The sequence below is a fragment of the Halovulum sp. GXIMD14794 genome (assembly GCF_054457455.1).
Map to the genome: position 1 here is coordinate 1 of NZ_JBTLNF010000001.1, position 57671 is coordinate 57671.

Annotated in this window: 46 protein-coding genes and 4 pseudogenes (1 of these 50 running past the window's edge); 28 read left to right on the forward strand and 22 right to left on the reverse strand. The window is 59.4% G+C overall.

The genetic code is table 11. The features are described from left to right. Positions 1 to 283 precede the first annotated feature (283 nt). The 3 genes from ACW9UR_RS00005 to ACW9UR_RS00015 are packed head-to-tail and all read right to left on the reverse strand — an operon-like array spanning position 284 to position 4274. Positions 284 to 1042: a DUF3299 domain-containing protein gene (locus ACW9UR_RS00005; protein ID WP_458914827.1), complete on the reverse strand. Its 759-nt coding sequence runs from the start codon at positions 1040 to 1042 to the stop codon at positions 284 to 286. After that, on the reverse strand, positions 1039 to 2673 hold the full coding sequence (locus ACW9UR_RS00010) for an amidohydrolase family protein (protein ID WP_458914828.1): 1635 nt from the start codon (positions 2671 to 2673) through the stop codon (positions 1039 to 1041). The genes ACW9UR_RS00005 and ACW9UR_RS00010 overlap by 4 nt, the downstream gene beginning before the upstream one ends. Positions 2674 to 2708: 35 nt before the next feature. Then, the gene (locus ACW9UR_RS00015; RefSeq protein WP_458914830.1) at positions 2709 to 4274 is read right to left on the reverse strand and encodes an amidohydrolase family protein; all 1566 of its coding nucleotides are present in this window, start codon (positions 4272 to 4274) and stop codon (positions 2709 to 2711) included. Between the two features lie 196 nt (positions 4275 to 4470). Between ACW9UR_RS00015 and ACW9UR_RS00020 the strand changes: the two genes are divergently transcribed. Further along, a complete protein-coding gene (locus ACW9UR_RS00020) occupies positions 4471 to 5472 on the forward strand; it encodes a helix-turn-helix transcriptional regulator (protein WP_458914831.1) in 1002 nt (333 codons plus the stop codon). Positions 5473 to 5898: 426 nt separating this feature from the next. Here the strand turns inward: ACW9UR_RS00020 and ACW9UR_RS00025 are convergent, their stop codons facing one another. Further along, positions 5899 to 6813: a LysR substrate-binding domain-containing protein gene (locus tag ACW9UR_RS00025; RefSeq protein WP_458914832.1), complete on the reverse strand. Its 915-nt coding sequence runs from the start codon at positions 6811 to 6813 to the stop codon at positions 5899 to 5901. 107 nt (positions 6814 to 6920) lie between these two features. Between ACW9UR_RS00025 and ACW9UR_RS00030 the strand changes: the two genes are divergently transcribed. The 7 genes from ACW9UR_RS00030 to ACW9UR_RS00060 all read left to right on the forward strand — a co-directional run bounded on the left by ACW9UR_RS00030 (position 6921) and on the right by ACW9UR_RS00060 (position 13912). Beyond that, positions 6921 to 7961, forward strand: coding sequence for a YeiH family protein (locus ACW9UR_RS00030; protein ID WP_458914833.1), 1041 nt, complete (start codon positions 6921 to 6923; stop codon positions 7959 to 7961). Positions 7962 to 8427: 466 nt separating this feature from the next. Beyond that, on the forward strand, positions 8428 to 9909 hold the full coding sequence (locus tag ACW9UR_RS00035; RefSeq protein WP_458914834.1) for a sodium:solute symporter family transporter: 1482 nt from the start codon (positions 8428 to 8430) through the stop codon (positions 9907 to 9909). 74 nt (positions 9910 to 9983) lie between these two features. Next, positions 9984 to 10295 (forward strand): hypothetical protein, encoded by a 312-nt coding sequence (locus ACW9UR_RS00040; protein WP_458914835.1) that lies wholly within the window; start codon positions 9984 to 9986, stop codon positions 10293 to 10295. Between the two features lie 20 nt (positions 10296 to 10315). After that, the gene (locus ACW9UR_RS00045; protein WP_458914836.1) at positions 10316 to 11320 is read left to right on the forward strand and encodes an LLM class flavin-dependent oxidoreductase; all 1005 of its coding nucleotides are present in this window, start codon (positions 10316 to 10318) and stop codon (positions 11318 to 11320) included. A gap of 53 nt (positions 11321 to 11373) precedes the next feature. Then, positions 11374 to 12702 carry an LLM class flavin-dependent oxidoreductase gene (locus tag ACW9UR_RS00050; RefSeq protein ID WP_458914837.1) on the forward strand — a complete coding sequence of 443 codons (1329 nt, stop codon included), beginning with the start codon at positions 11374 to 11376 and terminating at the stop codon, positions 12700 to 12702. Between the two features lie 89 nt (positions 12703 to 12791). Then, entirely contained in the window at positions 12792 to 13247 is a 456-nt protein-coding gene (locus ACW9UR_RS00055; RefSeq protein ID WP_458914838.1) for a flavin reductase, read from the forward strand. Next, positions 13244 to 13912: a 3,4-dihydroxy-2-butanone-4-phosphate synthase gene (locus ACW9UR_RS00060; protein ID WP_458914839.1), complete on the forward strand. Its 669-nt coding sequence runs from the start codon at positions 13244 to 13246 to the stop codon at positions 13910 to 13912. The genes ACW9UR_RS00055 and ACW9UR_RS00060 overlap by 4 nt, the downstream gene beginning before the upstream one ends. A gap of 228 nt (positions 13913 to 14140) precedes the next feature. Here ACW9UR_RS00060 and ACW9UR_RS00065 read toward each other — a convergent pair. Then, positions 14141 to 15240, reverse strand: a protein-coding gene (locus tag ACW9UR_RS00065) for an IS3 family transposase (RefSeq protein WP_458914840.1) whose coding sequence is annotated in 2 segments (ribosomal slippage) — positions 14141 to 14988 and positions 14988 to 15240 — 1101 coding nt in all. Because the reading frame shifts where the segments join, the coding sequence is not laid out codon by codon here. A gap of 515 nt (positions 15241 to 15755) precedes the next feature. On the opposite strand from ACW9UR_RS00065, the pseudogene ACW9UR_RS00070 reads away from it, so the two are divergent. Then, positions 15756 to 15893, forward strand: a pseudogene (locus tag ACW9UR_RS00070) (IS3 family transposase); the annotation flags it as partial. A gap of 84 nt (positions 15894 to 15977) precedes the next feature. Here ACW9UR_RS00070 and ACW9UR_RS00075 read toward each other — a convergent pair. The 3 genes from ACW9UR_RS00075 to ACW9UR_RS00085 all read right to left on the reverse strand — a co-directional run bounded on the left by ACW9UR_RS00075 (position 15978) and on the right by ACW9UR_RS00085 (position 20316). Continuing rightward, positions 15978 to 16886, reverse strand: a complete 909-nt coding sequence (locus ACW9UR_RS00075) for a UDP-3-O-acyl-N-acetylglucosamine deacetylase (protein WP_458914841.1) — start codon at positions 16884 to 16886, stop codon at positions 15978 to 15980. Positions 16887 to 17888: 1002 nt separating this feature from the next. Beyond that, on the reverse strand, positions 17889 to 18224 hold the full coding sequence (locus ACW9UR_RS00080; protein WP_458914842.1) for an H-NS histone family protein: 336 nt from the start codon (positions 18222 to 18224) through the stop codon (positions 17889 to 17891). 1297 nt (positions 18225 to 19521) lie between these two features. Further along, positions 19522 to 20316, reverse strand: a complete 795-nt coding sequence (locus tag ACW9UR_RS00085; RefSeq protein WP_458914843.1) for a hypothetical protein — start codon at positions 20314 to 20316, stop codon at positions 19522 to 19524. Positions 20317 to 20642: 326 nt separating this feature from the next. Between ACW9UR_RS00085 and ACW9UR_RS00090 the strand changes: the two genes are divergently transcribed. Further along, complete coding sequence (locus ACW9UR_RS00090; protein WP_458914844.1) at positions 20643 to 21554, forward strand: sulfotransferase; 912 nt, start codon at positions 20643 to 20645, stop codon at positions 21552 to 21554. A gap of 125 nt (positions 21555 to 21679) precedes the next feature. On the opposite strand, the gene ACW9UR_RS00095 is transcribed toward ACW9UR_RS00090, so the two are convergent. From ACW9UR_RS00095 to ACW9UR_RS00110, 4 genes are all read right to left on the reverse strand, one after another. Continuing rightward, positions 21680 to 25240 (reverse strand): G8 domain-containing protein, encoded by a 3561-nt coding sequence (locus tag ACW9UR_RS00095; protein WP_458914845.1) that lies wholly within the window; start codon positions 25238 to 25240, stop codon positions 21680 to 21682. A gap of 665 nt (positions 25241 to 25905) precedes the next feature. After that, positions 25906 to 27042 (reverse strand): AAA family ATPase, encoded by a 1137-nt coding sequence (locus ACW9UR_RS00100; RefSeq protein WP_458914846.1) that lies wholly within the window; start codon positions 27040 to 27042, stop codon positions 25906 to 25908. 198 nt (positions 27043 to 27240) lie between these two features. After that, positions 27241 to 27687 (reverse strand): DUF6634 family protein, encoded by a 447-nt coding sequence (locus tag ACW9UR_RS00105; RefSeq protein WP_458914847.1) that lies wholly within the window; start codon positions 27685 to 27687, stop codon positions 27241 to 27243. Between the two features lie 556 nt (positions 27688 to 28243). Beyond that, on the reverse strand, positions 28244 to 28846 hold the full coding sequence (locus tag ACW9UR_RS00110; protein ID WP_458914848.1) for an exopolysaccharide biosynthesis protein: 603 nt from the start codon (positions 28844 to 28846) through the stop codon (positions 28244 to 28246). A 562-nt stretch (positions 28847 to 29408) separates the two neighbouring features. Between ACW9UR_RS00110 and ACW9UR_RS00115 the strand changes: the two genes are divergently transcribed. The 3 genes from ACW9UR_RS00115 to ACW9UR_RS00125 are packed head-to-tail and all read left to right on the forward strand — an operon-like array spanning position 29409 to position 33252. Further along, a complete protein-coding gene (locus ACW9UR_RS00115; protein WP_458914849.1) occupies positions 29409 to 30131 on the forward strand; it encodes a hypothetical protein in 723 nt (240 codons plus the stop codon). Then, positions 30128 to 32290 (forward strand): hypothetical protein, encoded by a 2163-nt coding sequence (locus ACW9UR_RS00120; RefSeq protein ID WP_458914850.1) that lies wholly within the window; start codon positions 30128 to 30130, stop codon positions 32288 to 32290. The genes ACW9UR_RS00115 and ACW9UR_RS00120 overlap by 4 nt, the downstream gene beginning before the upstream one ends. Beyond that, positions 32287 to 33252 (forward strand): ATP-binding protein, encoded by a 966-nt coding sequence (locus tag ACW9UR_RS00125; protein WP_458914851.1) that lies wholly within the window; start codon positions 32287 to 32289, stop codon positions 33250 to 33252. The genes ACW9UR_RS00120 and ACW9UR_RS00125 overlap by 4 nt, the downstream gene beginning before the upstream one ends. Positions 33253 to 33693: 441 nt before the next feature. Here the strand turns inward: ACW9UR_RS00125 and ACW9UR_RS00130 are convergent, their stop codons facing one another. After that, complete coding sequence (locus ACW9UR_RS00130; protein WP_458914852.1) at positions 33694 to 34092, reverse strand: hypothetical protein; 399 nt, start codon at positions 34090 to 34092, stop codon at positions 33694 to 33696. Positions 34093 to 34398: 306 nt separating this feature from the next. On the opposite strand from ACW9UR_RS00130, the gene ACW9UR_RS00135 reads away from it, so the two are divergent. Continuing rightward, positions 34399 to 35103 carry an IS6 family transposase gene (locus ACW9UR_RS00135; protein WP_458914853.1) on the forward strand — a complete coding sequence of 235 codons (705 nt, stop codon included), beginning with the start codon at positions 34399 to 34401 and terminating at the stop codon, positions 35101 to 35103. Between the two features lie 116 nt (positions 35104 to 35219). Here the strand turns inward: ACW9UR_RS00135 and ACW9UR_RS00140 are convergent, their stop codons facing one another. The 6 genes from ACW9UR_RS00140 to ACW9UR_RS00165 all read right to left on the reverse strand — a co-directional run bounded on the left by ACW9UR_RS00140 (position 35220) and on the right by ACW9UR_RS00165 (position 41559). After that, a complete protein-coding gene (locus tag ACW9UR_RS00140; protein ID WP_458914854.1) occupies positions 35220 to 36131 on the reverse strand; it encodes an N-carbamoyl-D-amino-acid hydrolase in 912 nt (303 codons plus the stop codon). After that, on the reverse strand, positions 36128 to 37360 hold the full coding sequence (locus tag ACW9UR_RS00145; protein WP_458914855.1) for a M20 family metallo-hydrolase: 1233 nt from the start codon (positions 37358 to 37360) through the stop codon (positions 36128 to 36130). The genes ACW9UR_RS00140 and ACW9UR_RS00145 overlap by 4 nt, the downstream gene beginning before the upstream one ends. Next, complete coding sequence (locus ACW9UR_RS00150) at positions 37357 to 38598, reverse strand: diaminopropionate ammonia-lyase (protein ID WP_458914857.1); 1242 nt, start codon at positions 38596 to 38598, stop codon at positions 37357 to 37359. Before ACW9UR_RS00150 ends, ACW9UR_RS00145 begins: the two co-directional genes overlap by 4 nt. A gap of 72 nt (positions 38599 to 38670) precedes the next feature. Continuing rightward, positions 38671 to 39699 carry a TRAP transporter substrate-binding protein gene (locus ACW9UR_RS00155; protein ID WP_458914858.1) on the reverse strand — a complete coding sequence of 343 codons (1029 nt, stop codon included), beginning with the start codon at positions 39697 to 39699 and terminating at the stop codon, positions 38671 to 38673. Positions 39700 to 39733: 34 nt separating this feature from the next. Continuing rightward, on the reverse strand, positions 39734 to 41017 hold the full coding sequence (locus tag ACW9UR_RS00160) for a TRAP transporter large permease (protein WP_458914859.1): 1284 nt from the start codon (positions 41015 to 41017) through the stop codon (positions 39734 to 39736). After that, on the reverse strand, positions 41017 to 41559 hold the full coding sequence (locus ACW9UR_RS00165) for a TRAP transporter small permease (RefSeq protein ID WP_458914860.1): 543 nt from the start codon (positions 41557 to 41559) through the stop codon (positions 41017 to 41019). Before ACW9UR_RS00165 ends, ACW9UR_RS00160 begins: the two co-directional genes overlap by 1 nt. A 106-nt stretch (positions 41560 to 41665) precedes the next feature. Between ACW9UR_RS00165 and ACW9UR_RS00170 the strand changes: the two genes are divergently transcribed. Both ACW9UR_RS00170 and ACW9UR_RS00175 read left to right on the forward strand, forming a co-directional pair. Continuing rightward, positions 41666 to 42526, forward strand: a complete 861-nt coding sequence (locus ACW9UR_RS00170; protein WP_458914862.1) for a MurR/RpiR family transcriptional regulator — start codon at positions 41666 to 41668, stop codon at positions 42524 to 42526. Positions 42527 to 43140: 614 nt separating this feature from the next. Next, positions 43141 to 43620: a CIA30 family protein gene (locus ACW9UR_RS00175; protein WP_458914863.1), complete on the forward strand. Its 480-nt coding sequence runs from the start codon at positions 43141 to 43143 to the stop codon at positions 43618 to 43620. Between the two features lie 56 nt (positions 43621 to 43676). Here the strand turns inward: ACW9UR_RS00175 and ACW9UR_RS00180 are convergent, their stop codons facing one another. Beyond that, positions 43677 to 44120, reverse strand: coding sequence for a histidine phosphatase family protein (locus ACW9UR_RS00180; RefSeq protein ID WP_458914865.1), 444 nt, complete (start codon positions 44118 to 44120; stop codon positions 43677 to 43679). A 262-nt stretch (positions 44121 to 44382) separates the two neighbouring features. Between ACW9UR_RS00180 and ACW9UR_RS00185 the strand changes: the two genes are divergently transcribed. The 9 genes and pseudogenes from ACW9UR_RS00185 to ACW9UR_RS00225 all read left to right on the forward strand — a co-directional run bounded on the left by ACW9UR_RS00185 (position 44383) and on the right by ACW9UR_RS00225 (position 50618). Beyond that, positions 44383 to 45126 (forward strand): DUF1194 domain-containing protein, encoded by a 744-nt coding sequence (locus ACW9UR_RS00185; RefSeq protein ID WP_458914866.1) that lies wholly within the window; start codon positions 44383 to 44385, stop codon positions 45124 to 45126. A gap of 110 nt (positions 45127 to 45236) precedes the next feature. Further along, positions 45237 to 45896: an SDR family oxidoreductase gene (locus ACW9UR_RS00190; RefSeq protein ID WP_458914867.1), complete on the forward strand. Its 660-nt coding sequence runs from the start codon at positions 45237 to 45239 to the stop codon at positions 45894 to 45896. Between the two features lie 107 nt (positions 45897 to 46003). Then, entirely contained in the window at positions 46004 to 46603 is a 600-nt protein-coding gene (locus tag ACW9UR_RS00195; RefSeq protein WP_458914868.1) for an SAM-dependent methyltransferase, read from the forward strand. A gap of 299 nt (positions 46604 to 46902) precedes the next feature. Next, entirely contained in the window at positions 46903 to 47847 is a 945-nt protein-coding gene (locus ACW9UR_RS00200; RefSeq protein ID WP_458914870.1) for a DMT family transporter, read from the forward strand. A 277-nt stretch (positions 47848 to 48124) separates the two neighbouring features. Further along, a pseudogene (locus ACW9UR_RS00205) lies at positions 48125 to 48349 on the forward strand (integrase); the annotation flags it as partial. A gap of 727 nt (positions 48350 to 49076) precedes the next feature. Further along, positions 49077 to 49382 (forward strand): annotated as a pseudogene (locus ACW9UR_RS00210) (cupredoxin domain-containing protein); the annotation flags it as partial. 12 nt (positions 49383 to 49394) lie between these two features. Beyond that, positions 49395 to 49742, forward strand: a pseudogene (locus ACW9UR_RS00215) (DUF411 domain-containing protein); the annotation flags it as partial. A gap of 33 nt (positions 49743 to 49775) precedes the next feature. Beyond that, complete coding sequence (locus tag ACW9UR_RS00220) at positions 49776 to 50015, forward strand: IS3 family transposase (RefSeq protein ID WP_458914934.1); 240 nt, start codon at positions 49776 to 49778, stop codon at positions 50013 to 50015. A 72-nt stretch (positions 50016 to 50087) separates the two neighbouring features. Then, positions 50088 to 50618 (forward strand): transposase, encoded by a 531-nt coding sequence (locus ACW9UR_RS00225; protein ID WP_458914935.1) that lies wholly within the window; start codon positions 50088 to 50090, stop codon positions 50616 to 50618. A gap of 1277 nt (positions 50619 to 51895) precedes the next feature. Here the strand turns inward: ACW9UR_RS00225 and ACW9UR_RS00230 are convergent. After that, on the reverse strand, positions 51896 to 52573 hold the full coding sequence (locus ACW9UR_RS00230; protein ID WP_458914871.1) for a glycosyltransferase: 678 nt from the start codon (positions 52571 to 52573) through the stop codon (positions 51896 to 51898). 903 nt (positions 52574 to 53476) lie between these two features. Then, entirely contained in the window at positions 53477 to 55048 is a 1572-nt protein-coding gene (locus ACW9UR_RS00235; RefSeq protein WP_458914872.1) for a phosphate ABC transporter substrate-binding/OmpA family protein, read from the reverse strand. A 163-nt stretch (positions 55049 to 55211) separates the two neighbouring features. Here ACW9UR_RS00235 and ACW9UR_RS00240 point away from each other — a divergent pair, with 163 nt between their 5' ends. The 3 genes from ACW9UR_RS00240 to ACW9UR_RS00250 all read left to right on the forward strand — a co-directional run. Then, positions 55212 to 56453 (forward strand): MFS transporter, encoded by a 1242-nt coding sequence (locus tag ACW9UR_RS00240; protein WP_458914873.1) that lies wholly within the window; start codon positions 55212 to 55214, stop codon positions 56451 to 56453. Positions 56454 to 56516: 63 nt separating this feature from the next. After that, positions 56517 to 57173 (forward strand): peptide-methionine (S)-S-oxide reductase MsrA, encoded by a 657-nt coding sequence (gene msrA, locus ACW9UR_RS00245; protein ID WP_458914874.1) that lies wholly within the window; start codon positions 56517 to 56519, stop codon positions 57171 to 57173. 3 nt (positions 57174 to 57176) lie between these two features. Beyond that, positions 57177 to 57671: the 5' portion of a cation diffusion facilitator family transporter gene (locus tag ACW9UR_RS00250; RefSeq protein WP_458914876.1), read on the forward strand. The gene runs 426 nt beyond the window's last position; the window shows 495 of its 921 coding nt (coding positions 1–495); it begins with the start codon at positions 57177 to 57179; the stop codon falls past the right edge of the window.

Genomic DNA, 57671 nt, shown 5'->3' on the forward strand with positions numbered 1-57671 from the left:
GATCTTCAAGCTGGTCGTCTGGTAACGACTATCGCTGGCTGGGATGTGACGGCTACGACCTTCGACACCGCCGCCTGGCTAGTCTTTCCTAGTCGAAGTTTTGTGCCGGGCAAGGTCCGAGCGATGATTGACTATCTGAGAGGCGCGGGGAAAGTGGAGATCTAGCGGTCGTTCGATTTACAACGGGCAATCCGGCCCAGAGCCGACTTTCGGTTCGGCTGGTTGCGCAGTCCGCTTCGACCAAACCTTTAGCAAATTGCGTCCTGCCAGCGATTCGATCCGCTCAGTTGCTCTCACGCGCGTATTTCGATCTTAGAGCATCCTGCCAGGCGTTCATCGCAGCTGAACTCGACGGGCCGACCGCGGCGACAGCCTCCGTGGCCTCTAATGTCCACATGCTCACCATCCTGACCTCACCGTCGAGGATGAAGATGGTCTCGTCGCTTGCCCGTGGGTTCAAGCGTCCTGAGACCTTCACCGCCGCATAAGGGGATTTGACCGGTGACGGTGCCGAAAGTTCGACGCGGACGAGTTGGTTTGGCGGCGGGGCCGGCATGTGGCTGCACATGCCGATCTCGGGCACGAGGTATCCAACCGGGCTCCCCGTGTCGTCACTTCCCGCCGGGATCAGGTAGCCCACTAGCGCGACATCGGCTGCTACGAGGTCCGGGTTCGTTGCGATCATTGCCTGCTTCCGTTTTTCGGCGACGACCCAGCGTTCTGCCAGAAGTGCCTCGATGTCATGACCATCGGTCTCAAGCACCGCCCTGGCCTGCGCGAACCGTTCTTCAAGCCGCGCGCGTGTTTCTGCCTCGTCAACATCTCCGGCAAGGCGTTCTTCGAGGCGCACGACCGTTCGCAGTTCCTCCAACATCTCGAAACCCATTTCTTGGAATGGGTCGTCGAAGGCCTGCGCGGTGGGGTCCGGCAGATCGGCAAACCCGATCGGGCGTGGATCTGCGAAGGTTTGGTTCGCGTAGAGAATGGCCGCCGCAAGGCAGAGAACGAAGCGCATGACTTCTTTCATTTTGCGATGCATCATTTACCGCCCTCGGGCGGGATTCCGGGAGCGACGTCCGGCATTCCGGTCGAGAACTCGCGGTTCCATGCTTCTTCGGAAACTGTTTCGAAACGCGGTCGTTCTTCCGGCTCGAAGCGGATCGGCTGGCCCGCGAAGACTTCCAGCAACTCGTCGTCGCGCACTGTCACCTCTCCATGAACGATCACAGCCTTGAAGCCCGTCGAAGGAACTGCGCCCTGATTGTAGGTGGCATTGTCGGTGACCATTTCGGGATCGAAAACGACGATATCGGCGATCATGCCCTCCTGCATCCGGCCCCGCTGCTGCATCGCCTTCAGCCCTGTGCGGCCCAAATGGTATGCTGCGTTGTAGCTGAGGATCGACAAAAGCTGCATCATCGGGATGTCGTTCTCGCGTCCAAAGCGTAGCGTGGCAGCGCGCGCACCGGCGCCGCGCGGATGCATGTTGCCCAGTTCCTCGAACGGGGTGTTCCAAGGCCCCATCAGCGGCTCGGCAAACATCGCGTCGCTGGCCATTGTCGTGCCCCTGAGGGTCAGCCATTTCACGGAGTCTTCCGGCGGCGTCTTGAACAGGAGGATTTCCTTGGTGGGTTCGGCTGCGAGGTCTTCATCGTATTTGGCCTGAGTGTAAAATTCCCCGGTGATAGGGTCCTGCAACGTGTCTTCGTAGCTATGGCCGAGCTTTTCGACCCAGTTGCCAGGTTTCAGGAAGACCGCATTCAGCGTGGTCGAGCCGGCGGAATAGGGGTAGATCTCGCCCCAGATATTGAAACCGTTCTCCTGCAATCTCTGCATGAGTTCGTGCGTCAGGCGCCACCCCGGATTGTTGTAGTGATTGATCGTCGCTGGTGCATCAAGCGCCAGGGCGTTGGCGATGACTTCCTGTGCGCCGATATTCTCGAAGGTCGCACCGTCCGGGGTGAAGCGCGTATGCACCGCCGTGTGACGGCCGTAGCGTGCCCCAACCTTCTGGACCTCGAACATCTCTCGAGACGTGACGCCATTGCGCATGTATCCAAGCGTGGAGCCGATGCCCAATCCCCCAGCCTGCAAGCCTTCGTCGATGATCTGCAGTATCTTGTTGCCGGTGTCGTAGTCAGCGAAGGACTCGCTCCAGCCCGTTCCCTTGCGGGCTTCCAGCGCCGCTACGGGACCACGACCGAGGATTTCAGCGTTGTCGTAACCGTCCAGCACGATGGCACGGGCCAGTTCGTGGCTGGATGCGCAGCCATAATTCGCTTGGGTCGAACCTTCCCGATCGTCATAGAATTGTGCCACGAACGTTCCCGCGCAGCCTTCCTCGATGTCCATGCTGGAGGTCAAACCATCACGCAGACCGATCGAATAGCCCATTGGCTGCTGCCAGTGGAAATGCGTATCGATGAAGCCCGGAGCAACGATATGCCCGGTGGCGTCGATCTCTTCCGTTCCCTTGAGCGGGTCCTTTGAAATCTCGACGATACGGCCGTCGGAAATCCCCACATTGGCGATGGAGTCGTAAAGCGTCTCCGGATCCATTACGCGGCCGTTGGAGATCACGAGGTCATAATCCTGCGCCGCCGCCACGCCAGATAGCGCCAGGCAAGAGACGAGAGCGGTGCTTGTCAAAGTTCCCAAACGCTTCATCAGCAAGTTTGCCTCCTATAGGTTTTCAGTTTGCCGAGGTCTCAGTCGGCCATAACGTCGCGCCGGATCGGCAGGCCGTGGGCTTCGTCCAAAACCATCTCTCCGTCTCGCACGGCGAAGCCGCCGCTCACCAACACCGTCTGCACACCCACCGCCGGCTGGTTCGCATTCTCGTATGTGGCCCTATCAGCGATGGTGTTCGGATCGAACACCACGACATCGGCATCCATGCCAACCTGAAGCCGGCCCTTCTTGCGCATCTGCGGCACGAACTCTTCCAGCGTCTGCGCCGGCATCAGCGACATTTTGCGGACCGCCTCATTCATGGACAGCACGCCGCGCTCGCGCACATGGTCGCGCAGCACTTTGGCGAAGGCGCCGGCAGAGCGTGGATGCGCGAAGACATTCTCGGGCAGCGGCCAATCCTCGCCGGTATAGGTCTGGATACTGTTGTCCTCGCCAAAATACGACCAGAAGGTCGCGTCCGACGCGATCAGGGTGGCCGGATGGGTCACGGACATATCCAGCATCGCCAATTCCTCGGAATTGCTCTCATCGAGAAAATGCCAGGTGATGAACGTACCCGGATTGTTCGCCTGGTAGTCTTCGAGCTGGTCCTCGGTCATGCGGTCCTGACCAAGCTGAAAAGCCTGAGCCGACGTCCTCATCCGTTCCTGCCAGTTTGGACCGGTGAACATGGCGGCACCCACGACGGTGCTTGCCGCGCCATAAGGATAAGCTTCGACGGTGATGTTGATGCCTTGCTCCATAGCCTCTTCGACGAGGGCGAGCGTGGCCACGATGTCGGCCATCGAGGTGCTGTTAATATGGCAGATGTGCATATGTGCGCCGGTGATGGCGGCATTGCCGATCAGTTCCTTGAGCGCTTCGTAGGAGCTTTGCGGCTCTTCGACACTCGCGTAGCGGACATGGGTATAGGTCGCCACCCCGTATTGGTTGGCCAGTTCGGCCAGCGCGAAATACTCTTTCTGGCCATATCCGGGTGCGTAACCCGCGTTGACGCCAATGCCGAGGCCGCCCTCCTTGAGGCCCTGTTCGACCAGCGACAGGATGCGGCTCGACTGATCGGGATTGGCAATCTCCATCTTCCAGTCGTTCTCGATCTGGGCGTCCTGGAAGAACTCGACCGTTGCGAGTGGATCAGTGTTGTCGAAGGTTGCGATGCGGCTGTAGGTCCAGCCCGCTGCCGCGCCGTAATTGATCGGCAGGTTCTTCGCCGCCTGTCCGTCATACCAGTCTCCGATCGGCAGGACGCCGGATTCAAGCTCAAGCGCAGTGGTCACCCCCTGCATCGCATACATCCGGTAGTCGCCGATGCTCTGCCCATGCGCATGCAGGTCGATGAACCCGGGCGCGACCACATGGCCCGACGCGTCGATAACGGTGTCACCCTCCAAGGCAAACTCGCTGATCGCGGAGATGCGGCCATCCTCGATCGCCACATTGCGGATTGCATCCAGCCCGGTTTCCGGATCGATAACCCGCCCATTCTGGATCACGATGTCGTTGGCATATGCGGCCGTGGTAGCAACGGTCGCGAGCGCAAGGACACTCGTTGCTCGGAAGAATATGATTTCGAGAGACATACGAGATCTCCAAGAGAGCGATGGGGACGTGCCCGAGCACCGTCACGGGCAGTTCGGATTATCCGACCCCTTTCTCGTTTTAGCTATTGCCTGGCGCGACAGTGATGTACGAATCTTGGCAAGCAGAGATAATCCGCCAAGTCCGCAAACAGCATCGGAACGGCAAAGCGCCCATCGGAAAGAGAGAAGACTTGCCATGTCATCGGAGGTGATTGGCTTCAATCGCGCGGCACAGCTCAAGCCATTCCTCATGGCCTTCGAGCAGAGCGGGGGAGATATCGACGAACTGCTGAGAGGCAGTGGCCTCAACCAATTCGACCTCTCCGACCCTGCGACACTGATCACGGGAAATGCACTCTATCAGGCCGTGCAGGACATGTCCGACACGCTCGGTGACAGTTTTTTCGGGGCAAGGGTAGCGGCCCAGTTCGTCGAGAGCGGGCCTGTCTTCGTGCGCGAAAGCTATGAGGCATCTCACACCCTCGCGGAGTTCCTGCCCCTGATGATTCTCGAACTCGGCCAGCAAATCAGCAACATTCGCTATTCGTTGAGCGTCAATAACGATGTCACGGTCCTGCGCGGTGAACGAAGCTTTGTCCCGACTGCGCCGATCATACAGGCTGACGCGGCGGCGGTGAGCCTGTGGATCGCGCTGCTTCGGATTACGGTCGGTGAGATCTACGACCCGTCGCGCCTTCTGGTCACCGTTCAGAAACGGGATGGGATCCCGACTGACTCCGTGCCTCAATCCTCCATTCTCATCAGGAAATGGAACGGCATCTCGGTTGGCTTCCCGTCTGCTTGGTTGCGGTGTTCGCTCGATCTCGGCTGGCACTTTCCGCAGGCGCCGCGTGGCGAATTCCGCAATGAAACAGCACAGGAGGCAGTCCTTACATTCGTGGCAAAGGTCTGTGCGGACAGGCTTTCCGACAAGGCTTTTGCAATCGAAGAGTTTGCCAGTCACCTTGGCACCAACTCGCGGAATATCCAGCGCACGCTCGCCCGCTTGGGAACATCTTTCCAAGGCATTCGCGACGATGTGCGCCGACAGAAAGCGCTAATACTAGTGTCCTCGGGCGAGCCGTTGGTGAATGCAGAGATTGCCGAAGCCCTCGGTTTTTCCAGCGCACCAAGCTTTAACCGGGCGTTCAAACGATGGACAGGCGTATCGCCGGCGGAGTTCCGCGCAAACAGATAATCCCGTCAGCGGACCTTGCTCAATGGTACAGCGAATGGCCGCTTCCCGCCCTCCCTGTAGGTCACGCCGGTTCAGGCGGCGGACCCTAGCGGAATGTCCGCTTCCCGGTCTTGGCAAGGATGCGTACGCACGCGCAGCGAATGACGGCTACCCGCCCTCTCCGCCAGGGGGGGGGGGGGGCCGGCACAGCCTTAGTCGGATTGCGCCAGCGCAGGGAAGAACAGTACTAAAGGCGTAGAAGCGTGGCGCGTCGCACTCTTCTCCTTGTCTAGCCCCCTGTGCCCTACTCCAAGCGCGCACAGCCAAGTTCCTGCTGCCACCCCCTGCAATATCCTACCGCCGAGCGGACTATTTGAGTTTGGCCTCATAGAGAAAATCCCCTTGGCTTCAAAAACCCGAATAAGCCGTCCCCAGATCGAGTCGGGTTTAGTCGCGGGGCAAGGTCGACATGGAGGCTGCCGGGTTCTCGTCAAGAAGCTGCAGCAGCGCCTGTATAGCCCGGGTCCGGTGACGCGCGGGATGGATAAGCACCGCGAAAGGACGGTAGGGATACGGAACCGCGATAGCCTTTACCCAGCCCGCGGCTTCCCAAGCTACAACTGCGCGTTCGGACAGGACCGTCACACACGGGCCACCCGCAACAGCAGAAAGTACCGCCTCGTTGGACGGGAACTCGAGCACAACGTTGAGCCCGTCGACATCCAGCCCATGGGCTTCTAGCAGATGCTCGAACTCTGACCGCGTGCCCGATCCCTGCTCACGGATAACCCAGTTCTGCGTCGGATATTCCGACGGCACGACTTCGGCCCTCTGCGCCCAAGGATGATCTGCTGAAACCGCAAGTACAAGGCGATCGCGAGCCACGACTTTCCGCTGGAGCGTTTCCTGCGCCACCTCGCCCTCCACGAAACCGAGATCCGCGCGCCCCTCGAGCACCGCGTTTGCCACCTGCGCAGTGTTGCCGCCCACCAGCTCGATTACGATCTGCGGAAAAATATCATGAAGCGCAGCAAGCCGTCGGGGCAGCCAATAGCTGGCAACCGTCTGGCTGGCGTGAATGCGGAGTCGCCCGCGCGGCGTAGCGGAAAAATCCTCGAGCACCAACGCCGCCGTTTCGGCCTGCGCCAGCACAGCCTCCGCTGCCCGCACGAAATTCTGTCCCGCATCGGTGAGGGCAATTCGTCGGCCGACGCGGTCGAACAGCTGGACCGCATGCCGCGTTTCCAGCGCCGAAATCGCGGCGCTGACCGCCGATTGGGAGATTCCCAGTTGGCTTGCCGCGCGCGTCACATGCTCGAGATTCGCAACGGCTAGGAAGATTCTAAGCTGTTCGAGTGTCATCCGCGGTTCAATCTCAAATGACGATCAATATAACAAGTATTATTTGATATACAAATTGATTGTTGCACCGCAAAATCACTTATCTCCCAATGGGCCGACATCCGAATATGAGCAACTCTGCATCAGATATCGCCACGGAAACCCTTTTTCCCCCGTCTAGTCGTGCCACCGACCATATTGGGCTGCTGCTGGGGCTAGGGCTGGCGTTGGCCGCCGCGTTGGCGGGTATTGCAGTGCAACATGCCACTGGCATCGCGGCGCTCAGCCCGCTGATGTTGGCCATGGTCTTCGGAATCGCCTTTGCAAACACCGTCGGCGTTGGCACGAAACTGAAGCCAGGAGTGAAGTTCGCACTGCGGCGGGTGCTGCGGTTCGCAATCATTCTGCTGGGATTCCAGATGTCGCTCGACCAGTTCGCGCTGATCGGGGTGTCGGGCCTGGCATTGGTCATCGGCCTGCTGATCGCGACTTTCGTGTTCATAAAGGTGCTGGGCCGGGTATTCGGCGTCGGGCGCGAACTGACCGAGTTGATCGCTGCCGGGACCTCGATCTGCGGTGCCTCGGCGGTTGCTGCAGCCAATACTGTTACCCGGGGCAGCGAGGAAGACGTGGCGTATGCGATCGCCTGCGTCACGATATTCGGCTCGCTCTCGATGATACTGCTCCCCGTCATAGGGAGCACGTTGGATCTTGGCGCGCCGCAATACGGCCTGTGGGTTGGCGCGTCCGTGCATGAAGTGGCGCAGGTCACCGGGGCGGCTTTCCAAGCAGGCCCCGAGGCCGGTCAGGTCGGCACCCTGGCCAAGCTGATCCGGGTGCTGCTGCTGGCGCCGGTGATCTTTTCCCTGGGCTATCTCGCCGCGCGCGGCAAACGAGGCGGGGCTGGCGGTGCCTCCGCGCCGATGCCTTGGTTCGTACTCGGGTTTGTTGCAACCGCGGCGAGCGCCGTAATCTGGCCGCTACCCGAGCAGGCAATGGGCGTCACCGCTACGGCAACCACCTTTATGCTGACGGTCGCGCTCGCCGCGATGGGGCTCGACACCGATATCCGCAAATTGTGCAGCAAAGGGGTTCGGCCACTGGCACTTGGCGCCGCAGGTTGGGCCTTCATCTCGGCTGTCGGACTTGTCCTTGTGAAGCTGACATAGGCTGGTCGTCTTTTCTGTCCGCGAAAAGCCGATGGTCAGGAAAGCGAATGTTATCGCGCGGCGCAACTCTCATGCGAGAGACGCGCCGTACTAATGTTTCCGCTCACACTGTATCTCTCAAAACGGGGCAAATAATCACGTTCTCACCGAGCGTTGATTGCTGACTTTGCACCTACGAATCAGCTGCCACTCCAGGTCGGCACGTCTCGAGAGAGTGATCTCGAACATCCCCGATATGACGAAGCTCGACTTATCACCGCTTCAAACTCTTCGATCATGTGTCTAATAATTGAGCGCAAGCATTAATTTTGATCAATAATAGTGCACATCAAATTGTGATGCGCAAAATATCACTAATTCATTTGAAAAATTCCTATTCGAGAAATAAAACTAAGTATCCACAACACGGATACCCCAGTCCGAAAACCCTGATGAGCTTATCAGCGGATAATCTGTAGGAGTTGATATGAACAAGTCAGACCTTGTGCTTTCAAGTGGACTAAGCTCCACTTTGGGTTTTGCGTTGATGATCGGAACCGGTCTGGTTTTCCTGGTCATCGCGTACTTCATAAAACAGAATCTTGTACGGAATACACACGACTACATCGTGTCGAATCGCAAAGTCGGCCTAGGATTTGGCATCGGATCGGTTGTTTCGGTCTGGACTTGGGCCATGGCCGTGATGATGAGCACAGCGATGACCTATCAGTGGGGTCTGTCGGGACTCTTCTGGTTCGTCGTGCCGAACGGGCTCGCCGTCCTTGCGATGGTGCCCTTGGCCAAGATCCTTAAGAAACGCATGCCCGATGGATATACGATCTCAGAGTTCGTATATAAGAGATTTTCTTACTCAAAAGTTGCCGCAGGTGTCGTCACAACTACGATGATATTTGGCATTCTTCTGGAAATACTAATCAACCTAAAGGGGACCTCGGTCGTGATGTCGATCGTTTTCCCGATCGACTGGCGCGTCGCGACTATGCTTACAGTTGTGGTGGTGCTCGCCTATTCTTATTTCGGCGGGCTTTGGACCAGTGTCATGACCGGCACCATCAACACCTGGATGATCACCGTTCCGGCGGCGATCGTGGTCGTTGCGGTGTTCGGAATGATCGAGGGCGGTGCGGGCGCCGTGTACTCGGCCGTCGAGGCCAGCGATGCCACCAACCTGTCTATCTTCGAGGCAGATGCGGCGGCCGGCTTCGGTATCACGCTGGCCTTCGGCCTTCTGGCCGCAACCGTGGCGGACCAGACCTTCTGGCAGAAGGTCTATGCCATCAAGCCGAACCAGGTCGGACGTACCTTCATGTGGTCGGGGCTACTATTCTACCCGATCCCGATCTGCCTTGGCATGCTAGGGCTCGTGGCGCTCGGCTATGGGATCGTGCCAGATGATTTTGGCGGAGATATCATTGCAGTAGGCCCGTACATCGTCAGCCATATCGGCCTGCCGATGGTGTTGATCATCGCCTATGTGCTAGCGATCCTCGCGGCCTGCTACTCAACCGTTGACGGTGCTAGCTCGGCCCTGTCCTCGATCGTGGCTGTCGACCTGGTAAAGCGGTTCTGGCCCGCGACGAGCGAGAGCAAACTCTTCTACATCACCAAGCTCTCGATGCTGCTGGGCGGTGTAGTCGGCGCAATAATAGTGCTTTCAGGAGTTGATTTCACATCGCTGGTGCTGACGACTTACGCACTTAAAACGTCGATACTCCTGCCTCTGATCTTCGCGATTACTTGGAAACAGACTACCTCGCTCGGTTTCGTCGGTGGCGTGGTTCTGGCGATCGCGATAGGTATGCCGCTTCGCTCAATCTATGGCGAGCTTGTGGGGACGCTTTCGATCCTGGCAATCAGCGGCGGCTTTGTGGTGCTGACCGGCGTGGTCAACCGCGGCTCTGTGGAGGAGGCGCTCGAAGCGCCGCAGGCCACTCCGAGCCAAATCTGAACCAGCAACCCGCCCGGCATTTGCCGGGTGGGTCATCCCCCACGGCCTGCGGGCCCCATTGCAAAGGAATCCCCATGTCCCCTCTGTTGATGTTCTTCCTTCTCTGCGGCTTGGTAGCGACGGTGCTCTTCGTTGCCGGATACGCCAAAGGTGTACGCGGTGCCCTGAGCACCCACGCCGATACCGGAATCGAGACCGACACCAGCGGCGATCTTGATGCCAAGTGGTGGATGTTCGGCCTTGCTGTGCTTGCCGCCTCGACGGTGATCTTCCTGGTTGGCGTCCACCCGGTCTTCATCTATCTCGGCCCGCTGCTCGCCATTATCACGGCAGCGGCGAATGGGATCGCGTTCTTCCTCGACAAGCCCGTCGTGGCGGCGGACTGAAGGGGGGCGCGGTGTCGCAGATGCGCTTTGGTATATGGTTGCCCGTTTATGGCGGCTGGCTGCGCAGTCGCGACTCCGCTCCCGGCACCGACATAGACGCTTGCATCCAGACAGCGATCCTCGCCGAGGCGGCGGGATATGATTTCCTCTACGCGTCGGAAAACCTACTCAACCCGATTCATGGGCCTGAGGCTCGGGTGATAGACGCGTGGAGTCTCCTGGCCGCCATCGCACCAATGACCCTGCGGATCGGGCTTTGCGGCGCTGTCAAACCCGGCTTTCGTCCGGTGACGCAGATGGCGCGAATGGTGGACACGGTGGCGCAACTGGCGCGGCGGCCAGTTTCACTGAGCGTCGTGTGCGGCTGGTGGCAAGAAGAATTCGATCGTGCCGGGGTCGAATGGCTCGACCATGCGGGCCGCTACGATCGGGCCGAAGCATTTGCGGATCGGTTGCTGGCCGGCTTCGACGACGCTGAGGGCGGTATCGATCCCGCGCATCGGCCGAAGATCTGGCTGGCGGGCCAATCTGCGCGGGCCACCGCCATGGCGGCACGGATCGGCGACTGCCTGTTCCTCAACGGGATGAGCGACGACGTGTTGGCCGAGCAGATCGGACGCATGCGCGAAGCCGCTGCACGCCAGGGCCGCGAGGTTGAGATCGCGATCAACGCGCATGTCATGGCGGCGCCATCAGTCGCAGCTGCCCAAGCACGGGTCGAGCGGCTGATCGCACGGCGCGACCAAGCCTCGATCGCCTATTTCCGCGAGGTGATGGCGCAGTCCGGTGCGGATAGCTGGAAGGCGCTCGGGGATGCCGAGATGGTCGACAGCAATGCCGGTTTCGCCGCCGGGCTGATCGGCGACCCGCCTGCGCTGAAGACGCGACTGCGCCAACTCGCGGCGCTCGGCGTGACCCGGGTGCTCTGCCAGTTCGATGACCCGGTGGCTGATGCGGCGGCATTCATGACCCAAGTCGTAAAACCTCTGCGCGAAATGCGGGCAGAACTGGAGTCGGGTCCCTGACGGAATCTCCGGGACCCGCAGTCAAACAACGGAAAAAAGAAAGAAAGCAAACCATGTCCAAGAAAAAAGCGCACCTGCTCGGCTTCATCCAACATGGCGTGAACAGTCACGCGACGGGGATGTGGAGAAATCCCACCGACAAGATTGGATACCATTTCTCGCGACCCGATTACTGGCAGCACATGGGGCGCACAATGGAGCGGGGGCTGTTCGACGCGATGTTCATCGCCGACGAGCTGGCACCCTACAACACCTATGAGGGCAGTTCGGACGCGACGATCAAATACGCGGTCCAATGTCCGACGCACGAGCCCTCGACCATCGTGCCGATCGTCGCAGCGGCGACCAAGAACCTCGGGATCGGGGTGACGCTCTCGACCATGTTCGTGCATCCGTATTCGATGTGCAGGCTGCTCTCGAGCCTTGATCATCTGTCGGCGGGTCGGGTCGCGTGGAACATCGTAAGCTCCTACTCGAAAAGCGAATGGGACGCTTACGGACACGAGGACATGACCCCGCGCAACGAGCGCTACGACAAAATGGACGAATACATCCGTCTGTGTTGCGAGTTGTGGGACAGTTGGGAACCGGACGCAATCATCGCCGACAAGGAAAGCGGCATCTACGCCGACCCTTCGAAGGTGCGCGAGATCGACCACGACGGCAAGTACTTCAAATGCAAGGGCCGGCATTTCTGCGCGCCATCTCCGCAGGGGAGGCCGGTGTTCTGGCAGGCCGGATCTTCCCCGCGCGGGCGGGATTTCGCAGCCGAGTTCGCCGAGGCGATCTTCGCCGTGCATCCGGGCGTCGAACGGATGCGCGAATATGCCGACGATCTGAACGCGCGCTGCGCAAAGATGGGCCGGCCCGATGGTAGTGTAAAGCTGATCTACGGCGTGCAGACCGTCGTCGCAGCCACCCGCGAAGAAGCCGAAGCCAAGTATGAGCGCATCAAGGCCTGCATCCCGCTCGAGGGCGCTGTGGCCTGGATGTCGGGGCATTTCGGGCTCGACTTCTCGAAGATGGACCTCGACGAAAACGTCAAGAACCTCGAGGTGCCGGGTATCCAGGGCCTTTTCGAGTCAATCATCTATGCCAAGGACCCCAAGGGCGAGCAACCCGTGACGGTGCGCGAGGCGGCGCTGATCTATGCGCAGGGCATGGGGATGCCGGTTCTCGTCGGGACGGCCGAGGATATTGCCGACAAGCTCGAGGTCTTCATGGACGAAGGGGGAGCGGACGGCTTCATGCTCGCCGCGACCTACACGCCGGGCTGTTTCGAGGAATTCGTCGATCATGTCGTCCCCGAGTTGCAGCGGCGCGGGCGCTACCGGACCGAGTATGCCGGCCCCACGCTACGCGAAAACCTGCTTCAGGACTGACCATGAACGAGGCCAAAATGTCCCAGTTCCAACAACCAGCGGCCGGGTCCTCCCGGCTGCACGTCAGCAAGGAAGAATTCCGAGCTGGTATGGCCCGGTTTGCCGGCGCGGTGAACATCATCACGACCGACGGCCCGGCGGGGCGCGCGGGATTCACCGCGACCGCCGTGTGCAGCGTATGCGATACGCCACCGACGCTGCTCGTGTGCGTGAACAACTCCAGCTCGGTCGGCCCTATGTTTCGCGAGAACCGGGCGCTTTGCGTCAACACCACCGGCCCGAGTTTCGAGCGGCTTGCGGCGCTCTTCGGCGGAAAGACCCCGACCGACGAGCGTTTCGCGGCCGCCGACTGGCGGATCGGCACGACCGGGGCACCCATGCTTGTCGACGCACTGGTCGCCTTCGACTGCGACGTGTCGCACGCGGCCGAGGTCGGCACACATACGGTTCTCTTCTGCACCATTCGCGAGATCGTGATGTCAGACGAGACCACCGCCAGCGTCTATCTCGCCCGGAAATTCCACAGCATCGCGATGACAATATGACCCTGCATTCCATGACAACGGCAAATGCTCCGCGCTGGATGATGCGGATGAACCGCGCGCCTGCGCCCGATTTGCGCGCTGCGCTGCGCAGTGGGCAGGTGCTGACGCTGATAGACCGCCGTTCGGACCAGGCGGTGATGTTCTGCGCCGCCCGCGACGTGGGGCCCGAGCAGATCAACCACATGGCCACCCACGCGCGTGGCCTGATCTGCCTTGCGCTTTGGCCCGAGACGATCACGCGGCTCGGCTTGCCGATGCAGCCGGTGCGGCATCGACGCTCGGCTGGGTGGGGCTTCGCGGTGTCGATCGAGGCGCGGCAGGGGATAACCACCGGTATTTCGGCGGCTGAGCGAGCACATACGATCCGCGTGGCGGCCGCGCCGGGGGCGGTCGCGGGTGACCTCGTGTCGCCTGGTCATGTCTTTCCGCTGAACACCGATACGCAATCGCTGCCGCAGGGGGAAGCATGCGATGTCTCGCATCATTTCGCGGCGATCCTGCGGCTGGTTCGGATTGCGGACGCCGGGGATGGCGCAGTGGTCTGCCAAGTGCTTGACGAGACCGGAGCGGTGGCTACAGCCGAGCGTGCAGCCGCGCTGGCGACAGCAAGAGCGGAACTGACAATCAGGGAATACCAGCTTCCGAATACGGCGCCATGGCTCTGAGCGATTCGTCGCGAGTCCGCCACTCCCCCATCTCTTGGACAGGATCTGGCGCAAATAAGGGTCATCCTCAATCTGTGTGGCGGAAGGGGAGCATGCGGGCCCTGAGGAGTTCTGGTCCTGCGCGGCCGTACATTGCGCGTTTCAGATTCCGAGACCGGTGAGCTGAGCGTGACCTGAGACCCGACTCTCCTCCGAGTTTCCGGAGAGTCCGTGGGTTGATTTCTGGGGCTATGCGGCGCGCATTTTCAGCCTGATCTTCTCTGCAAACTCGGCCGGCGGGATGTTCCCGAGGCCGGAATGGGGGCGGTGGTGATTGTAGTCGTCCTGCCAGGCCCGGATCTGCTCGCGGGCGTCGCGCAGGCTCGAGAACAACGCCTCGTTGAGCAGTTCGTCCCTGAAGCGGCCGTTGAAGCTTTCGACGAAGCCGTTCTGCATCGGCTTGCCGGGCGCGATGTAGTGCCAGTCGACGCCGGTCCTCTGGCACCAAGCCAGGATCGCCATCGAGGTCAGTTCCGTACCATTGTCCGAGACGATCATCTGCGGCTGGCCTCTCCGGGCGATCACTGCGTCGAGTTCGCGGGCGACGCGGTGCCCGGAGAGCGAGGTGTCGGCGACCAGCGCCAGGCACTCGCGGCTGAAGTCGTCGACGATGGCGAGCACCCGGAACCGGCGACCGTCAGTTAAGGCATCGCTGACGAAGTCGAGGCTCCAGCGCCGGTTCACCGCCTCCGGCACCAGCATCGGCCGCCGCGTGCCGAGTGCCCGCTTGCGGCCGCCCCGCAGCCGCACCTGGAGCCGCTCCTCGCGGTAGAGCCGCCTGAGCTTCTTCAGGTTCATCACGATCCCCTGGCGCCCGTGCATGATGTGGATGCGTCGATAGCCGAACCGGCGTCGCTCGCCTGCCACGGCCTTCATCGCGGCCCGCGCCTCGGCATCGTCCGGGCGCAGGCTCCGATAGCGCACGCTCGACCGGTCCACGCCCAGAACCTGGCACGCCCGGCGCTGGCTCACCCCGTGCGTCGCGACGACGTGGGCCACCGCTTCCCGCCTAACGCCGGGCGCTACCATTTTTTTGCCGCGACATCCTTCAGGATGGCGTTGTCCAGCATTGCTTCGGCCAAGAGCTTCTTCAGCTTGCCGTTCTCGTCCTCCAGCGCCTTCAGCCGTCGGGCATCCGAAACCTCGAGCCCGCCGTACCGTGCCTTGAACTTGTAGAACGTCGCCGAACTCACCCCGTGCTTCCGGCAGACATCGGCCGTTGCCATCCCGGCCTCCTGCTCCTTCAGCATCGCGATGATCTGCTCTTCCGTGAACCTCGATCGCTTCATCGTCCGTCTCCTGGTTGGGGCGGACTCTACCCGAAACTGGAGGAAGAAACGGGTCTCAGGTCAATCCCGACCGCGTGCCGCAGGCGGTTTCGGATGTTGTGCATCGGCACAGGGGTAGTGCTTTCGTCTTGGATCAGCGGGCAGTCAATGGGTCACGTGAACGACGCTCGCTGGTTCTGACCTGCTACTCACCCGGCAGCGGCTAATTGATTCTGATGCGCTGCCTACTTGGGCCGAGTGACCCGAAAAGAACTCGCGACTCTTCCGAAGGACAGACTTGAGCTTCTCTTAAGCAGACGTCCGACCGAAAACCAGCTGCGCGGGGACGATTTTTATAGGGAAGCTGCAGTGGCGTGCTGATGATCGTGACGAGGAACTGGTTCGGGCCGTGAGAATTTGACGCCGAGGGCACCAGTGCCATTTCCGTTTTCTGCGCAGCGAACGGCAACTCACTGTCCTTCGGGCCATGAAATGCCGTACGTCCGGCTTATCCTGTACCTTTTATGTAGTGGATGCCGTCTGGTTACGCGCGAACCCTGACCACCGCAATCGCCCGCCATGCTGCGCGAGATGAAAGTTCCGCGCGTCGGGCGATTGATCAACCTACGCCGAACGGAGTGAACACCGACCGGGCTCCGGTCGCCGCTGGATGAAAATTCAGTGGCAGGTCGCTTCGGTATCCGCTTCCGACCGGTAGCTCTCGGTGTGACTGAAAACGGATCGCTTAAGCCACGACGTCATGTTTCGCCTTTCGCAGCCTGGTCGGATTGGTACTCACTAGGCAGCTCAATGGCGGCATCGTTCGCCCAAGCGCATGATCGACTTGCGAGCTTGGCCACGACACTTTGACATAGAGAATGAGTGAGGTTCTCGGCAACCAGATCGAAAGCAAACTCAAAGCCTAGAAGCGACAAGTAGGCGAGGGCGTCCAAGACCTGGTGCTTGACAAACTCTCGGTCGTGGCGTCGCGGGCCAAGGTCTACATCGCTCCATGTTTCGAAAATTGGCGCGTGAAGAAAAAGTGCCGTTTTCACTGGGGCAGTTGCCATATGCGGCATCTCTTCCCTTATCCAGATGTCCCGGCACTCTGATATCTCTGAAAGATGATCGTCGAGTGTCTCCGAGAAGAACACCTCTTGTCTGCCCATACTCGGCCATTTGGGATCCTGACACACGCGGAAGGAACGGGAGGGCGCTGGGTGGATTGAAAGATGAGACGACCCCGATCCTGCGCCTACCGGCCGAGCTAGCCGACGCGCTTTGACCCTCGCTCCCTGAGGTTGAAGCTCCGTGTTTTCGAGGAGCCTAGTCCAACGCTTTACGCTTCCGTCGAACGTCGGGAGCTCCGGACCGTCGATGACAACACGGACATTGTGCACCTGCGCGATTGCGAGTGCCGCGAGGAGATGTTCAGGCGCGGTAACGACCGTGCTAGCCTCGTTGGCAATAGCCATATAGTTTTCTTGGGGCACGACATTCTCGGGGCGGGCCCATACGCTCGCAGCCCCCGCCGGAACGTCGCTTCGCACGAACTCTATACCAGTGTTCTCCGGTGCAGGTTCTAGCTGTACAGTCGTATGCTGTCCGGTCTGGACGGATATCCCGCTGGTTCGCGTGGGTCGGGCAATTGTGTTCTGAAGCCTCATCCTATCTACCTATGAGTGAATCGCGGTAAGCAGAATTTTCTGCGAGAAAGCCTGAACATTCGGTTCAGATCGGAGATTCCCCACAAGGTGTCGTAGATACGGCAGACGTAGCCACAATCGTGGTTTACGTGATTTTTACTGAAGTCCGGGAATAGTCGGAGCTGGCCTGCCGGCCCACTAAACTTATCAAGCCACTGAAACTGAAACTGAAACTTTCCCACGCACCCGCCTGCGGCGGTACGTAGTGCTGCCGCAGGCTGCTAAGACGACCTGGTGAGGTGTGACATATTCGTCATACATCTGGTTGGCGGGGATAATCTTTAGCGGCGAAGGTGCCGCTCGGAAAACACAACTATAAGGTGCATCTGCGCAACGGGCACTGGAGGCGACTATGGACCACAAGTGGAGAACAGATTTGCTCGAGGATATCGCGCGGCATGCTGGCATACAGGACCTTGTAGGGGTTGAAGCCGAGCTACGCGGCACATGCTGAAGCTTCCAGATAAAGTCGATACATCGATGCGAAATCCGCATCACTCCTATCTTCAGAACGAACCAAGCCGTCTGTATCGAAGTTTTCCTCGTTTAGTTATTGGAGTGCCATGATGACACGCCCTCCCAGCCACGATGCCCGTGAAATAGCCGCAGGGCTCAGGTGCCTGGTCCGCACAGCGAGCCAGTATGGCTACTTTGAGATCGCGGAAATGATAGACGACTGCGCTCTCTATGCTGAACAGACTTCCGCTCGTGAACGCCGACTAAGCCGCGACGATACAGATCATTCGACGGAGTGAGTTACTTCTTCGTGGAGGCAATGCGCGGCATCTTCTTCGCCAGAGCTTGGCTCGACCGGCGCGGTAAGCCATTGGTGCTGCACACTGCAACGATCGCTAGAACTACCTGAACTCCGCTGAGCGTACGGCTGTCGGGATCCTGCGTTTGGGCAACAACGCTAGCCTGTGACCTACCTCTCCCAGAGGCGGGCAGGGCACTCCAAGAGCGCTAGAGTTGGTTGATTTCTATCTCTTCCAGCGATGTGCCGTTTGCGAGTAGTTCTTTTATCCACTTCGGCGGCCTTCCAAGCCCTCGCCAAGTAAGTTTCGGATTCAAGGGGTGCCGGTACTTATGAGGTGGTTTTCCGGTATGGCGGATGCCTCTGGAGTGCTCGAGCAATTGCTCCACGCTGAAACCGTGTTGGGTTGCGATATCTTCAACCGTACGCAGGGCGGCAGCCGCTCTCCTCTGTCTTCGTATAGTGAGAATCGCAACGATATCCGCCCTCAACTCTTCAAGCTCTTTGTCAGTGAGCTCATCCAATCCAGCCTTATCCAGAAACATGTAGGCCCCCGTTATTTTCAGCTCGCCTTAGCATATTCTAGGTTAATACTTCGTAAATGAGGGACTTGATGCGGGGTATTCATATTCCACCTAAACGGCCAAGTCTTTCCCTGCGGCGCCGGAATCGCGATGGCGTCCGGGCTCGCGTCCACCATGCGCTGCTGCCCGTAGACTGCGAGTACACTTGGCGCGAGCCCTCCCCCTGCGCGGCCGCCACCGACAGCCAGGCCTCCAGGACGGCGGATTAAATGGGGATTCAAGGCTTGGGACGCCGATTAGCGTATCCAAGGCCGCAAGCGCCACGTCCTGACCGACACTGGTGGCCGCCGGTTGGCCGTAGAGACCCATGCCGCGACGTCCGAGACCGTGACGGCACCAAGAATGTGCTGACGCACTCCCGTTGCGCCCTCCCTTCGTGGAGCGGGACTTCGCGGAGGCTGGATACGCCGGTCGGCTCGTCTCACGGGCTTAAAACCAGGTTCATGTCCACTGGAGATCGTCAGGCGGCCGCCTGGCGCGAAGGGCTCCGTCGAAGAGCTTGGGAGAGCGTCAAGGCGAGCGATTTACGCAGCATACTTTCTTACACGGGCTGTCCGTGAAAATTACGTTCGCTCCCAATGAAGGGCGACGCGAGACGACATGATAAGGCACCCAAAGCAGATGTTGCTGAGATGCAACTATGACGGAACTCCGAAGGCGAACGCTTTACGGCCCAATTATCGCCGGAATAATTCAACTTATGGGTGAGTGATAGGTGCTGTAGTAGAGGACCGAACATCATGGATCATAGTTGGATGGTGGCCCTACTTAGGGACGTCGCCGAATACGCGGAACAACATGGCCTGAACGATCTAGAGAGCGAACTTCGCAGGGTCGTGGAGATGGTCCCGAATTGTGAGAAGAATATCGCGACCTGTCGACCGGCCTTCCGCTCGACAGGTGCGCCGCGGACTACGCACTAAAGTGGCAGGCCAAGTCATCCTGCAGGGCGTTATCGCGGAAGAGATCCATCTGGAAGCTCGCGGAAGTTCAACCGGTAACAGATCAGTCTCGTCGATCACCAGACGCTGCGGATCCTTCGAGAGACCTGTGTATACCGCCGGCGTCATGTTCTTGAATGAGTGGGCTCCAGAATAGAAAGTCATCTCAAAATAGAAGATGACTAAGGCGAGCTCCCCACAAAAAAATTAGAAATCGCGTCTCTCTTAATAATAAAGTGGCGGAGGTCCGCCGATCATGTCGTGCAACCAGTCAAATGCCATCAGTGCTTAGGAAGCCTCACCTCACTGCGGCATTCCTATCGCGCCATATGGGCGAATTCTGTCTTTGACAGCGCCGCAGAAACCTCCGCGTAGTTCCTTACAATATTGTAAGTGCCATATGGATTTTGCTTCACCAATTCAGTTTGGGGAGTTTTATCAAATTTTTGCCCAACAGATTCAGAAATTAAATGCTGAACTTCGTCGGAAAGACGAGTGGTAGGGGGGGTGTTTTGAAACAGAGATTCGTACTTGATATATACGACCTTTGTGAATCTCCGGGCTAACGTATTGTGAACGGCTTCAACACGTGTCCGACGGCGGCGCAGTTCATCAGCAATAGTGCTCGTATCAATATCGAATTGAACGGCTTCCGGAACCTTTGAACCGTGCACCGACTTTGAGTCGATTATTCCTTTCTCTACGCGGAGTTCCATCAGGCGGTGCGATACGAAACTCTCTAGAAAATTCTCCCTGACCAGATGGATTGCTGTCCCGCCCGTCTTCGCGGCGGCCCGAACAACCTCTGGGTTCTCGTCGAGGTGCGAATACTTGATGTCAAACCCAACGGCAGGCTCGGAGCGCTCACGGATTCGCATCTCAACAAAATCCAAGAAAAACGTTCTTTTGTTTTTAGGCAATACCAAAGATGGATCTCGATTAATTGCCTCCGCGTACTCTTTGTAGTATCCTCCAGAAAATAAAGACGGATAGAATATCTCGCCATACTCGAAGAAGCTACCGCTTGAATTCAAGCACGAACGCAGGGCCGTCGTGCCTGATCTTTGGCTGGCAAACACAAAGAAGATCTTCTTTTCGGAAGGTTGCGTCACTTAGGGCTTACCTGGGGATATGATGATCTATCGGACGAGACTTCGTTTGAACCATCTATCGCCGGCATTCGCAACGGCAACGTGACCTCCTTTCCTTCCTCATGGCGGACGCCTCTATCTCGGCTATCACGTGGGCGGCTCCAGGGTAGACGGATTGACGTAAGTTCGAGTCTAGCTCCAGGACTAAGGCTGGCCCCGGTCGTTTGCGCTATGGGGTAATGCTGGTGCCGCCGCTTCCTTAGATGCAGCTTCGAGGCCTTTACGGGGAACTTGCGTTAAGGCATACGGTCGCCGAGCTGCAAGTTTTAGCATTGAGGAGGCGCAGGATGCCCACGGGAAGCGTTGATGATTACGGACAGCTTGATTTCCTGCTCCTTGGGGTCGCCAGGAGTGGCACTACTGCGCTTGCGACCTACCTTAACACACTGGATGGGGTGATCTGCGGGCCGGAGTACTTTTCACTTAGGCATGATCATTCCGAGATCATATCCCCGGATAACTTTATAGGCGACGAGTTCAAGAAGGCAGCGCACGGCCTGAAAATTATTGAGAGATCTTTCTCATCCAACTCACAAGACCCTTATTTATTTGGAAACAAGATCCCGAACTATTTTTACAACCTTTCCAAGGTGACTTCGGAAATAAGGGGGAACAAGGTCGTTGCCTGCCTAAGGGACCCCAGGGATAGCGCTCGATCCTACAACAAGAGGGCATCCAACCCGAAAGATAGTTGGTTCCCCGGGCGATGGGGCTTTTTTGCTGCCTTTGACTTTATCGCCATGGTTGCTGCGTTGCGGCGAGTCGATGGAATTGAGTTGCACGTTGTGCGCTATGAAGACTTGGTTGCGCGGCCGCGGGATGTGTTGGATGAGGTTTCTACATTCATTGGCGTGCACAAGCCGATGAGGGTGTCCGAAGATTGGTTCGATGAAATTTCGGCTGTGACACGTAAGCGCGCCAACGCACCTGCGGGTAGCTATGGCGACCTAGAGGAGGCGGCATTCTCAGACTCGCGCGCGCTGGAGCTGTACAATCTACTGAAACGGGGCTCTTTCGTTGAAACGCTTAAGTCGGACGCCGTCGGGGAAATCCTCGAAGATACCTTCAAACGCGTTCCGAAACTTGTCGAGAAACTAATCGTAAGGTCGGAATCCGAGGAAGTGGAGGACTACTTTAAGCGGCACTGGAGCCGGCAGGCTCGAATGGAGCTATGGCCCCTCATTGACACAAACATCTAACGATCCGATCTTCCACGGGTTCTTTCTGTTTCACGGGCCTTTAGTCAGAGGCCCGGATGATCTTTGAGGGGGGGGGCATTAAGGTGCGCTCCCCCTAGGTTTGCTTCGCCTGTAGTTGTTTGCGCCTAGAGTATGAAGTCGTCGTCTATTCGAACTACCGTTATGCCCGCGTCTTCGTAGTCTCGATCGCCGCCGCGTGTCCGGTCCTCAAATCCGATCGTGATCCCTAAGCCGTCCTCGGACAACCCGGAGACCGCGTGGATGATCCCGTCGGCGTTCATCGAAGCGGAAAGGCTATGGAAAACCATTTCATCTATCTCATTTCCCCCGAAGGACAGGAACAGGGGGCCGTCACTTATTCCGGCCGATCTGCCGCGCGCATCAACAAAGTCGAGATCTCCTTCGGCGATCCAACCGTCTATACGATCCGCCCCGTCTTGCACGAGGAAAAATCCTAGCTCATGACCCTCTTTGATAGAATCCAAAATAACGGAACCGCCTTCTTTGATGTTATTGAAGAGTATCCGTTCATTTACTATGTCGCCCGTGCTCGTGATTTCATAAACGCCGATCGAATTATCGTTACCGGCGCGACCCAAGTGCTCCGCTGATACCGCGAATGCTGTTTCTCCATCACTCTTAAAGAAGTTTCGGTTGCCATTTCCGTTTAGGATCTCTTCAGGAACAGACTGTTTAGACGCGAGTTCCGGAAGATAGTTCTCAAACATCAAGTGCGTGTTGGCCCCATTAGATATTCTTATAAACTCACCGCGATCAAATTCGCCCTCTAAAACGATTGACCCACCACTCCCTTCTGGACCACTTGGGGCGATATCCACCACCATCCATTCATCGCCTACTCGTCGAAAAGTAGGCTGCACGAAATCACCTTCAAAAATCATTACATCATCGATCCCGAGGTCTGTGATGATGTCTCCGAAAAAGTCTTCGACATTACCCATCAAATAATCCGATCCACCTCCAAGAGAATACGTGTTGATTTCAGAAGTCACGCGAAATTGGTCATCTCCCAGAGTTCCGCTGATTTCAACCATCTCTGGTTCATCATATTCGATGAGATCAAGATCAATTCGTGAGCTTTCGCGTTGATCAACGTTAACCACCACTCCGCCAGTCAGCACGCCTCCGCGGGTCTCTTGAGGCATGGCGAAATCGTAGCCATGAAACATCTCCGATACAAATTTGATGTATGTTTCACTATTCGAAATGTCCCTAAATATTGTGGTTTCTGTAGATCCTAATAAAGTTCCTATCGAGCTTACTTCCTTAATATTTATATTCTCCCTGGTGTTGGGATTGTTTAGATAAAAACTTGAATCCAACCTAAGGCCATCAATCTTGTAGACAGCACTTTCACCCTCAGGCATGTCGCTGACCATGAATTGGAACTGTGGCGGCTCTCCGCGAATGGTCATTTCATATGTATAGCCTTCTACAATCGCTGTTTGGCGATGCTGTACTCCTGGACCAACAAATAGCCCATCCATAAGCGCACCATCATTGCGCAGCACATCGATTTCAAAATTTGATACGTCGTAGGGCGTATTGTCCCCGCGGTAGTTTCCGTTCTCATCTACAACCCGGACATTCATCAATGCGATGAAATCGATATCCGTGAATGGGCTTGCTACTGCTCCCCATTCATCGAAAACTATCGCCCCGTTTGATCGATAGAATCCAAAGCCGGCAGCTAGCTTCTCCGGCTGATCGTTGAGGATCGCGCCCCCGACAATTCCCGAGAGGCTTCCATCCAGGTCGACGAGCATTTCCGCTGTCTGCCGCGCCTTTGGATTGAATACTCCAAAATCAACGCGCTGCTCCCAGAGCATGGTGGCCTGACTTCCCCAACTCAGGTCTTTCACATAGTGGACACTTGACTTGTGCACAGCGCCGGTTACGCCGATAGCGTGGTCACTCGGGCTGAAAAATCCGTCAAAATGGACGTTTGAGATGCCGCCCGGACCGTCGTAGAGCAGATGACCGGTAAAATCCCCATTCCCGTTTGGTAATGAACGCCCTTCGGCCAATTCATCCTCAGTGGTGGGTGTGCCAGTATTCCCTTGACTTCGACCAACGATTAGCCCGCCTTCGATTGCCTGATTGAGGCGGAAACGGGTGCCCTCGCTCACTTCTGCCATCTTGACATCGACGAATGTGCCCTCAATGCCGCGGACGTAGATTCCGTGTCCTCCAATCTTGTAGGCGGTAAAGTCTTCTACAGTCCAAGCCGCGACCTTTTGCGGTTGCGAGGCGTCGCCGTATGGCTCGTGATCCCTGACCAGGCTGCGATGATCGAGATAGAAGCCTCGGTCAGAGCTATGGACCGAGTTCCCAACCATGTCAGATGGACCCTCTCGACTGGCGTTGTCCGCGAGGCTATCGATCGATCTTGATGGGTAATCGACAGCTTTTTGAAGATCGAAATAGAAGCCCGCATCTTCCGATCCCGCAGCATGATTGCCTGAAATTGTATTCAAGCTGTTTTCGATCCAGAAAGATGCGGGCTTATCTTGATCTCCTCCGGGTGAGCCATCGAATAGCCCTGGCTTTCGCTGATTGAAAGCCAAGTTGCCAGCTATCTCATTCCCTATCTCCGAGCCATCTTCGAGAAATACGCCATGCCCTACGGTTTCAAAAATGGCGTTGTTTTCTACACGAGCATTCTCGGTGCCGTGAACGGTCAACCCATTGTTGAAGCTATGGTGAATTGAAGAATTCTCGATATATTGCCCGGAGGCATCTTCACTGAGATGCCAATGCGCGGGATAGCGGCCAAGAACGCCTGCCTGACCCATGTGGGCTAGCTCGGCACCGGAGATACGCATCTCGCCGCCCATCATGACCATTACGTGGCCGCCATACTGGTCGACTTGCTGGTTATGATCCAGTTGCTCGTCGTACTTTACGTCTCCCTTAATGGTCACGTCGCGCGAGAGGAGGGCAACCTCGGCGCGCATGTCAATTGCCCTGGTGCCGTTATCGTAATGCTCGACATCGCCATAGTGCATAAACTCGAGTTCTTGATCGAGTATTACTGTTTTCCCGCCATCAAGGACATGACTTATAGTAAAGGTTTCTGCTTGATTGAGATCGAAGTCTGTCGAAGCAATTGCGATCTTGTCGCCCGGCTGCCATCCTGTCGCTTCGACAAAGGTGAGCTTTTTATCTCCCGCCTGGGCTGTGGTGCCTAGCTGCGTCCAGCTGGCTTTTGCGGCGTCATCGACGTGAACTTCTATCGATGAGCCTTCTCCCATAGCCATGAGGAATGCGTTGTTGTTTTGAATGACTCGATGCTCGCCGCCATGTCCGGTCGCCATGGTCTTCATCCCGGCCATCGCAGCGTCAGGGTATTCAGCGAGGTCTACATCGTTACTATTATCTTTGCCCGCGAGAGTTAGGTTGAATTTCCCCGCGTACGGGTCATCTTCGGTGCCGACGCGAAAGACACCTCCATCGAGGGCCACGGCCCAGTCGGTTGTAAGGCTCAGTTCAGTATCAGAGTCTTCGACAATGAACTCGCCGTAGATAACGAGACCCTTGATCACTGTCGGTCCAGCTTGTGAATCGAAGATCAACCGATCATCTGAGCTAACAACAATCACGTCTTCGGCCCCGGGTCGCGCACCGTCCTGCATCCGAAGCTGAGACCATAGGATGTCTGCCATCACTTTACTCCTGGCCAAGAATTATCCGCTCCACCTCCACGGCTGCGTTGCTTCAAGCAGTTGCTGTATTCAACGCAACGCGGTGATGCTTTACACTCACGGGTGGTTCAGGGATAAATAGCTGCAGGCACCCTTATAAATTGTGAACGGGACTGCGGGACGGCCAATAATTAGATATAATTTTTATTATTCTTGGGTGTATTTATGATATAATGTTGCAAATCTAAATGTCTGCATATTATTAATTATATTGTAATGGATAATGTGTGTATTGCATATTAATTATATATGTGATTTACATAGATTTGATACCCTATTAATATATCAATTTCGGATCGAACAAGCGAAAAACTACGGTGATTTTTTTATTTCGAGGCGGCAGATATTTGTTTCGGAATAAATGTAGAGAAATTTCAGTAATAAGTTGGGCGTGCGATCAAGTCCCTCCGCGTAGCGAACCTCAGGAAACAAATCATAGTTAGACACTTTCGGTGCTCGGGTCAGAAAGCCTATGCTCGGGATTTGGTTTTGGGGTGCTTTTAATGAGCTTGATAAAAATTCGTCCCCCCTCCGGTTATGATAATAGTCATTTTAACCGAGAAGTCGCAGGCGTAAGGTGGTGTCGGTGAACTAATATTGTGCGCATTTCAGAAAATCCCACACTATTACTGAAGCTTCGCCCCGCTCTCCCTCGCCACCAGCCCATCAATCACGCGTAAAACCGCCCGCAGATCCGGTCCGAGCTTCTTCCGACGCAGCACCGCGGCCAATTCGTCGGCTACATCCCCCGGAAGCCCCCTGGCCAATGCCTGGCGCTGCGCAAATTCGGCCAGCTGTCGCCCGGTCAGCCTTGGCAGTTCGACGACCCTGCACCGGCTCAACAGCGGCGCGGGGATGCGCCGACGGTTGTTCGAGGTCAGGATCCACGAGATCCAGCTCATGTCGAATGTGATCCGGAAGTACGGACAGCTCCATGCCCGCGCGCTCTCGGGCTCCAGCAGCGACAGAAGCGCCGCCGTCAGCGCGAACTCAACGCCGCTCTTCGTGCGTACTTCTCCGACCTTGTCGATTTCATCGACCAGGACGACCGGATTGCCGATGCGTTCGCGCAGAAACAGCTCGATGGGACGACCAGGACCGGCACTGCCCCACCCCCGTTGGGAGCCCGCAACCGAGAACCCGGCCGGCTCGGCCGCGGCGTCGATGACCGAGACCGGGACACCAACAAGTTCACCGAACCGCCGCGCCCAGCGGCTTTTCCCAATACCCGGCGGGCCGTCAAGCAGGATAGGCGGCAGATGCAGGCCTGGCGCGCCCTCGCGGACCCCGGCGCGTAGGGCATGCCAGGCGATTTCGGTGGCCCGTCCCAGCCAGGGCATCTCTGCGTGCAAGGTAGCAGCGATCTCGTCCGCGCGGTGCTCGGTCTCGATGCGCACGAGCGCGGTGCCGTCCGCGAGCGGCTCGAGGAGGTCCCGGATGTCTTTCGGCAGTTGCGCCATTCCCGACCTGGCCCTACGCAGCGCGACCAGCCTGTCAACGCGGCGACGGATCCTCTCGAGGTCGCGCTTCGAAGGGATGCACGCCTGAACAACCTCTCCCCATTCGTCCTCACGAACCAGTTGCGCGTAGGTGGTCGCATCGAGCCCGCGGGCCTTGCACCGCAGGTCGCGCAGGAAGGTCTCGAGGTGCCTTTCCAGCTTATATGCCGGCTCATCTCGCACGAACCGGATGGGCGCGAGCTGGTATGGCGTGAGGGTGGTGAGATCTGGCAGGCGCGTGGGCGGGCGCTTCATATTGGTCATGGGGATCTCCAGGCGCTGGGCGGTCACCCGGCTTGGCTTCTTGGGTGGACGGGTGTCGGGGGAACACCGAACGCGGGCCCGGAACACGGGACAGGGTATCGCCCACCAGGTGTCGACGGCTTCAGAGCGGCGGGTGTCGTGGGTCGGCCCCGTCAGGGACGGAGGAAGCAGTGACGTGGCTGAACGTGCGCGCTGCGGTCATTCGTGCTTTATCCCGCGCTGCTCGGCGATCTTTCGGGTCTGCGCGCGGTACCGCGCCAGCAGCCGCTGCAGGCGCTCCATATCGGTGATGCGTGTGAATCCCTTCACTTTCAGTATGCCGGTGGGTACCCCTTCTCCCTCTGCCAGCTCCGCTTCGACAGCGCTGAGCGGCATGCGGAGGCGATACCATCGTGACGCCGTGCGAGCCCAAGCCAGCCCTGGATCGATCGCGATGAGCCGGGACGTCGTGACCTGGTCGGCGCCCAGTATTGGGTGATCCTCGACACGGCCCCACAGAACGATCATGCCGCGCGCCTCCAACACGGCCGACCACAAATCTAGAGTCGGTGCGGATGTGAGGTCTGTCTCGCCCGGTCCCGCGTCGACCGCGGCAATCGCGACCATCAAGCGCTGCAAGGCAGAACGCTGCTCGGCGGTGATCATGCCCGCATCCGACGTTGCGCAGTCCATCCGCCGGGGCGTCGTCGAATTAGCCTGAGATGCTTCCAGATCACAGTCATGAAGATGGGGTCCTTTGTTGCTGCCACCGGTTCGTGTGGCGTTGGGACCTATCTGCCCGGGAAGCCTCCGGCAAGGCTTAATTTTGATCTAAAATATTGATATTAAACGGTTATATTCTCGCAAGTCTGCCCCAGGGGGACCGTGTCTGCGAGAACGTCGATCTCGCTTGGTCTGCTGCAGTGCCAGGATGTCGGGTCCCGCGACCGGCAGTCCCGCAATACCCCTGCATGCACGGAAGTCAGGTCTCGAACGGTCAGAGCGGGGAGGGGATGCTCTTTGGAGCTGCGGGGGCGCCGAGAAGGCGTCCTGGCTATCGTTTTTCGCGGAGCCAGTTCGGCCATATGGCGATGGATGAAGCCATCTGGGTCCACGGATGTACATGTACGCGGCAAGCGAATCGCCGCCAACGATGGTTCAGCCGCCCCGGGGCGGGGCCGTAGCTCGGTGCTTCCATGGGGCGTGGACCGCGCAGCGGCCCCTACGAGCCGCCACCGGTTCCAATGAGCCCCCAGATCCCTCCGGCTACTGCAATTGCCGCGCCGACAAAACCAACGAGCATCAAGAGCCCGTCGCGGTAGAGAAGCGCGAGACCGAAGATCGCGATGACGATCATCGGGCCCGAGGTCGCGAACGGAACAAGCTCGAGCGGCGGAACGGTCAGAAGCAAGCCGAGGATCACGAGACAGGCTGCGCGTCGCGCGCCGGGTCCCGCGAACCACGATAGCCGCTCATGAAGTTGCGCATCGATCCGCTGAGAGACCGGCGTCAGCCACTCTACGGACTTCAAGACCCGCTCTGACTTGAGCTCCCGGCGACGTAGCCATCCCGGCGCCCAGAAATGCTCGTATCCCAGCAGCAGCCGCACGGTGATGATCGCGAGGGTCAGCGCAAGGAGGGTGGGAAAGCCCGGGATCCCCCCGACCGGCGTAAGCTCGACCAGCGGCAGCACCGCGAGAGCAGGTCCATACCCGCGCTGATCGAGCGCGTCGATCAGGTGGCCGACCTCGACCGTGTCGCCGCCCTTGGCAGCGTCCTCGAGCTCTTCGACCACATCGGTAAGTGCGCCGTCTTCCATCTTCATCTCGGACCCTCCACGACGGCCCAACTCCATAGGCACGCCTCAGTTCCATGGCGGGAGCCGTTAGAGGAGTGCCCCTCGCGAGGGCTTTCGAGTGCTACGCGGTGCGCGGCTGCATCGCTGCGGCGGGGACCGCAGAGAAAGCCCGGCGGCTTTCGTTTTTCGCGAGCCTACGCGCCGTGCTGTACGGGGATTCCGACCAGCAGCGGCGCTTTCGTCGCCGCGAGAAGGCTGAAAAATTCTACTTTTTTCGCATGATATCAATATCTTGACTCCGACATCGGAAAAAATTCATCAAGCGGGACATTTTTTCTTCGCCGATTTTCATGGTCATCCCAGACCATGGCCGGACTGAACCTCAGGCGAAGGAGCGACGCAGGAGCAGAGAGAGAGGACAAAGTGCGCCGGAGAGCGTGCGATCCGCGCAAGATTGAGGATCACCCGTACCCGCGCAGGCTGGCCGCACATAGCCATGGCGAGCACGGCAGGGACCGATCCTAAAAGGCCAAAACAAGAATACCCCGGGACATCAAATACCGGGAACGGAGCAGAAATGACGAAAATCATGGGCAAGGGTGCGAAGACGCCCAGGACCCCGAAATATCCGCCGATGGTCGTCCCCCCGATCCACGGCGTCCTGCCGTTCGACGGCGCACGCAATCCGCTCGGGCGGAGCGCGACGTCCCACAAGATTTCCGAAACGTTCGTCACGCCAGCGACGAACGGACGTCGGAAAGTCTACCACTTCGAAGGAGAGGCCGAGTACGCGGTAGCGCTCGAGGCTTTGCTCAGCCCGGAACTCCATGACCTCGAGGTGCAGTTGGCGCCCATCAGCTACCTGGCCCCGAACGGCAAGCGTCGGACGCATTGCTTCGATCTGCGCCTGACGTTCAGCGATGGCCATCGCCGTGCGGTTTTCGTGCGGAATGGGCGCAGCCTCGCGAAGCGGGAAACTCAGGACGAAATCGAAGCCATCTTCCGGCAGATCCCGCCGTCCTTCGCCGACGACGCAATCGTGGTGAACGCGGACGACTACACGCAGGCCTACAGGGATAATCTCAGGCGGTTCTGGTACCTGCACGGCAAGTCGGATCCCGTCGCCGATGCCCATGTGGAAGCCGTCGCGCGGAACGCCGCCTTCTGGTTCCTCAAGGATCTCGTCAGTAAATGTGATCTTTCGCCTGCGGCGGCCTGGCAGTCGGCGATGCGACTGATTTCGCGCCGTGTGCTGGGTGCGAACTGGCATGCGGTCATCAGCGACCATTCCCGCGTGTGGATCCCCGCATGACCCTGGCGCGGATCTACGACATCCCACGGGGATCCCGGCTCGTACTGCATGACCGGCACTGGAAAGTCGCTGGCACGGATTCAAATGGGTTCTTCGTCGAGGAGCTGAATGGCAGCGAATGCACCAAACTGACATTTAAGGAGGTCGAGGACGCGATCGCGGCGCGGGATTGCGAGGTTCTGAAACCAAGGAAGACTGCCAAGCAGAAGGCGCTTCGCGCCTACATTGGCAACTACGAGACCCTCGACCAACTCCCGGAAGAAAAAAGGCGCGATGCCAGAGCCAGACTGGCGCTGGTCCGCGCGATGGAACTGCTGGAGCGAGGTGGCTTGAAGCTCACGCACCACAAACTCGACGAACGGTCGGTTCGAGCCGAACTGCGAAAGCTGGCCGGCGATATCGCGAGGGATCCGGGGCTTTTCCAACCCGCTCGTGGCGGCAGTGCCCGCAACTCCTTTCCGATACCGAAAGGGCGGACCTTGATGAAATATCTTCGGCTCTTCCGGGAGCATGACCGGAACCCCATCGCGCTCATCCATCGCGACCACCTCAAGGGCCCCCAAGGCGCGCACCGGAGCAAGCTCGACAAGCACCAAGAGGAATTCATCGGCTTCGTCGAGGAGAAGTGGCTTGATGCAAGAAAACCCAAGATCGCCCCGCTCTACGAGTTGGCCAAGGCCCAGTTCGACCCTCCTGAGGAGGCGGTTGCCGCCGGCTTCCGGTATCCGTCACTTGTCACCGTGAGGCGCCGCGTGAACGATATGTCGAAGGTTGTCCAGGACATCGGACGCAATGGCCTCCGCCAGGGCCCGAACATGCACGGCGCAGGAGCGACGAGCATTCGCGCGCTGATGTACGGCGAACGCGTGGAAGTCGATCAGGTCTATCTCTCCATTTTCACCGACGGCACTGACGCGCTCAAGATCCGGCGCATCGACCCTGACGAAGTCGGCGAGGAGCTGAAGGATGGTGAGATCCGGCGCCTCTGGCTGCATTGCATGATCGATGTCGCGACCCGGCTTCCGTTGGCATGGATCCTCTCGGAGACCGCTGATGCGGATCACGCTCAAGCCATGAACCGCATGGCGTCGCGGGACAAGACGCGAGAGAAGGTGAGGTACGGTTGCAAGGGCGACCCCGCGCCGGCGGTCGGTATCCGGCAGTTCCTGGCAGATAACGGATCGGCTACGCGAAACGCGGCAGTATACGGCGGTCAGCTTGGGCTCGGGACGATGCTCACAGCTGGGCGAACATATCACGCAACAGACAAACCGTATATCGAGCGCCTCTTCGCCACCATCCAGGGGCAGCTCCTGAACTTCCTCCCCGGGTACGCCGGGAGCCGCCCGGGCGAATTGCCGGCATACGAAGCCGAGAAAGAGGCAAAGCTGCTCCACGACGAACTTTACGGGATGCTCACGAGGTACTTCGTCGACGAGTATCCGCGGATACCGCATCGCGGGACCGGCATGTATGGCGCAACGCCAAATGACAAACTCGAACAGGTACTACGGGAACGGGGTCTCATCGATCCGCCCTCCCCACAGGATCTGCGCCTGCATCTCGGTCACAAGGTCGAAGCGAGCACCACCTCTGAAGGCGTCAAAGCGTTCAATCTTCCCTTCAACTCCACCCAGCTTCAGCACTTCGCGGCCGGCCGCTCCAAGCGGGTGACGGTGCACCTCGATCCGGACGATCTGCGAAAGGTGAGCATTACCGCAGAAGGGCAGCAGGAGATCATCACGGCCAGCCTCACCATGACCCACTTCAATGACTGCACGCTTGAGGATGTGCTCGAAGAGATGGAAGACACTGTCAAAGGCGATCCGACTTTGCGGGTGATCGATGCCGAGATCCTCAATAGCGCGCGCGCCCGCCGTGCACGGGAATCCGGGTTCTTCGACAAGCTGCCCCCGAGCTACCAGTCCCTCGAGACCTTGAGAAAGAGAGCCAATGCATTGGCACAGGTTGAGCTGGCCCCGCACCGTTCGACCGGACCGACCGTGTCGCCTGGCGGGATCATGGATCGCAGGGACACCCCCGCAGTCCACCGTGTCGCGGCCGCGGAAACCGAAAGCCAGCCGCGGAATGACGCCGGCGGCGAAGAACCCTCGAAACCCAAGATGAAGTTCACCCCCATCACGGAGTCGAAACTGTGAACCCGTTCATTGTCCCCGAAATCGCACACGCACGGCAGCAGCTCGTGAACGCCCGCTTTCCGCTCCGCCGCTCCGAAGAACTGCGGGAGGTCTTCGCCCGCACGTTCAGCCGTCACCTTGGCGGCTTGCAAGGCGCGGGGCGCTTCGAGACCGAGAGCATCCTCGTCACCGGCGAGTCCGGATCCGGCAAGACCCGCGAGATCACGTATCTGCTCGAGGAGTTCAATCGCAGCGGGGCTGTGTTGCCTAATGGCCTCCCGGCACGCTTCGTATGCTGTACCCTGGATTCGAAAGGCGGCTGGAAGGACCTTGGCAAGAAGACCCTGCATGCGCTCGGCTATCCGATTTCCGGCAAGTCCCGGGCGACCCAGACGGAAATCTGGGAAAGGGTGGTCCTCCAGGCAAAAGCCCAGGGCGTAGTCGGGATCCACTATGACGAGGCCCAGCACATACTGCGGGGGAAATCGGAGAACGACCGGCTCGCGACCCTGGACTCGTTCAAATCCCTGATGAAATCCCACGACTGGCCGCTGATGTTGATCCTGTCCGGAGTTCCCGAACTGGCCGGATACATCAAGGAGGAGCCGCAGCTCTTCCGGCTTGTCACCCAGGTGCGATTTGCGGAGGTGGACCTGAAGGAGGAGATCTCCGTGGTTCACGAGATTGTCGGGAACTACGCGCTCAAGGGAGGCGTCACCGTTTCCGAGGAAATCATCGATGAAGATTTCTACAGGCGGCTCGTGACTGCGGGAGCATATCGCTGGGGGCTTGTGATCGAGCTGACCTCAAAGGCGGTCCAGATGGCGTTGGCACGCGGCGCTTCTGAACTGGGCGTCGAGCACTTCGTGGAGGTCTGGGTTGAAAAGACGAACATGAACAGGGTCGCGACGCCCTTCACGCACGATCGCTACGAAACGATGTTCAGGCGAGACGCCCCGTTCCAGGCATCGATCGCCAGCTGACGCTCACAAGAAACCGGTCTTTGAAGGCCCGCGCATTGCGCGGGCTTTTTTGTTGCCTGTGCATAGTCCACAGGGGCGGCCTCCGAAAAGTGCGCGTAAGTAATATTCTGGATTGCGTCTGTTATTGGTTTCCCGCGCACGCTTTCCCTTTCAAGAGGAATGGGTGTCGTATAGGCCATTGATTTTAAATGGATAATTTACACGCCGAATCATCTGAAGGCGCAGTTTGCGCACTCTTCTCCTTTCTTTGACTGGCAGTCAGAAAAAGCAGATGAGTGCGCAAAAGAAAGCACAAGCGTGCGCATGACCTGTCAAGTGCCATCTTCATGAGAATCGTGGATCTGCCGAGCGAAAAGCATCGCTAGCCTACCGCGAGTGCACACATGGGATAACTGGACCTAGTGTCCGGTTGCGTCGGCCATGACGCATTGCCCCGGCATATCAGAGGAGGGCGGGTTCGACTTCCGAACGCAGGAACAAGTAGCCGTAGTCCTGGCCCTCCGGCGCGAAGGGGGCAATTCCGGCACGCCTCAAGGTCACCAGGAGTATGCGCGGGCGCTTGTTCGTTTCTCGGGACAGTGTCGACAAGGTCACGAAGCGCGCGTGAAAGGCCTCGATATCGCGTTCCGTCATGAAGTACTGCGTCACGCCGGTTCGCGGATGTTTCAGCCTCGTGGCAGGCGTATGCCCGGCCGTCACGAGCTTGATGAAGCGCCCGTGGTCTTTCAGTCCGACCTTTCTGCCAAAGACCGACGCGGTATCCAGGATCTCGGCGGGAAACGTCCAGGTGGGCTCCGCCATGCGGTCGACGCCCGCCTTGTCGACCAGCAGACCGGCCAAGGGATGCTCTTTGGAGCTGCGGGGGCGCCGAGAAGGCGTCCTGGCTATCGTTTTTCGCGGAGCCAGTTCGGCCATATGGCGAGGGATGAAGTCACCTGGGTCCACGGATGTGCATATTCGTGGCAAGCGAATCGCGACCAAAGCTGGTCCGACCGCCCGGGGCGGAGCCGCACCTCGGTATCTCTAGATTCGATGGCGGATACGAAGCGCCCATGCCCCTACGAGCCGGCCCCTGTGAGCCCCCAGACCGGCAGTGTCAGAGCAAGTCGGCTTGCGACGGCGCAGGGGGCTGAGTAGCGTCCTGGGTTGACGAAACGCTGCCTGTTCAAATACTTCAAGACCAGCCCCGAGATCATCCGACTGGCGGTGATGCTCTACGTGCGGTTCCCCTTGTCGCTCAGGAACGTCGAAGATCTGCTCCATGAGCGCGGGATCGACGTGAGCCACGGGACAGTCCGATATTGGTGGCGTCGGTTTGGGCCGATGTTCGCAGCTGAAATCCGGAAACGGCGCATCGAGGGCATGAAGTCGAGCAGGTGGCGGTGGCACCTCGACGAGATGTTCGTGAAGATCAACGGCGAGCGGCACTATCTCTGGCGGGCCGTCGATCACGAAGGCGAAGTGCTGGAAAGCTTCGTCACCAAGACGCGTGACAAGAAAGCGGCGCTCAAATTCCTGAAGAAAGCGATGCGCAAGCATGGCCGCCCTGAGGTTATCGTGACCGACAGGCTTCGGTCCTACGGCTCCGCTTTGAAGGAGATCGGTTCCGCTGACAGGCAAGAATCTGGTCGGTGGGAAAACAACAGGGCAGAGAATTCGCACCTGCCATTTCGACGACGAGAACGCGCCATGCAACGCTTCCGGCGGATACGGAGCCTACAGATGTTCGTCGCGGTGCACGCCTCCGTCTCCAATCATTTCAACCAGGAACGCAGCCTTACTAGTCGGGACAATTTCAAGGTCCAGCGTACCGCCGCTCTCATCGAGTGGCGGGCGCTCTGTTCCGGGTAAGTTCATGTTAGCGGCGGCTAACTGAGCCGAGTTCGAATTGGTCTGACAGCACCGACGGAAATGGTTTCAGCTCACGCGCAAGCGCAATTTCTGGCCCGTGGCTGCCGTCCAACTCTTCAATCCGTGAGCGAGGTGATCAGCGCGTAGTCTGATGGTTCTCGGTGCAGGGTGAAGTTGAAGACGTTCGCGCGGATCTCTGCGCAGCGGTCGAGGTCGATCTCGGCGCAGATCACCTCGTCGCCGACCGTGCCCGCCCGCGCCAGTACCTCGCCTGTTGGTGCGACGATCACGGTTCCGCCGATCAGGTCGCAGCCCTCTTCGACGCCGGCCTTTGCCACCGCCACCGCCCAGAGGCCGTTCTGGTAGCAGCCCGCCTGGATCGAGAGTTCGTTGTGGAAATACTGCAGGTGGTCGTGTTCCGGCGCCGGGGCGTAATGACTGGGGGTGTTGTAGCCCAGAACTACCAGTTCGGCGCCTTTCAGCCCGAGAACCCGCCAGGTTTCCGGCCAGCGGCGATCGTTGCAGATGCACATGCCCGTCTTGCCGTCGAAGGCGTCGAACACACCGAAGCCCAGGTCGCCTTTCTCGAAGTAGTATTTCTCGAGGTGTTGGAATGGCCGCCAGTCTTCGTATTCCCTGTGTCCGGGCAGGTGAATCTTGCGGTACTTGCCGACGATCTCGCCCGTTTCCGAGACGAGGATCGCTGTGTTGTAGTGGTGGCCGTCCTCAGTCAGCTCGGCGTAGCCCAGGTGAAACCCAATCCCCAGTTCCCGCCCCAGCGCGAAGAGCGGCGCGACGTCGTCGTTGGGCATCGCCGTCTCGAACCAGCGGTCGATCTCGGCGGGCTCAGTCAGGTACCAACGAGGGAAGAAGGTGGTCAGCGCCAGTTCCGGGAACACGACGAGGCGCGCTCCGCGGGCATGGGCCGTCCGCATCAGGGCGCACATGCGCTTCACGGCCGAGGTTCTCGGCTCGTTCTTTGCGATGGGCCCCATCTGTGCGCCCGCGACGACGAATTTCCGGCTCATTGTGCAACTTCTCCTGCCAGGTCGCAGACGACATCGAGGAGGACCTGTGCACCCGCGGCGATATCGGTCTCTTCGCTGTGTTCGTTTATGTTGTGGCTCAGCCCCTTGGCCGAAGGGATAAAGATCATGGCGGTCGGGCAATTGGGAGCGAACATCTGCGCGTCGTGACCGGCGCCGGAGGGCATCTTCTTGACCGACAGTTGGCGCGATCGCGCTGCCGCCTCGACCTGTCCGACTAGGCTGTCGTCGAAGGCAACCGGGGCAAACCGCGCCAGCGGCCGTGTCTCGATCGTGCAGCCCGCCGCCTCGGCCTCCCGGAAGGCGGTGCGCATGAGGTTTTCCGTTGCCGAATCCAGCACGTCGCCGTCGATGTTGCGCATGTCCACCGTGAACCGGGCGAAGTCCGGCACGACGTTCACGAGGCCCGGCGACACTTCGAAAGCGCCCACCGTGGCCACCTGCGATGCGCCGATATCGCGCGCGATACGGTCCGCCGCCTTGGCGATCGAGAAGGCGACCTGTCCGGCGTCGCGCCGCATCGCCATGGGGGTCGTGCCCGCGTGGTTCGTCTGACCGCGTACGGTGAATTCCGTCCAGTATATGCCCTGCACGCCGGTCACCGCACCGATCTGGATGTCCTCGGCTTCTAGCACCGGTCCCTGCTCAATATGCATCTCGAGATAGGCGGCAGGGGTTATCGGAGCATCCGTACCCGCATAGCCGATCCGAGCCAGTTCCTCGCCGACCACTGCGGTGCCGCCAGTCGCGTGTGTCGCCAACATCTCGTCCAGATCGAGCGCGCCCTGGTGGACGCCCGATCCCATCATGTCGGGCGCAAACCGCGCGCCTTCCTCGTTGGTGAAGGCGGCGACGGCAACTGGGTGCCGGGTCGGGCGACCGGCCTCGTTCAGGGCGGCCACGACTTCGAGCCCGGCCAGCACGCCGAGCGCCCCGTCATACAGCCCGCCGGTCGCGACAGAGTCGATGTGAGAGCCGATCATGACGGGCGGCACATCTTCGTTGCCGGCCCGGACGCCCCAGATGTTGCCGATGGCATCGACATGGACGGTAAGGCCGAGATCGGTCATCCGCTCGACGAGCCAGTCGCGGCCGGCCTTGTCGGCGTCGGTGAGCGCAAGGCGGCAGACGCCGCCGCCCTCCAGTGCGCCAATCTGGCCGAGGTCCCGGACGCTGCCCATGAGCCGGGGAAGAGAGATGTCAAGCGTCATGCCCCTTGCCCCCGGATCTCGTCGCCCGTGGCGCCGACAAGCTCGGCGAAAAGCGCCGGATCGGTGTCTCCTTCGGTTCCAAACAGCAGGACCGACGCGTTCGCGTCGAGACTCAGTATGGCGCGCGCCTCGGGGTCTTTCATCGCCACGGCGAGGCCCGCGAGACCTGCTACGGCGGATTCGCCCGCCACGATCGGCGCGTCGCCACCCTTGGGATAAGCGAGCCATTTCATCGCCGTTATGGCGAAGTCGTCGGTCACGGCGATGGCTGCATCGCCATGGTCGCGGAGGATTTCCCACGCCAACGCGGAGACTTCGCCGCAGGCAAGGCCTGCCATGAGCGTATCAAGGTCACCTTCGACGGCGGTCGGTGTTCCAGCCTGGATGGAGGCAAGAACACAGGCCGACTTGTCCGGGTCGCACAGAACGATCGTCGGGCGGTCAGCTCCGAACTTGCGCACCACATGGGCCGTGACCGCGGCAGCCATGCCGCCCACGCCGGTCTGAAGAAAGATGTGTGTGGGCGCCTTACTCAGCGCGCCGATGGCCTCGGCCGCCATGAGTTCATAACCTTGCATGACGTCCTTCGGGACTTCCATGTAGCCAGGATAGGAAGTGTCTGAGACGACGAACCAGCCCTCGCGGGTCGCGGTTTCTTGCGCCTCGCGCACCGAGTCGTCGTAGTTGCCCTTGCAGCGCCGGACCTCGGCGCCATAGGCCTCGATGGCGGCCTTGCGCCCTTCGGAAACTGTGGCGTGGATGAAGATCACACAATTGCATCCGAAGGTCTGCGCACCCCAGGCCACGGAACGGCCGTGGTTGCCGTCGGTCGCGCAGCAGACGGTGATTTCTGCCACGATCCCGTCATGGGCTCGGCCAGTGATCTCATCCATAGACACCTCGCGGCCGAGTTTCGCGGAAACCTTTGTCTGCAAGAGCCGCGCGACCGCGTAGGCCCCGCCAAGCGCCTTGAAGCTGCCCAGCCCAAAGCGCCTGCCCTCATCCTTGAAGTGGATGGCGCCCACGCCGATCTCCTGCGCCAGGGCGGGCAGGTCAACCAGCGGTGTCGGCGCGTATCCAGGCCAGTTGGAGATGGTGTCGCGAGCGGCGTCGAGACCGGCATCGCTCAGGATGGCGTCCTGTGCGGCGGTCCACGGGTTGGACTTGGATGCGTGCGGATTCAGACAGAGCTTGAAGGCTTCGGGGGTGCCCTCGAAGCGGGAGATACAGGTGTTCATCGGTCCTCGAAGGGCGTGCGTGGGGCAAGTGGGACCCGAGCGGACTGCGCCGCTCGGGTCAGAGGCGAAGACTTACTTCGCGGCTTCGATCGAAGCCATCATGGAGTCGAGCATGTCAATGCCTTCTGCACCGTACTCTGCCTCGATCAGCTTGCGCACTGCGGGCTGCGCGGCTTCGGCGAATTTCGCCTGCTCATCGGGCGTGACGACGTTCACGTCCATTTTGGCGGACAGTGTCGGCAGGCCCTTCTCAGAGGCTTCGATCACGCGGCTCATGGAGCGGCCCGCGTCGGTGGCGACCTCGGAAGCCCACGCGATCAGGTACTGGTCCTCTTCGCTCAGGCTGGCGAGGAAGTCGGCGTTCATCGTCCAGATGTAGGGCGTGATCAGGTGGTTGGTGATGGAGAGGTACTTCTGGACTTCATCGAACTTGGCGAACGCGATTATGGGCACCGGGTTCATCTGGCCATCGGCGACGCCGGTCTGCAGGGCGGTGTAGACTTCGGCCCAGGGCAGCGCGGTGGGCTGACCGCCCAGCGACGAAATAATCGTCTCGTGCGTTGGCAAGGTCATGGTGCGGATGCGCTGACCGTCCATATCGGCAACCGATGTAATCGGACCCTTGGAGGAGGTGAAAGCGAAGAAGCCGCCCGAGTCGAGCAGGCCTAGGACCTTGAGGCCGGTTTTGGCTTCAAGATCGGACGAGAATTTCTGGCCGAACTCGCTGTCCATGTCGATCACCTCGGACGCGACGCCGATGTTGGGGAACGCGAAGGGGATATCGAACACGCCGACCAGAGGGTAGTGCTGGGCCATGCCGCCGGCCGAGGAAATGGTGGATTCTACAAGGCCTGAGCGGACCTGCTCGATCACCTCGTTGTCCTTCCCGAGCTGGCCGTTGGCAAACAGCTCGACCTCGATGCGGCCGTTCGAGTTCGATTCGACCAGCGATTTGAAAACTGCCGCCATGGCGCCGGAGTGGCTGGCGAACGGATCGTCGGGGTTCAGGTGGGCGAGACGGATCGTCGTGTCCGCGGCAAAGGTCTGCGCGGCGAGGCAGATCGCGACGAACGCGGTTGCGGTGGTTTTCGTGAAGCTCATTTTCAGGGTCCTTTCTGTTGGACATTGTGCCGGGTCAGAGCCCCAGCATTCTCGGGACGAAGAGGGTGAGATCGGACCAGAACGCGATGACCAGGAGTATGCCGACCTCGGCGAGGATGAAGGGCCATAGTTCGCGGGTGATGGACTCGACCTTTTCGCCGGTGACGGAGGCGAGCACGAATAGACAGGCGCCGACAGGTGGCGTCATCAGCGAGATATTGAGAGCGAGGATGATCATTATACCGGCGTGCACCGGATCCATCCCGATCTGGACGGTCAGGGGCGCCAACACGGGAGCAAGGATGATCAGCGTCGCGTTGATGTCCATTACCAGGCCGATCAGCAGCAGCAGCAACAGGATCAGCGCGATGATGATCAGCGGATTGTCCGAAACCGCCAGCATTGTCGAGGCGATGGCCTGCGGTATCCGGTTGAATGTCATCCACCAGCCGAGGATCGTGGCCGAAGCGATGATCAGAAAGATTACCCCGGTGATCCGGGTTGTGCGCACGCCGATCTCGTAGAGATCTTTCCAGGTCAGCGCCTTGTAGATCACGCCACCGACGAACAGGGCGTAAGCGACGGCGATCGCAGCGGCCTCGGTCGGTGTCGCGAATCCGCCGAGGATCGAGCCGAGTATGAAGATCGGCAGCATGGCGGCGAGGAAACCCTCGCGCAGAGCCTTGATCACGATGCCGAAACTGGGGCGGCCTTCGCCCTTTGGCAGGTCCTTCTTCTTTGCATGCAAAGCGATGACGGTCATGCAGATGGCGCAGATCAGCAGCCCCGGAAGGATGCCGGCGGCAAAGAGACCTGCAATCGACACGCCCATGATCGAGCCGTAGATGATCGCGAGAGTCGAGGGCGGGATCGTCGGGCCGATGATCGACCCGGCCGCGGTCACCGCCGCAGCGTAGGAACGCTTGTAGCCTGCCTTCTCCATCGCCGGCACCAGCGTATTGCCGAAGGCGGCCGCGTCGGCGGTTGCCGACCCGGTAATGCCCGCGAACATGACCGAAGCGACCATGTTGGAATGGGCCATGCCGCCGCGCATCCAGCCCACTAGCGCATCAGCAAGCCGCACCAGGCCCAGCGTGATCCCGGAGCGATTCATGATCTCCCCGGCCAGGATGAAGAACGGCATGGCGAGGAACGGGAACAGATCCAGCCCGGCGAAGATCCGGTCGGGTGCCATTTGCATGAATCGCGGCCCCATCTCGAGGATGCCGACCATGCCGGCCACGCCGATGGCAAAGCCGACAGGCATGCCGAAGGCCATCAATCCGAAAAACGCGATGGCGACGAGCAAGGCGCCCATTATTCGTCCTCTCTCAGGGCCATGGTGGCGTCGGATACCCCCGTAGATGTCGGCGCCTCCTTGGCAAAGAAGTCGTGAACTCCGATCAGGGCCAGCTGTATGCAGGCCATGGCCGCGGCGAGCGGCACGCCCATGAAGGGATAGCCCTTCGGCATCCCGTAGATCATCGTGAAGCGCGAAAAGCCTTTTGCCGCGAAGCCGATCCCGTAGAAGAAGATTGCGAAGAAGAAGAGAAATGCGATCACGTCGAAGGCGACGGCAAGCCAGCGTCGTACCGGCGCCGGCAGGCGTCCGAAGATGAATTCGACCCCAATATGCTCTCGGTGCGCGATCCCCGACGACACCGCCAGCAGCGCCATCCAGATCATCAGGTATCGCGCGAGCTCCTCGGTGAAGGTCAGCGGAAGGGGGATGACGTAGCGGACCAGTACGCCCAGCCAGACGTCCAGCACCAGAACCACGAGGAGAAGGACGCAAACCCGCTCGACCACCCAGTTGACGGTGAGGCTCCATGTTTTTGCGCGTTCGGACAGCCCTGCCATGCGGCGAATCTCCAGCGGGGGCGAAATCTCTTGCCTTCTTATTGAAAACGAATTTTCATAAACCTGTAAACAGAGAAATCGTGTTTTCATTTGGATCAGGGCTCGGATGTCGACAACGAAAACGGAAAAGATGCGAAAGCCGATGGTTCAACGGATCCACGAATCCTATGCCGGGTTGCCCGACGGCGAGCGGAAGGTGGCCGATGCGGTGCTCGCGGCGCCGGCGGAGCTTGCGGTGTGCAACGCGATCGAAGTTGCCTCGCGGGCGGGCGTCTCGAATGCCACCGTCACGCGCTTCTTCCGCCGTCTGGGATATGGAAATTTCGAAGAGGCACGTCGGGATGCCCGTCGGATGCGGGTGGCGGGTTCGCCGCTGTTCTCCGCGCAGGGCGTGCATGCCAAAGGCGACCGCATTTCGCGCGTGATCCAGGAGGAAACGGTGGTGATCGAGGCGACCCTGTCCCGGGTGAACCCGCTCGTAATAAGAGAGATCGCCAAGGCGATCATCAAGGCCCCTCGTATCCGGACCCTCGGCTATCGCAACAGCCATTTCCTGGCGCAATACATCACTGCGCAGGTCGCCCAGATGCGGCCGGGCGTGGCGCCTTTGTTGATGCCGGGCCAAACCGAGAGCGAAGGGATCACCTCTCTGGGGACCGACGACCTTGCCATCGTCATCGGGCTCCGCAGACGCCCGGCCACATTCAACCGGATGGTAGAAGCCATTGCTGCGCGTGGCACGTCGATCCTTCTGCTCGCGGACGAAACGATCAGGGAGGCGCCGGCATTTGCCACCTGGACCTTGGACTGCGTAGTCGACACGCCGCAATTCGCGGATTCGTACGTCGGTGCCCTGTCCATTCTCCGCCTGATTGCCCTCGAAGTCGAAGGCGCGCTGGGTCAGGTCGGGCATCGTCATTTGCAGGACGTTGAAGACCTGCGCGATTGGCTCGACGAGCTGGAATAGAGCTCTTTGGTCAAGTCAAAGAAAGTTTGCGAGAAGTGAGGCAAGGCAGTGGCGAGCCGGGTAGATACCAAAGCGGACGTCGTGGTGATCCTTCTGAATGGCCGAAGTGCGGGTTTTGGCGGGCATCGGTGTTCGTCAAACCGCGATCTCGGGCGGGAAAATCCGCTTTCGTTGACCGCAGACATTCACTGAAATCGCCTCAAGGACTAAGTTGCGGACGAAGCTGCCGGCCGCCAAGGGCGATTGACCCTTCAGGAAGGGCTGGCATGTCCCACCCTTAGCTTTCCCGCCCATTTGGGCCAACACGATAGGCCGAGAATGGCACCGCGCCCAAAGTTGAAGGCAAGTCCCCCGGTTTCTCGCGGCATTTGACTCGAGGCCGCGTGCAGCTTGAGCCCCGCGCGCAGTTTGAGCTTCCGGTGCGCAGGAAAGTAGGCTCCAAAAGGCCGCGTTATTGATACCATGCGCGCAGCTTTGAACCGCGAAGAGGCAAAGTTGATATGCACCTGACGCGATCAGCTGGAAGCCGGAACCTCATGCGGTGCCGGATAAATCAGTTCCTAAGACTGCTTGTCTTGCTACTGTTGCCTATCGCCGCCACTGCGGAAGACATGATGATCGAGACTTTCGAAGTACAGCCAGAGACCCGGTGGCGCTTCTTCACCGATGGTGTAATGGGCGGTGTCTCCAAGGGCGAGGTCAACTTCCTTCAGGAAGATGGCCATTCCTTCGCGCGCATGACCGGCCGCGTAAGCACCGAAAACAACGGCGGGTTCATTCAAGTGCGCATGGACCTTCCCGAGGGCGCTCCTGAAGGAACGACTGGTGTGCGCCTCATCGTGCGCGGGAACGACCAGCAGTATTTTGTGCATCTACGAACCAGCGGAACCGTACTGCCTTGGCAGTACTACCAAGCTGGCTTTGAGGTTTCAGGCACCTGGACAGAGCTGCGCCTGCCCTTCGGGCGATTCAGACGGTCTGGCCGGCTCCTTCGCGACGTTCCACGCGCCGATAGCCTCAAGTCAGTGGCGGTCGTCGCCTACGGCCGAAATCATGAAGCCAAGATCGACGTGCGGGAACTGGGCTTCTATTAGATTTGCCAGAACTGAAGCCAGCGCGTCTACATGCCGATGCGCCTTCAACTGGCATTCTATGGCTGGATCAGAATACTGCCCAGGACTTCAGTACCGCCCTCCGTCTGTCGGATAACGAGAATCTCGCCGGATCGCGTGCTTCGCCCGACCAGAGCCGAGATGTTTACCTGGTGGGTCACGAGCATCAAGCGACCGTCTAGCCCTGCGATCAGGTCTTGGGTCGCCTTTGTCTGATCATCCCTGGTCGAACGATCTCGAAAAAACGAGTTCAGTGACGGCGCTTCGGTAACCGGGCCGACACGGAGCAGTTCCGCGGTCTCTCGCGTCCGGCACCACTGACTGCTGAGAACGGCGTCAAAGGTGATCCCCTGCTGCCGCAGCGCCTCCCCGATTGCTCGAGCCTGGGCCCGGCCTCGATCATCGAGATTGCGCTGTGTCGAACAATCGCCGATTTCCAGGTTGGCAGGGTCGCCCGTACCTGGCGCCAGCGCATGCCGCATGATCGCGATTGCGCCGGGCTCAGAGAACGCATCCCAGGCGTTCGCTTGGACTGTAGAAGGCATCAAGAAAAGAAGAAGAAGTGCAACTAGCCGCATAGGCGAGAGGTATGACGGAATTCCGCCGTGTCGAGTCGTCTCGCGACCGGTTGGCCTGAGCCATTGCAGACCGCGCTGCTTGTCTTGTCCGCATCAAGGCTGAGCCCCGCAAGATAATCTCGATTCAGGCGGTTCACTTGGGGTTGAGATCCGCTACCATTTTGGCATGCGCATCCTATCCGTCCTTCTCGTCCTTTTGGCAATGCCAGCTTTTGCGGAAGAGGTGGAGCTTGAACTCGTTCTCCTGGCAGATGCCTCCGGTTCCATTACGGAGGCCGAGATCGAATTCCAGCGCCAAGGCTACGCTGATGCGATCACCGATCCCCGCGTGCTCTCGGCAATCCAAAGCTCAGCCTACGGCGCCATTACGGTGACGTATGTCGAGTGGGCAGCCAACACCGCTGTTGTCGTCGACTGGACCAAGATCAACGGGCCGGAAAGCGCGCGGGCTTTTGCAGATGCATTGATCGCACCACCAAGGCAAGCTTACGGCAGAAGCGCAATTGGCACGGCCCTCCTTGACGGGAAGAGGCTCATCGAGATGAACGACTTTGAAGGCTGGCGCAAGGTCATCGACTTCTCGGGAGATAGCCCCAACAGCTACTCCGGACCATCGATCTCGTCCGCGAGAGACGAAGTTGTTTCAGCCGGCATCACGATCAATGCGCTCCCGATTATTTGCCGTTTCTGTGACACTCCTGCTCGGTTCCCGAACCTCGCCGAGATCTACGAGGAACAGATCATCGGTGGCATTGGAGCGTTTGTCGTAACAGCCACGAGTGAGGACGATCTTGCAGAGGCAATCCGGCGCAAACTCATCTTCGAGAGATTGCAGGCCTCGCGCCTTCCGAGAAAGTCGCGTCCAGGTGAACCTTCGTGCGAAACGCGTGTCATTCTGCGCTATTTCTAACTTGTCCAGATTCGCGTCCAAGGTGTCGAAAGGTCTCGTGAGCAGTGACCAAGTTTCGCAACGAACTGCCTTGGAGAGATTTTTGGCCGGGCTGATCGCAGGAGGGATCGATGGCGACATATCTCGTCACGGGTGCAAATAAGGGAATTGGCCTTCAGGTCTGCGCGCAGCTCACCAAGCGAGGCGACGACGTTATCGCCGTCTGCCGAAGCTCCAGCGCAGAGCTCCGCGATCTTGGAGTAAGGATCATCGAGGGCATCGATGTCGGCGAGGCCGAGGCGGTAGCCAGGTTGAAGTCCGAGCTGGGGGATCAGCGGATCGACGTGTTGCTCAACAATGCCGGCATTCTGCGTGGCGACAGTTTCGGCAACCTGGATTACGAAGACATGGTCCTGCAATTTCGGGTCAATACCCTCGGGCCGCTGCGGGTGACCGAAGCGCTTGCGAACAGTATCGTCGAGGGTGGAAAGGTGGGAATAGTTTCCAGCCGGGTTGGCTCGATCGCGGATAACGGGTCGGGCGGTAACTATGGTTACCGCGCCTCCAAGGCCGCAATGAACCAGATCGGTATGAACCTAGTGCATGAACTTCGGCCCCGAGGCATCGCCGTGGCGCTGCTTCATCCTGGATTGGTCGCAACCACCATGACCGGCGGCCAGGGCATCGATCCGGCCGAGGCTGCAAGCGGTCTAATCGATCGATTGGACGAACTGACGCTCGAGACAAGCGGCCGCTTCTGGCATGCCGAAGGCTATGAACTCCCCTGGTAAGGAAGTGGGCCCGTCAAAGAGCTGCGCAGGTACCCTATTAAATGAGAAGTTCCGTCAGACAGCTCGTGTAGCCGGTATCATCGGAAAAGGCTGGGAGGAAATCGGCAATGTGGGAAGCTCGTTACGCCGATGAGGACGGCTACCTGTTCGGAGAGGCGCCGGCTCAGATGCTTGTCGAAAACCCTTGGGTTATAGATGGGGCGGACACCTGTCTCTGCGTCGCCGATGGCGAGGGACGGAACGGCACCTGGCTCGCGGGGATGGGGCTCTCGGTCACCAGCTTCGACCTCTCGCCAACCGCCGTCAATCGCGCGCGCGCCTTGGCTGCAAAGGTTGGCGTACAGATCGAGGCCCATGTCAGCGACTGGGAAGGCTGGGATTGGTCAGAGTCCTTCGATCTCGTCGTTGCAGTCTTCGTTCAGTTTATGGGACCGGAGGCAAGAATTCGCCAATTTAAAACGCTGCGTGAGGCCGTGCGCCCGGGCGGCAGATTGGTTCTCCACGGTTATACGCCCGAGCAGATAGGATACGGAACCGGCGGCCCGCCCTATCCTGAGAATATGTATACCCCCGAATTGCTTGGCGACGCCTTCGGTGATTGGCGCGTGCTTCGATTGGCCGCCTATGAGCGTGAAGTCCAGGAGGGCCGAGGCCATTCCGGGCAGTCAGCCCTGATCGATCTGGTGGCGGAAAGACCGGTCGCCTGAGCCACGGCTAGTTCCCTTTTATGTCCTATGCGTTTGAATACACTATTTCTATTGAAGTTGTTCGGAGGGTTGATAGTCCATACTGGAAATAGTAAGATCTGGTTTTTTGTAATCGTCATCTCCTCGTGGCGCAAATAATACTCCAATACTGTGGATATTAATGAGACCGCGAACCTCGGCCCGAGAGTGAGCAGCTCCAATCTATTGCGAGATATCGAAACAATAGAAACGCGCTTCCTAAAACGCGGACACATCTTCGCAACCTCGACAGTCCACACAGGCAAGGTCGCTATCCGGATTTGAACCGGATCGAGTTTCTTGGAGAGAACCGCGAAATGACCTTAGCACACTGGTCCATCCTTATCGCCCTCGGTGCCGTCTTCGGCGCTTCGTTCGGCGTCAACGAGATCCTTCTATCCCGCTATGGACCGCTGACGGTTTCCGCGGGACGTGTGGCCCTCGGGGCCATCGGATGCTGGTTGTGGGTGATCGCCACGCGGAGGCGCGTCCACCTCGCCGATGCCACTCTGAGCGGCGTCCTCGTATTCGGTGTGTTCCAGTACGCGGCTCCGTTCGCGTTGCTGCCAATTGCGCAGCAGCAGATAACATCCTCGGCCGCCGGAATCGCCAATGCGATGACGCCGGTTGCGGTGGTCCTGATCTCGCAGTTGTGGCCCGGCGGTGAACGCGCCAATCTGACGAAGATCGCCGGGGTCGGCTTCGGCGTGCTGGGAATGACTGTCCTGGTCACGCAAGGAAATGATGCAGGCAGCTCAGAGCGTCCCTACCTGATTGTCGCAGCTCTGGCGCCCGTCTGCTACGGAATTGCCCTAAATCTCGTGCGGAAGTTCCGCCGGATCGATCCGGTCGTCCTTACCGCCTGCGCGATGACCGGAGGCGCGCTGGCGATCATCCCGCTCGCGCTGGCATCGGAGGGCGTTCCGCAGGTGCCCGGCTGGCAACTTGCAAGCGCCTTCGCCGTGATCGGCTTCGGCCTCACATCCGCAGCCTTCCTGATCATGTACTCGATACTGCCCAAGGTCGGCGCGACCAACCTGTCGCTCGTCACCTTGGTCGCGCCGGTGTCTGCGACGGTGATCGGCTCGGTAGGCTTTGGCGAGACGATCGGTGCCAACCATCTGGTGGGAATGGGCTTGATCCTGACCGGTCTCATGACCATCGACGGGAGGATTTTGCGTGCAGTCGTCCTGCGCCAGGCGAGTAGGCGCGCGGAGGTGAGGTAAGGTTAAGCTGAGCCGTCATGCCGTTGAACGGTGACCTTCCAGTGAAACCAGGCGCAGCAGGAGTACCTCGCTTTGTCACGCTTAGCCGCGGCGGAGGAAGCCGCTCCGCGCGCTCGTGGGAAGTTGTCGGCACCGGGCTCGGGCCAGACCTTCTCTGCGCCGGAACCCTTTTCATGGTGTCTTGGTGCGCCACCATCTGGTTTGCGATGCGGTGGATCGTGGCGGATCGGAGGTAACCTCATGACCATGGCCAACTTGCACGCCATTCGAGCCTGTCGATCCGATGATGATCGGGTTCGAGTATCTCTGGCCGGGCCGCTTCCATGACCGGCTCCATATTTCGACGCGTCAGTACGCGCGTCTCGTCCGGGACTGGGTGTCGTCGATCGGGCTCGAACCTAGCGCCTATGGCACGCACTCGATGCGGCGTACGAAGATCGCGCAGATCGCCGATGATCGCCGCGGCGGCGATGTCCCTGTCCTCGGTGTCGGTCATCGCAAACGCGCTGAGGCTGCGGAGGTTGGAACTTTGAGCGGCTCACCGCCGCACTGGGCCGTGACACACGGTCCCTTGCTCCTGTGCCTAACGATTGCCTATCCTGAGCGCGAGATGAAGCTCGTTGCCCACGCCTTGCGAGTGCTCTGCCTCGTGTTGCTGCTGCCTCAGCTGGCGCTTGCGCAAGCAGCAGCGGATATCGCTTCGGCGCCGCACGATTGCTGCCCCGAAACGGCAGGAGAGGCTGCTCACTCACACGATCACGGTGACAGCTCCTTCGATGCGGTACCGACGAGCGGGCCGTCGCATGGTCATCACGCTCTCGACTGCGGACTTCACTCTTGCGGCTGGATCGTGGGCAGCGGCATCGCCCTTGTCGGCCCGGTCACCCTCGGTCGGCTGCACTATGGCCCCGGGGTTGCCACGACACCGCCACCAGTGCGTGCCGAGAGCCTGCATCGCCCCCCAAACCGGCTTTCCTGAACCAACGCGTCCGGGCGACGAGCCGCGCGCTTTGCAAGCGCCAGATTTCACTGCGCGGGCAGATCAACCGCATCCAAGAATGCGTATAAACTCAGGAAACCATATGAAAACCATCGCGATCGCCGCCGCCTTCGCCGTCGCGGGATCCCATCCCGTAACCGGCGGATCAGGAGACCATGGACACGCCAGCCTGTCGATCGGCACTCCTGGAAAGGCCGCCGCCGCCGAGCGCACCGTAGAGATCCGGATGATGGAAACCGATACCGGCATGTCCTTCGAACCTGCCAAACTTGCGGTCGGACAAGGCGAAACCATCCACTTGAAGGTGACGAACGTAGGTCTGCTGGAGCGCGAGATCGTCCTCGGCACAGCGGAAGACAATGAGGCGCACATGATGGAAATGGCCGAGATGCAGGGTATGCGCCATGAAGATCCCAATGCCCTTCGGCTCGCCCCGGGCGAGAGCGGAGACCTGGCCTGGACCTTTCATAACGAGGGAACCTTCCAGTTCGCCTGCCTGATCCCGGGTCACTTCGATGCCGGGATGCACGGCCCGATCATTGTCAACTGTTGCACCGCTTGGATCGAAATTGTCGAGAAGGCGGGCTTCACCGTGACGGTCGAAGCCACCCAGGGAGCCGCACTCACCAAGCACAAGCTGGCGAACGGTATCCCGACAGAGATGATGTCGTGCCACACCGGAGAGATCGACGGTTACATGATAGAAGGGCACGTTCCGGTCCAGGACATCGAGCGTCTCCTCGATGAACGCCCCCAAGCGGTAGGCCTCGCGGTGCCCGGTATGCCCTATGGTTCTCCGGGCATGGGTCCCGAGACCGAGCGCGAGGCCTATGCCGTCCACCTCATCCGGCGAGATGGGGCAACCGAGGTCTACTCTCGATACGAAGAGGCCTGAGGCGGTCATCCGTATTGCGAAAGCGACTTGCCGGTGCTCTGGCCCACGCGCCGGTGCGCTGGCAAGCGCTTCACTCGCGTACCTGACCGACTCAATGCAGTCGTTCGTCGCGAAGGGCTACGCCACAGCGCAGCTTCACCGAGAGACGACAATGCGCTGCGGCTGGCTCTAGTCCGGCTGGCGAAGCAATACGGTCGATATGGCTACCGCAAGATTACCGAACTGCTTCACGTGGAAGGCTGGAGCGTCAATCATAAGAAGATCGAGCGGTAATGGCGCGAGGAAGGGTTACAGCTTCCGACGCGGCACAAGAAGCGCAAGCGACTCTATCACAAGGACAGCTCGATCGTCCGCCTAAGGCCCACACATCCGAACCATGTCTGGGCCATCGACTTCATGCACGACAAGCTCAGCAATGGCCGTTGCAACAAGATGCTCACGGTGCTGGACGAGTTCACGCGACAGGCGCTGGCGGTGACAGCACGCACCATGATAGGAGCCGAGGACGTTCTCGAAGCGCTCTTTCCACTCATCCTGAGGCACGGCACCCCAGAGTGCATCCGGTCAGATAACGGACCTGAATTCGCCGCCGAAGCAAGGGAGGACTGGCCTCTACGCGTTGGCATCTTGCCGATACGCATCTACCCGGGGTCGCCCTGGGAGAGCGGATACAACGAGCGGTTAAATGGCACACTGCGCCGGAAAGTCCTCAATGCGGAGCGGTTTACGACAACCGACCAGGCAAAGATCGCCATGGATCACTTGCTCAGGCAGTACAACCAAACCCGACCCCATCAAGCGCTCGATATGCGTCCGCCGGTCTCGGATACCTTATTGGAGAAACCCCTGATCAGTGGCCCGGAGACAGGGGGCTAGACACTACTCGCTGAGAAGCACAGCTTATGATCTGGCGATGGCGGAAATACTGCAACACTAGGTCTCACAGCTCACGTGCCCACAGGTTGCCCGTACCAGAGGCGGTCATAGCGATGGATCAGCGACCAACCATGCGTTAGCGTTTAGCCTGGATCACACAACGGGGTCAACCACCGCTTAATCGGTCTTCCTCCTCCATCCGTTCAAAGGTTGAAACTTCCAGCTCGCAATAGCCCGGATATCGCAGGAAAGGTCACCGCAACTAGATGGGATGGACGTACTTCACGGCTATCCGGTCGGAGCCGATTTGCCTGGTCTCTTGGCAAATCTGCCGACAAGCCGAAAAGCACCAAGCTCCAATCAACGTATGGCGAGAGGGAGCGGTATTGACATATAAATATTATTCAAAATTTCCGAGATTGCTCAAAAGTTCTGTGTAAATATATACGGCAAGATGGGTATATCAAATCGCAATATAACGACTCCAACCTCAATAATATTGAATTATAAATTATTTTAATAATTCATATATATAAATATTTATTTAATAAAGAGAAATATGTATATCTAATTTTAAAATTTTTCAGAATTATTGATAAATTAGTTTATATATTTATCCATTAAAAGTGTAGCTATAAATTTACAATTATAATTAATTGGCGCAGAATGGAGCTCTTTGTTATCCATGGCTCTTTCAGTATTTACTACCGTTTCGTTATCCGGAGCAGAAATATCTGTAGTAAGTAGTTTTTGTCCGAATCTTGTCGTAATCATGGCGCGGATAAATCCTGTCCGATATTGACGGATTACCTTTTTATTGTCCTTGTGTTCTTGCGTGGAGCGCCGGAATATTTTCTATAGAATTGGTGCGGCGACTTGTGTATGTGCGCTTCAAAAGCCCAGAAAATAATTCCCTTTGTTTACTGAGGGAATCTTTCCCAAATATCCGGTGCGCCTGCCTCCATTCTTTCAAATACCGGCTCCAGCGGATAAGGCGGCCCAAGTATGTTGGATTGGTGAGTGTCCCCAATCTAATGGTGCGACGTCCTCGGCCGCAAGGGCATCCCACTAAGCCCCGAAATCCCAGCCGGCATTCTCGCATTCGATAATCCTATCGCAAATGCATGATGTTTCCCTTTCTGCGCTCGGTGCAATCGGGGAGTTCGAGACGAGAACCAGCCGTTCCATAACCGGCCTGAGCCCTTGAAGGTGCAGGCGTACATGAGCTGGAACTCCGCCTTGGGGGTCGAATTGAGCAAGAATGGCTGGTCGACGGGTCATGATGTTACTACCTTTCGCAGAATATCGCCCCAGCGCCGTGACAGTGCCTTTGCCGAAAAGCGCTCGCGCAGATCGTGATGTAGATTGCGTTCATATGGAGCGCTGGCGATGAGCCGTTCGACAGAGGTGAGCAGGCTGACCGGATCCGAAGGTGGAACCAGTTCGACCTCTCGGGCATCCTCGGTGATGAGTTCCCGTATGCCTGGCCCGTCGCGGGTGACGAGCGGGCGCCCTGCAGATAATATCTGAAACACTTTGTTCGGAATTACGCGCCCTGCCTTGGCGCTTTCGCCGAAGACCCCGAAGCATACATCCGCCCCGCGTATATAGTGTATCAATTCTGGGTAGGACACCCGCTCGATCCACTTCAGTCTGGCGGGAGGATCTGTTTTCAGCAACTGACGGATTTCTTCAGCCATTTGACCTGTGCCGATAAAAACCCATTTTATTTGATTGTTCGCGGAGAGGCGTGCGGCTTCAATTATTGTGGCTATACCATGAAGCGGGATGAATAGACAATAATACAGTACCGTGTCGCAAGCGCCCTGCTTTGTAGGTGATAGGGCTGGAAAAATATCAACCTCGGCACCTACGAAAGCCGAAGTTATCTCGGATCGGTCAAGACGATATGCATCTCGGAAAAATGCGGCCTGAGCCTCGGTATCGAGTACCATAAGGTCAGCAGTGCGACAGGCTAGCCACTCCCATGCCCGTAGGAATAGCGCGACTGGATTGCGAGCTGAGATCAGCTTTCGGTCATCAACTACGATGTCGTGGGTAGAGATAAGCGCGTCCCAGGTCGCCGGTGTTCTGCGCAATGTCGCAAAGGGCCAAAGCACCAATACGTCCAAATGGCCGAGGTAGCCAACATTTACGACGTCGGGTGTGGGCGCGCGAAGGAATTTGCTCAGAAGCCTCGGGTATGCGGCCGTCCAACTCAATATGCGCCTTACTGCTCTAGTTGGCGACAAGACGGATTTGTCTTCTGTGCCTTGCCAAATTGGTGGAGTGGATCACCGTTAGTTTCGCGCCGGAGGCCTAATTGCTTCTATCGTCAAGCGATTGCGGGGTTTCCCCAAGTCGTATGTCCCCAAAACATGACGTTTAGCCGCGGAATTTGAGACTGTGGCAAATTGATTGGCCTTTCCGGGTGCTTAAAGTAGTCCATAATCGGGCTGTAGCTTGCCACATTGAGCGGCCCGCGTCAGATGCTATTTCATCTTCATCAGGTGTGTTCCGTTGTAGTAAAGTCGGCCGTCAGCATTATACAGATAAGAGTGATCAGCGGGCCGAGGTATATGGGGATCCGCAGGTCGGTACCGGATTGAAAGGTATCTTTATTCAATATCGATCCATATCTTTTATATCTTATATTAATTTTTATTGGAGATTTTTAATTTATTTCGATTATAAAGATATTAATTAATTAAAAATATAATATATAATGACTTCTATATGCGCCAGGGATTGAAAATTATATTATCTTGCGGATTAATTTTTATTTGTAGTGCAATAAATAACTGCACCCTATACTGATCAGCGCAGTCAAAATGTGCTTCGTTGTGTTTAGCTTGCTCCTAACGCCGCACCCAGATCTCGACGCGTCGGTTGAGGCGTCGGCCGTCTTCGTCCGCGAAGCAGCCCACCGGTTTAAGGTCCGCGTAGCCCTTCATGTGGATGCGTAGGCGGGACAGCACTTCTGGTGCCACCACCTCGGCCAGCGCGCTGTAGACCACGTCCGCGCGGAACTCGGAAAGGCGCAGGCGTTCGTCGAATCCGCCCTCGCTGTCGGTGAAACCAGCGAAGGCGACGTCGGTCCCCGCGGGCAACCGCGATAGGTACGCCCCTAGACGTTCGAGATCCGGCCCGGTGGCAGGAGCCAGGACGATCGGGTCCTCGGGGTCGAAGCGGAACGTGGTTGAAAGCCGATCCCACTCCAGCAAGTCAATGTAGAGTTCGCGCAGCAGGTTCACCTGGGCTTCGTCCGGCGAGATTTCTATCGCCGCGCGGATCCCCGGGGCGGCAGCGTTCTGGTCGCGGCGCAGAACCGACATGTCGATCAGACCGGCATCGCGGACAGAGGTATCGACACCAGATGAGCCGGCGAAACCACGCAACGCTGCGACGTCGGCGGGAAGCGGCCCCGGCCCTGAGAGGAGCGTCACCCTGTGATGAAGAGGATACTCGCCGGTCTTGGCCGAGAACGCGCCCGGTTCCGGCACCAGTCCGCACGCTCCAGTCAGGCCGAGCACGCGCGTCTCGCCAGCCCCGTCGAGGCCGACGTAGCCCACAGCGCCGGGCGTTTCTGCCACGAGGTCTGCGACGGCGTCGTCGTCGGCCAGGGTACGTGCGGTGTCCGGCAGCTTGCCGGACGTCAGGATGCGAGCCTTCAGGACCTGGCTGGCCGGAGTGCGGTCCGGCTGGGCGACCAGGCGAACCGGAAGATCGGGGCCGCCGAGTTCGGACCAGCTGCGGATCCGGCCAGAAAAGAGCGCAGTCGCCTCTTCGAGAGTGAGGCTTTCGATCGGCAGGTCGGGGTGGGCAACGAGCACCACGCCCTCGATCCCGACGGTGATTGGCGCCGCCTCGCGTTCGAGCCTGCGGAGTGCGCGGGCGGTGGGGCCGTCGTGCCTTGCGCCGAGCGGCGGTACCGTCACGGCGGCGATGTCCCAGCCACCCTCGAGCAGGGCCGGCAGGCCTCCGGCGACACTCAGGTCCATCAGCTCGGCTGTGAACAGCGGCGGGCTTTCGGTCGAGGTCAGGCCCAGCCAGCGTGTCGGGCCGCCACCTTCCTGCGCCGCGGCGAGCCCGCCCAGACTGAAGGCGAGCCCTTCGAACAGCCGCGGCAACATGCGCAGCGCCAGCGGGTCGGCGGCGGCGACGACGGTCGCCTGCTGCCCGCCGGGGCAGGCCTCGCCAAGGCAGCGCACCTCGTCCGCAGCGATCGAGACCGGGCCGAAGAGCGTGTTGAGTTGGTAGACCCCGTCGGTGACGCCCGTGAGCGTGCCGCTTACGCTGGCACTGCCGGAGGGGCTTATCAGCTGGACGGTCTGCGCAGGCGCGGCCGAGACGGCGCATCCGAGGCCTGCGGCCAGGGCCAGGCGCCGGACAAGTCGAAACGGGCTGGGGGGCACGTTGCCCGCTGTCATTCCTGCATTCCTCGAACCCCTTCCGGGGGTACTTGTTACTCCCTCGGTATCCTTCCCAAATCTGGCGGAAATTTGGCCCCGGTCCGTACAGCCCGGCGATGGTTCACAGTCTGTTGCCTGCGCCGCGCTCGCCAATCGCCCGCGCTGGGGCTAAAGAACGGGCATGAGCCACGTCATGCACTCCTCTTCCGTCCCGCTCGCGGCGACTGCCGGCTGGCCAGCCTGGCGGCGGCCAGCGGGCCTGTTGGTGCTGATGGCGGCAGGGATGCCGCTGGCGTTCTCGGTCTGGGTCGCGGTGATCCAGAACTTCGTGATCGAAGTCGCTGCCTTCGACGGCAAGGACTGGGGCTGGATGCAGACCGTGCGCGAGATCCCGGGTTTCGCCGCCGTTCTGGTCATCGCGCTGATCACTGTGATGCGCGAGCAGACGCTTGCGCTGGTCTCGCTCTTCATGCTGGGTGTGGCGGTCGCGGTGACCGCCTACCTGCCGACCTTCGGCGGGCTGCTGATCACCACGCTGATCTCGTCGATCGGCTTCCATTACTACGAGACGGTCAACCAGTCGCTGCAGTTGCAGTGGATCCCGCGCGAGCGCGCGCCGCAAATGCTGGGCTGGCTGCTGGCGGTGGGCTCGGGCGCGTCACTGGTGGCCTATGGTCTGATCGTGGTGACGTGGAAGACCTTCGATCTGTCCTATGAGTTCGTCTTCACGGCGGCGGGCTGCGCCACAGCGCTTATCGCGCTTCTGGCCTGGCGGCTTTACCCGAGCTTCGAGGCACCCAATCCGCAGATCAAGAAGATGGTGCTGCGTAAGCGCTACTGGCTCTACTACGCGCTGCAGTTCATGTCAGGCGCGCGGCGGCAGATCTTCGTGGTCTTCGCGGCCTTCATGATGGTCGAGCGGTTTGGCTTTGAGGTGCACGAGGTCACGGCGCTGTTCCTGATCAACTTCGTTGCCAACATGGTGCTTGCGCCGCTGTTCGGGCGGGCCGTCGCGGTCTGGGGAGAGCGCCGGGCGCTGATGTTCGAATATGCCGGGCTGATCCTTGTGTTCCTCGCCTATGGCGGGGTCTATTTCTTTAGCTGGGGCGTGGTGCTGGCAGCGGCGCTCTACGTGATCGATCACCTGTTCTTCGCGCTGGCGCTTGCGATGAAGACCTATTTCCAGAAGATCGCCGATCCCGGGGACATCGCGCCCACGGCGGCGGTGGCCTTCACGATCAATCACATCGCGGCGGTCTTCCTGCCGGCGGTCCTGGGATATGTCTGGCTGGTCAGCCCCGGCGCCGTGTTCGGTTTCGCCGCCATGCTTGCGGCGGCCTCGCTGGCTCTGGCGGCGATGATCCCGCGCCATCCAGCGCCGGGAAACGAGACCGTCTTCTCGGGCCGCAACGCAACCGTGTGAGCGGGGCTTGGTTGGACGCCCGGGACGCCCTAGATTCAGCGCTGAACCATGAAAGGATCGCCCATGTTCGGCTTAGGCAAGAAAACCGAAATGCCCGCCGCCGGTGCCGCGCTGCCCGGCCGGGCCGAGCCCATCCCCACCGCCGAGACGCATTTCATCAACGGCCGTCCCCTGAAGGGACCGTTCCCCGAGGGTCTGGAGGTCGTGCAGTTCGGCATGGGCTGTTTCTGGGGCGTAGAGCGGATGTTCTGGAATGTCCCCGGCGTCTGGGTAACCGCTGCCGGCTACTCTGCCGGGCAGACGCCCAACCCGACCTACCAAGAGGTCTGCACCGGCCAGACCGGCCACAACGAGACCGTTCAGGTGGTCTATGACCCCGCCGAAGTCAGCTTCGAGCAGTTGCTCAAGGTTTTCTGGGAGGGGCACGATCCGACGCAGGGCATGCGGCAGGGCAACGATGTCGGCACGCAATACCGCTCGGGGATCTACTGGACGACCGAGGCCCAACGTGAGGCAGCCGAAGCCTCGCTTGAGATGATGAAGGCGCGGTTCCGCGAGGCGGGCTTCGGTGCGATTACCACCGAGATCGCCGAGGCCGGCCCGTTCTTCTATGCCGAGGACTACCACCAGCAGTACCTGCAGAAAAACCCCGGCGGCTATTGCGGGCTGGGCGGCACGGGCGTGACCTGCCCGATCGGGCTCGGCGTCGCCGCGAGCTGAGGCTTGGGGCACCACCACCATCACCACCACGCGCCCGAGGATGGCGGCAAGCTGCTTGTTGCCGTCCTCGTCAACCTGGGTTTGACCGTCGCGCAGGTCGTGGGCGGGGTCCTTGCGGGCAGTCTCGCGCTGATCGCGGACGCGGTCCACAACCTCTCGGACGCACTGTCGCTGGTCATCGCCTGGGCCGCACGTCGCATCGCGCGGCGCCCGGCGGACGCCCGGATGACCTTCGGCTACCGCCGGGCCGAGGTGGTGGCGGCGCTGGTCAACTACACCACTCTCATCATCATCGGCCTCTACCTGCTGTGGGAGGCGGTCTGGCGCCTGTTCGACCCGGAGCCGGTGACCGGTTGGCTGATGATTGCCGTTGCGGGGGTTGCGCTCGTGGTGGACGTTGTGACGGCGCTGCTGACTTGGCGGATGGCGCAGACCAGCATGAACATTCGCGCGGCCTTTCTGCACAACCTTGCAGACGCGATGGGGTCGATCGCGGTG

Bases quoted from the DNA above. Each gene is read 5' to 3' on its own strand.
- ACW9UR_RS00145 (WP_458914855.1), bottom strand. From the start codon at position 37,360: ATGACGCTTGACATCTCTCTTCCCCGGCTCATGGGCAGCGTCCGGGAC.
- ACW9UR_RS00140 (WP_458914854.1), bottom strand. From the start codon at position 36,131: ATGAGCCGGAAATTCGTCGTCGCGGGCGCACAGATGGGGCCCATCGCA.
- msrA (WP_458914874.1), top strand. From the start codon at position 56,517: ATGTTCGGCTTAGGCAAGAAAACCGAAATGCCCGCCGCCGGTGCCGCG.
- ACW9UR_RS00090 (WP_458914844.1), top strand. From the start codon at position 20,643: ATGCCCACGGGAAGCGTTGATGATTACGGACAGCTTGATTTCCTGCTC.
- ACW9UR_RS00160 (WP_458914859.1), bottom strand. From the start codon at position 41,017: ATGGGCGCCTTGCTCGTCGCCATCGCGTTTTTCGGATTGATGGCCTTC.
- ACW9UR_RS00100 (WP_458914846.1), bottom strand. From the start codon at position 27,042: ATGACCAATATGAAGCGCCCGCCCACGCGCCTGCCAGATCTCACCACC.
- ACW9UR_RS00050 (WP_458914837.1), top strand. From the start codon at position 11,374: ATGTCCAAGAAAAAAGCGCACCTGCTCGGCTTCATCCAACATGGCGTG.
- ACW9UR_RS00080 (WP_458914842.1), bottom strand. From the start codon at position 18,224: ATGTTTCTGGATAAGGCTGGATTGGATGAGCTCACTGACAAAGAGCTT.
- ACW9UR_RS00180 (WP_458914865.1), bottom strand. From the start codon at position 44,120: ATGCGGCATGCGCTGGCGCCAGGTACGGGCGACCCTGCCAACCTGGAA.
- ACW9UR_RS00095 (WP_458914845.1), bottom strand. From the start codon at position 25,240: ATGGCAGACATCCTATGGTCTCAGCTTCGGATGCAGGACGGTGCGCGA.
- ACW9UR_RS00185 (WP_458914866.1), top strand. From the start codon at position 44,383: ATGCGCATCCTATCCGTCCTTCTCGTCCTTTTGGCAATGCCAGCTTTT.
- ACW9UR_RS00165 (WP_458914860.1), bottom strand. From the start codon at position 41,559: ATGGCAGGGCTGTCCGAACGCGCAAAAACATGGAGCCTCACCGTCAAC.
- ACW9UR_RS00240 (WP_458914873.1), top strand. From the start codon at position 55,212: ATGAGCCACGTCATGCACTCCTCTTCCGTCCCGCTCGCGGCGACTGCC.
- ACW9UR_RS00020 (WP_458914831.1), top strand. From the start codon at position 4,471: ATGTCATCGGAGGTGATTGGCTTCAATCGCGCGGCACAGCTCAAGCCA.
- ACW9UR_RS00005 (WP_458914827.1), bottom strand. From the start codon at position 1,042: ATGATGCATCGCAAAATGAAAGAAGTCATGCGCTTCGTTCTCTGCCTT.
- ACW9UR_RS00060 (WP_458914839.1), top strand. From the start codon at position 13,244: ATGACCCTGCATTCCATGACAACGGCAAATGCTCCGCGCTGGATGATG.
- ACW9UR_RS00045 (WP_458914836.1), top strand. From the start codon at position 10,316: ATGCGCTTTGGTATATGGTTGCCCGTTTATGGCGGCTGGCTGCGCAGT.
- ACW9UR_RS00190 (WP_458914867.1), top strand. From the start codon at position 45,237: ATGGCGACATATCTCGTCACGGGTGCAAATAAGGGAATTGGCCTTCAG.
- ACW9UR_RS00195 (WP_458914868.1), top strand. From the start codon at position 46,004: ATGTGGGAAGCTCGTTACGCCGATGAGGACGGCTACCTGTTCGGAGAG.
- ACW9UR_RS00105 (WP_458914847.1), bottom strand. From the start codon at position 27,687: ATGATCACCGCCGAGCAGCGTTCTGCCTTGCAGCGCTTGATGGTCGCG.
- ACW9UR_RS00230 (WP_458914871.1), bottom strand. From the start codon at position 52,573: ATGGTACTCGATACCGAGGCTCAGGCCGCATTTTTCCGAGATGCATAT.
- ACW9UR_RS00035 (WP_458914834.1), top strand. From the start codon at position 8,428: ATGAACAAGTCAGACCTTGTGCTTTCAAGTGGACTAAGCTCCACTTTG.
- ACW9UR_RS00040 (WP_458914835.1), top strand. From the start codon at position 9,984: ATGTCCCCTCTGTTGATGTTCTTCCTTCTCTGCGGCTTGGTAGCGACG.
- ACW9UR_RS00030 (WP_458914833.1), top strand. From the start codon at position 6,921: ATGAGCAACTCTGCATCAGATATCGCCACGGAAACCCTTTTTCCCCCG.
- ACW9UR_RS00150 (WP_458914857.1), bottom strand. From the start codon at position 38,598: ATGAACACCTGTATCTCCCGCTTCGAGGGCACCCCCGAAGCCTTCAAG.
- ACW9UR_RS00175 (WP_458914863.1), top strand. From the start codon at position 43,141: ATGATCGAGACTTTCGAAGTACAGCCAGAGACCCGGTGGCGCTTCTTC.
- ACW9UR_RS00235 (WP_458914872.1), bottom strand. From the start codon at position 55,048: ATGACAGCGGGCAACGTGCCCCCCAGCCCGTTTCGACTTGTCCGGCGC.
- ACW9UR_RS00120 (WP_458914850.1), top strand. From the start codon at position 30,128: ATGACCCTGGCGCGGATCTACGACATCCCACGGGGATCCCGGCTCGTA.
- ACW9UR_RS00075 (WP_458914841.1), bottom strand. From the start codon at position 16,886: ATGAGGCTTCAGAACACAATTGCCCGACCCACGCGAACCAGCGGGATA.
- ACW9UR_RS00170 (WP_458914862.1), top strand. From the start codon at position 41,666: ATGTCGACAACGAAAACGGAAAAGATGCGAAAGCCGATGGTTCAACGG.
- ACW9UR_RS00115 (WP_458914849.1), top strand. From the start codon at position 29,409: ATGGGCAAGGGTGCGAAGACGCCCAGGACCCCGAAATATCCGCCGATG.
- ACW9UR_RS00155 (WP_458914858.1), bottom strand. From the start codon at position 39,699: ATGAGCTTCACGAAAACCACCGCAACCGCGTTCGTCGCGATCTGCCTC.
- ACW9UR_RS00055 (WP_458914838.1), top strand. From the start codon at position 12,792: ATGGCCCGGTTTGCCGGCGCGGTGAACATCATCACGACCGACGGCCCG.
- ACW9UR_RS00015 (WP_458914830.1), bottom strand. From the start codon at position 4,274: ATGTCTCTCGAAATCATATTCTTCCGAGCAACGAGTGTCCTTGCGCTC.
- ACW9UR_RS00025 (WP_458914832.1), bottom strand. From the start codon at position 6,813: ATGACACTCGAACAGCTTAGAATCTTCCTAGCCGTTGCGAATCTCGAG.
- ACW9UR_RS00110 (WP_458914848.1), bottom strand. From the start codon at position 28,846: ATGAAGATGGAAGACGGCGCACTTACCGATGTGGTCGAAGAGCTCGAG.